51 protein-coding genes, 1 tRNA gene and 2 pseudogenes (2 of these 54 cut by a window edge) are annotated in these 57671 nt (G+C 36.7%); 27 read left to right on the forward strand and 27 right to left on the reverse strand.

Going from position 1 to position 57671, the window contains the following annotated elements; translation table 11 throughout:
* Both ACK2M2_RS05630 and ACK2M2_RS05635 read left to right on the forward strand, forming a co-directional pair.
* Positions 1-1006, forward strand: partial view of a valine--tRNA ligase gene (locus tag ACK2M2_RS05630; RefSeq protein ID WP_419346510.1) — the end only. 1889 nt of this gene lie to the left of the window's left edge; the window shows 1006 of its 2895 coding nt (coding positions 1890-2895); the start codon falls outside the window, past its left edge; it ends in the stop codon at positions 1004-1006.
* 59 nt (positions 1007-1065) lie between these two features.
* A complete protein-coding gene (locus ACK2M2_RS05635) occupies positions 1066-1626 on the forward strand; it encodes a toll/interleukin-1 receptor domain-containing protein (RefSeq protein ID WP_419346512.1) in 561 nt (186 codons plus the stop codon).
* A gap of 35 nt (positions 1627-1661) precedes the next feature.
* Here the strand turns inward: ACK2M2_RS05635 and ACK2M2_RS05640 are convergent, their stop codons facing one another.
* The 4 genes from ACK2M2_RS05640 to ACK2M2_RS05655 form a co-directional block, all read right to left on the reverse strand.
* A complete protein-coding gene (locus ACK2M2_RS05640) occupies positions 1662-2276 on the reverse strand; it encodes a TIR domain-containing protein (RefSeq protein WP_419346513.1) in 615 nt (204 codons plus the stop codon).
* Entirely contained in the window at positions 2266-2859 is a 594-nt protein-coding gene (locus ACK2M2_RS05645) for a hypothetical protein (RefSeq protein WP_419346514.1), read from the reverse strand. The genes ACK2M2_RS05640 and ACK2M2_RS05645 overlap by 11 nt, the downstream gene beginning before the upstream one ends.
* The gene (locus ACK2M2_RS05650) at positions 2844-4034 is read right to left on the reverse strand and encodes a toll/interleukin-1 receptor domain-containing protein (RefSeq protein ID WP_419346515.1); all 1191 of its coding nucleotides are present in this window, start codon (positions 4032-4034) and stop codon (positions 2844-2846) included. The genes ACK2M2_RS05645 and ACK2M2_RS05650 overlap by 16 nt, the downstream gene beginning before the upstream one ends.
* Before the next feature lie 91 nt (positions 4035-4125).
* Positions 4126-5184, reverse strand: a complete 1059-nt coding sequence (locus ACK2M2_RS05655; protein ID WP_419346517.1) for a molecular chaperone DnaJ — start codon at positions 5182-5184, stop codon at positions 4126-4128.
* Between the two features lie 181 nt (positions 5185-5365).
* On the opposite strand from ACK2M2_RS05655, the gene ACK2M2_RS05660 reads away from it, so the two are divergent.
* The 4 genes and pseudogenes from ACK2M2_RS05660 to ACK2M2_RS05675 all read left to right on the forward strand — a co-directional run bounded on the left by ACK2M2_RS05660 (position 5366) and on the right by ACK2M2_RS05675 (position 9017).
* Complete coding sequence (locus tag ACK2M2_RS05660) at positions 5366-5905, forward strand: hypothetical protein (protein ID WP_419346519.1); 540 nt, start codon at positions 5366-5368, stop codon at positions 5903-5905.
* Positions 5906-6057: 152 nt separating this feature from the next.
* A pseudogene (locus ACK2M2_RS05665) lies at positions 6058-6229 on the forward strand (transposase); the annotation flags it as partial.
* A gap of 676 nt (positions 6230-6905) precedes the next feature.
* The gene (locus tag ACK2M2_RS05670; RefSeq protein ID WP_409511266.1) at positions 6906-8093 is read left to right on the forward strand and encodes an ammonium transporter; all 1188 of its coding nucleotides are present in this window, start codon (positions 6906-6908) and stop codon (positions 8091-8093) included.
* Positions 8094-8294: 201 nt separating this feature from the next.
* Positions 8295-9017: a phosphatase PAP2 family protein gene (locus tag ACK2M2_RS05675; protein ID WP_419346520.1), complete on the forward strand. Its 723-nt coding sequence runs from the start codon at positions 8295-8297 to the stop codon at positions 9015-9017.
* A 119-nt stretch (positions 9018-9136) separates the two neighbouring features.
* On the opposite strand, the gene ACK2M2_RS05680 is transcribed toward ACK2M2_RS05675, so the two are convergent.
* From ACK2M2_RS05680 to ACK2M2_RS05695, 4 genes are all read right to left on the reverse strand, one after another.
* Positions 9137-10462, reverse strand: coding sequence for an ATP-binding protein (locus tag ACK2M2_RS05680; RefSeq protein ID WP_419346642.1), 1326 nt, complete (start codon positions 10460-10462; stop codon positions 9137-9139).
* 3 nt (positions 10463-10465) lie between these two features.
* The gene (locus ACK2M2_RS05685) at positions 10466-11149 is read right to left on the reverse strand and encodes a response regulator transcription factor (RefSeq protein WP_409511268.1); all 684 of its coding nucleotides are present in this window, start codon (positions 11147-11149) and stop codon (positions 10466-10468) included.
* 27 nt (positions 11150-11176) lie between these two features.
* Complete coding sequence (locus ACK2M2_RS05690; RefSeq protein ID WP_419346644.1) at positions 11177-12841, reverse strand: phosphoethanolamine transferase; 1665 nt, start codon at positions 12839-12841, stop codon at positions 11177-11179.
* Between the two features lie 186 nt (positions 12842-13027).
* The gene (locus ACK2M2_RS05695) at positions 13028-14299 is read right to left on the reverse strand and encodes an MFS transporter (protein ID WP_419346522.1); all 1272 of its coding nucleotides are present in this window, start codon (positions 14297-14299) and stop codon (positions 13028-13030) included.
* 211 nt (positions 14300-14510) lie between these two features.
* On the opposite strand from ACK2M2_RS05695, the gene ACK2M2_RS05700 reads away from it, so the two are divergent.
* The 5 genes from ACK2M2_RS05700 (at position 14511) to putP (ending at position 19492) form a co-directional block, all read left to right on the forward strand.
* Positions 14511-15146, forward strand: coding sequence for a 1-acyl-sn-glycerol-3-phosphate acyltransferase (locus tag ACK2M2_RS05700; RefSeq protein WP_419346523.1), 636 nt, complete (start codon positions 14511-14513; stop codon positions 15144-15146).
* Between the two features lie 55 nt (positions 15147-15201).
* On the forward strand, positions 15202-16119 hold the full coding sequence (locus ACK2M2_RS05705; protein WP_409511272.1) for a patatin-like phospholipase family protein: 918 nt from the start codon (positions 15202-15204) through the stop codon (positions 16117-16119).
* A gap of 208 nt (positions 16120-16327) precedes the next feature.
* A complete protein-coding gene (locus ACK2M2_RS05710) occupies positions 16328-16804 on the forward strand; it encodes an NfeD family protein (RefSeq protein ID WP_409511273.1) in 477 nt (158 codons plus the stop codon).
* 10 nt (positions 16805-16814) lie between these two features.
* Positions 16815-17669, forward strand: a complete 855-nt coding sequence (locus tag ACK2M2_RS05715) for an SPFH domain-containing protein (protein WP_409511274.1) — start codon at positions 16815-16817, stop codon at positions 17667-17669.
* A 326-nt stretch (positions 17670-17995) separates the two neighbouring features.
* Positions 17996-19492, forward strand: coding sequence for a sodium/proline symporter PutP (gene putP / locus ACK2M2_RS05720; protein ID WP_419346525.1), 1497 nt, complete (start codon positions 17996-17998; stop codon positions 19490-19492).
* A gap of 109 nt (positions 19493-19601) precedes the next feature.
* On the opposite strand, the gene ACK2M2_RS05725 is transcribed toward putP, so the two are convergent.
* The 3 genes from ACK2M2_RS05725 to prpF form a co-directional block, all read right to left on the reverse strand.
* Positions 19602-20513: a polyprenyl synthetase family protein gene (locus tag ACK2M2_RS05725; protein WP_409511276.1), complete on the reverse strand. Its 912-nt coding sequence runs from the start codon at positions 20511-20513 to the stop codon at positions 19602-19604.
* A gap of 190 nt (positions 20514-20703) precedes the next feature.
* Positions 20704-21666, reverse strand: a complete 963-nt coding sequence (locus ACK2M2_RS05730) for a GGDEF domain-containing protein (RefSeq protein ID WP_419346527.1) — start codon at positions 21664-21666, stop codon at positions 20704-20706.
* Between the two features lie 428 nt (positions 21667-22094).
* A complete protein-coding gene (gene prpF, locus ACK2M2_RS05735; protein ID WP_419346529.1) occupies positions 22095-23282 on the reverse strand; it encodes a 2-methylaconitate cis-trans isomerase PrpF in 1188 nt (395 codons plus the stop codon).
* A 313-nt stretch (positions 23283-23595) separates the two neighbouring features.
* Here prpF and ACK2M2_RS05740 point away from each other — a divergent pair, with 313 nt between their 5' ends.
* Together ACK2M2_RS05740 and ACK2M2_RS05745 are read left to right on the forward strand one after the other, a co-directional pair.
* Positions 23596-24948 (forward strand): amino acid permease, encoded by a 1353-nt coding sequence (locus ACK2M2_RS05740; RefSeq protein ID WP_409511279.1) that lies wholly within the window; start codon positions 23596-23598, stop codon positions 24946-24948.
* A gap of 87 nt (positions 24949-25035) precedes the next feature.
* Positions 25036-25111: transfer RNA gene (locus ACK2M2_RS05745), tRNA-Arg, on the forward strand.
* 33 nt (positions 25112-25144) lie between these two features.
* On the opposite strand, the gene ACK2M2_RS05750 is transcribed toward ACK2M2_RS05745, so the two are convergent.
* The gene (locus ACK2M2_RS05750; RefSeq protein ID WP_419346531.1) at positions 25145-25909 is read right to left on the reverse strand and encodes an SDR family NAD(P)-dependent oxidoreductase; all 765 of its coding nucleotides are present in this window, start codon (positions 25907-25909) and stop codon (positions 25145-25147) included.
* Positions 25910-27288: 1379 nt separating this feature from the next.
* Here ACK2M2_RS05750 and ACK2M2_RS05755 point away from each other — a divergent pair.
* Both ACK2M2_RS05755 and ACK2M2_RS05760 read left to right on the forward strand, forming a co-directional pair.
* The gene (locus ACK2M2_RS05755) at positions 27289-28803 is read left to right on the forward strand and encodes an outer membrane protein transport protein (RefSeq protein ID WP_419346533.1); all 1515 of its coding nucleotides are present in this window, start codon (positions 27289-27291) and stop codon (positions 28801-28803) included.
* 321 nt (positions 28804-29124) lie between these two features.
* Positions 29125-30246, forward strand: coding sequence for an OmpP1/FadL family transporter (locus tag ACK2M2_RS05760; protein WP_409511282.1), 1122 nt, complete (start codon positions 29125-29127; stop codon positions 30244-30246).
* A gap of 64 nt (positions 30247-30310) precedes the next feature.
* On the opposite strand, the gene thrH is transcribed toward ACK2M2_RS05760, so the two are convergent.
* Entirely contained in the window at positions 30311-30928 is a 618-nt protein-coding gene (thrH, locus tag ACK2M2_RS05765; RefSeq protein WP_419346535.1) for a bifunctional phosphoserine phosphatase/homoserine phosphotransferase ThrH, read from the reverse strand.
* Between the two features lie 198 nt (positions 30929-31126).
* Here thrH and ACK2M2_RS05770 point away from each other — a divergent pair, with 198 nt between their 5' ends.
* Together ACK2M2_RS05770 and ACK2M2_RS05775 are read left to right on the forward strand one after the other, a co-directional pair.
* Positions 31127-31861 carry a phosphoadenylyl-sulfate reductase gene (locus ACK2M2_RS05770; RefSeq protein ID WP_409511284.1) on the forward strand — a complete coding sequence of 245 codons (735 nt, stop codon included), beginning with the start codon at positions 31127-31129 and terminating at the stop codon, positions 31859-31861.
* 171 nt (positions 31862-32032) lie between these two features.
* Positions 32033-33388: pseudogene (locus tag ACK2M2_RS05775) on the forward strand (WS/DGAT/MGAT family O-acyltransferase); the annotation flags it as partial.
* Positions 33389-33651: 263 nt separating this feature from the next.
* Here ACK2M2_RS05775 and ACK2M2_RS05780 read toward each other — a convergent pair.
* The 6 genes from ACK2M2_RS05780 to ACK2M2_RS05805 all read right to left on the reverse strand — a co-directional run bounded on the left by ACK2M2_RS05780 (position 33652) and on the right by ACK2M2_RS05805 (position 38407).
* The gene (locus tag ACK2M2_RS05780; RefSeq protein ID WP_409511285.1) at positions 33652-33825 is read right to left on the reverse strand and encodes a PA1571 family protein; all 174 of its coding nucleotides are present in this window, start codon (positions 33823-33825) and stop codon (positions 33652-33654) included.
* 129 nt (positions 33826-33954) lie between these two features.
* Positions 33955-35409 carry a ribonuclease G gene (gene rng, locus ACK2M2_RS05785; protein WP_409511286.1) on the reverse strand — a complete coding sequence of 485 codons (1455 nt, stop codon included), beginning with the start codon at positions 35407-35409 and terminating at the stop codon, positions 33955-33957.
* Positions 35410-35447: 38 nt separating this feature from the next.
* On the reverse strand, positions 35448-36014 hold the full coding sequence (locus tag ACK2M2_RS05790) for a Maf family nucleotide pyrophosphatase (protein WP_419346538.1): 567 nt from the start codon (positions 36012-36014) through the stop codon (positions 35448-35450).
* Entirely contained in the window at positions 36002-36499 is a 498-nt protein-coding gene (mreD, locus tag ACK2M2_RS05795; RefSeq protein ID WP_409511288.1) for a rod shape-determining protein MreD, read from the reverse strand. Before mreD ends, ACK2M2_RS05790 begins: the two co-directional genes overlap by 13 nt.
* On the reverse strand, positions 36486-37343 hold the full coding sequence (gene mreC / locus ACK2M2_RS05800; protein ID WP_409511289.1) for a rod shape-determining protein MreC: 858 nt from the start codon (positions 37341-37343) through the stop codon (positions 36486-36488). Before mreC ends, mreD begins: the two co-directional genes overlap by 14 nt.
* Before the next feature lie 17 nt (positions 37344-37360).
* Positions 37361-38407: a rod shape-determining protein gene (locus ACK2M2_RS05805; RefSeq protein WP_409511290.1), complete on the reverse strand. Its 1047-nt coding sequence runs from the start codon at positions 38405-38407 to the stop codon at positions 37361-37363.
* Positions 38408-38540: 133 nt separating this feature from the next.
* On the opposite strand from ACK2M2_RS05805, the gene gatC reads away from it, so the two are divergent.
* From gatC to ACK2M2_RS05825, 4 genes are all read left to right on the forward strand, one after another.
* Entirely contained in the window at positions 38541-38855 is a 315-nt protein-coding gene (gene gatC, locus ACK2M2_RS05810; protein ID WP_419346540.1) for an Asp-tRNA(Asn)/Glu-tRNA(Gln) amidotransferase subunit GatC, read from the forward strand.
* A 49-nt stretch (positions 38856-38904) separates the two neighbouring features.
* Entirely contained in the window at positions 38905-40383 is a 1479-nt protein-coding gene (gene gatA, locus ACK2M2_RS05815) for an Asp-tRNA(Asn)/Glu-tRNA(Gln) amidotransferase subunit GatA (protein ID WP_419346542.1), read from the forward strand.
* The gene (gatB, locus tag ACK2M2_RS05820) at positions 40383-41858 is read left to right on the forward strand and encodes an Asp-tRNA(Asn)/Glu-tRNA(Gln) amidotransferase subunit GatB (protein ID WP_409511293.1); all 1476 of its coding nucleotides are present in this window, start codon (positions 40383-40385) and stop codon (positions 41856-41858) included. Before gatA ends, gatB begins: the two co-directional genes overlap by 1 nt.
* 97 nt (positions 41859-41955) lie before the next feature.
* Positions 41956-42618 (forward strand): hypothetical protein, encoded by a 663-nt coding sequence (locus ACK2M2_RS05825; protein ID WP_419346544.1) that lies wholly within the window; start codon positions 41956-41958, stop codon positions 42616-42618.
* A 319-nt stretch (positions 42619-42937) separates the two neighbouring features.
* On the opposite strand, the gene ACK2M2_RS05830 is transcribed toward ACK2M2_RS05825, so the two are convergent.
* Positions 42938-43456, reverse strand: a complete 519-nt coding sequence (locus tag ACK2M2_RS05830; RefSeq protein ID WP_409511295.1) for a hypothetical protein — start codon at positions 43454-43456, stop codon at positions 42938-42940.
* A 157-nt stretch (positions 43457-43613) separates the two neighbouring features.
* On the opposite strand from ACK2M2_RS05830, the gene ACK2M2_RS05835 reads away from it, so the two are divergent.
* Together ACK2M2_RS05835 and yddG are read left to right on the forward strand one after the other, a co-directional pair.
* Positions 43614-44408, forward strand: coding sequence for a DUF4850 domain-containing protein (locus ACK2M2_RS05835; RefSeq protein ID WP_409511296.1), 795 nt, complete (start codon positions 43614-43616; stop codon positions 44406-44408).
* A gap of 158 nt (positions 44409-44566) precedes the next feature.
* On the forward strand, positions 44567-45484 hold the full coding sequence (gene yddG, locus ACK2M2_RS05840; RefSeq protein ID WP_419346546.1) for an aromatic amino acid DMT transporter YddG: 918 nt from the start codon (positions 44567-44569) through the stop codon (positions 45482-45484).
* A gap of 24 nt (positions 45485-45508) precedes the next feature.
* Here yddG and ACK2M2_RS05845 read toward each other — a convergent pair whose 3' ends face one another.
* Together ACK2M2_RS05845 and ACK2M2_RS05850 are read right to left on the reverse strand one after the other, a co-directional pair.
* Complete coding sequence (locus ACK2M2_RS05845; protein ID WP_419346548.1) at positions 45509-46510, reverse strand: hypothetical protein; 1002 nt, start codon at positions 46508-46510, stop codon at positions 45509-45511.
* Positions 46511-46699: 189 nt separating this feature from the next.
* Positions 46700-47584: a LysR family transcriptional regulator gene (locus ACK2M2_RS05850; RefSeq protein WP_409511299.1), complete on the reverse strand. Its 885-nt coding sequence runs from the start codon at positions 47582-47584 to the stop codon at positions 46700-46702.
* Positions 47585-47731: 147 nt separating this feature from the next.
* Between ACK2M2_RS05850 and ACK2M2_RS05855 the strand changes: the two genes are divergently transcribed.
* Together ACK2M2_RS05855 and ACK2M2_RS05860 are read left to right on the forward strand one after the other, a co-directional pair.
* Positions 47732-48343, forward strand: a complete 612-nt coding sequence (locus ACK2M2_RS05855) for a chromate transporter (protein ID WP_419346550.1) — start codon at positions 47732-47734, stop codon at positions 48341-48343.
* A gap of 3 nt (positions 48344-48346) precedes the next feature.
* Positions 48347-48868 carry a chromate transporter gene (locus tag ACK2M2_RS05860; RefSeq protein ID WP_419346552.1) on the forward strand — a complete coding sequence of 174 codons (522 nt, stop codon included), beginning with the start codon at positions 48347-48349 and terminating at the stop codon, positions 48866-48868.
* A gap of 50 nt (positions 48869-48918) precedes the next feature.
* Here the strand turns inward: ACK2M2_RS05860 and sbmA are convergent, their stop codons facing one another.
* Positions 48919-50115, reverse strand: coding sequence for a peptide antibiotic transporter SbmA (gene sbmA, locus ACK2M2_RS05865; RefSeq protein ID WP_419346555.1), 1197 nt, complete (start codon positions 50113-50115; stop codon positions 48919-48921).
* 216 nt (positions 50116-50331) lie between these two features.
* Here sbmA and ACK2M2_RS05870 point away from each other — a divergent pair, with 216 nt between their 5' ends.
* Positions 50332-50910, forward strand: a complete 579-nt coding sequence (locus tag ACK2M2_RS05870; RefSeq protein ID WP_419346557.1) for a DJ-1/PfpI family protein — start codon at positions 50332-50334, stop codon at positions 50908-50910.
* Positions 50911-51019: 109 nt separating this feature from the next.
* Here the strand turns inward: ACK2M2_RS05870 and ACK2M2_RS05875 are convergent, their stop codons facing one another.
* From ACK2M2_RS05875 to mtgA, 3 genes are all read right to left on the reverse strand, one after another.
* Entirely contained in the window at positions 51020-51499 is a 480-nt protein-coding gene (locus tag ACK2M2_RS05875) for an aldehyde dehydrogenase family protein (RefSeq protein ID WP_419346560.1), read from the reverse strand.
* 508 nt (positions 51500-52007) lie between these two features.
* Positions 52008-54086, reverse strand: coding sequence for a polyphosphate kinase 1 (ppk1, locus tag ACK2M2_RS05880; RefSeq protein WP_419346563.1), 2079 nt, complete (start codon positions 54084-54086; stop codon positions 52008-52010).
* Between the two features lie 221 nt (positions 54087-54307).
* Positions 54308-54982, reverse strand: coding sequence for a monofunctional biosynthetic peptidoglycan transglycosylase (gene mtgA / locus ACK2M2_RS05885; protein WP_409511306.1), 675 nt, complete (start codon positions 54980-54982; stop codon positions 54308-54310).
* A gap of 73 nt (positions 54983-55055) precedes the next feature.
* On the opposite strand from mtgA, the gene ACK2M2_RS05890 reads away from it, so the two are divergent.
* Positions 55056-55868, forward strand: coding sequence for a rhomboid family intramembrane serine protease (locus tag ACK2M2_RS05890; protein WP_419346567.1), 813 nt, complete (start codon positions 55056-55058; stop codon positions 55866-55868).
* Positions 55869-55953: 85 nt separating this feature from the next.
* Here ACK2M2_RS05890 and ACK2M2_RS05895 read toward each other — a convergent pair whose 3' ends face one another.
* On the reverse strand, positions 55954-57671 hold the 3' portion of the coding sequence (locus ACK2M2_RS05895) for an ABC transporter permease (protein ID WP_419346570.1). The gene runs 820 nt beyond the window's last position; only the last 1718 of its 2538 coding nucleotides appear in the window; its start codon lies off the right edge, out of view; it ends in the stop codon at positions 55954-55956.

Genomic DNA, 57671 nt, shown 5'->3' on the forward strand with positions numbered 1-57671 from the left:
TGCACTTGCCAATACAGGTCGTGACATCAAGTTCGATATGAAACGTGTTGAAGGTTACCGTAACTTTGCCAACAAAATCTGGAACGCAACTCGTTTCGTGATGATGAACTGTGAAGAGCAAGTGATTGGTCAATCAGAACGTCAAGACCTTTGGGAATTGCCTGAGCAATGGATTGTGAGCCGTTTACAAAAAGCGGAAGCTGCGGTGCAACAAGCATTTGCAACATATCGTTTAGATTTAGCCGCACAAGCAATTTATGAGTTCATTTGGAATGAATACTGTGACTGGTATGTTGAGCTGACTAAGCCTGTTCTAAATGATGAAAATGTTTCAACTGAACGTAAAGCAGAAGTTCGTCGTGTTCTGCTTGCGGTAATGGAAGCATCTTTACGTCTTGCACATCCAATCATGCCGTATTTGACTGAAGAAATTTGGCAAACGCTTGCGCCTAAACTTGGCATTACTGCTGAAACCATCATGCTGGCACAGTACCCTGTTGCCAACCCTGAGCGTGTAAATGAACAAGCTGAAGCAGATATGCAATGGCTTCAAGGTTTGATTGGTGCTGTACGTAATATTCGTGGTGAAATGGGCTTAGGTAATGCACGTTTATTGCCTGTTCTTTTACAGAACACGACTGAAGCAGAAAAAGCGCAGATCTCACGTATTGAACCATTGTTCAAAGCTTTGGCGAAAGTTGAAAGCATTACTTTCTTGGCTGATGGTGAACAACCGCCATTGTCTTCGTCTTCTGTCGTTGGTCATGTATCTGTATTTGTGCCAATGAAAGGTTTAATTGATCCTAAAGCGGAACTTGGTCGTTTGCAAAAAGACTTCGACAAGGTTCAAAAGCAACATGATCAAATTGCCTCTAAACTTGGCAATGAAGGTTTTGTGGCGAAAGCACCTGCTGCGGTAGTTGAAGGCGAGAAAGTAAAACTTGCTGAATTTGCTGATCAGTTAGCGAAGATTAAAGCGAATATGGAGCAGATTGCGGCGCTTTAAGGTGTTGCTAAACGTTTAAATATAAAGCTAAAATCCCCTCAAACTCGAGGGGATTTTTTATGCGTTTTTTTACATTAAATGAAATGAAGGTTTATGCTGAAAATGAAACTTCTCGTTTTAACATAAGTATGGAAAGCTATTTTAATGAAACTATAAAACAACAAAATCAAAAAAATACTTTTGATATTTTTCTTTCACACTCTTCCAAAGATAAAATTTTGATTTTAGGTATTAAAAGATTTATAGAAGACAGCAGATACAGTGTTTATATTGATTGGGTTGATGATCCTGAATTAGACCGTACTAATGTTAATAAGCACACAGCTGAGCAACTCAGAAAAAGGATGAAACAATCTAAGTTTTTAGTATATGTAGACTCTGATAATGCAAAATCTTCAAAATGGATGCCTTGGGAATTAGGTTACTTTGATGGCTATAAATCTGAAAAATTAGGAATTTTAGTCATTAGAAATAACTCAAATGAAATATATAAAGGACAGGAATACTTAAATCTTTATCCAACAATAGAAAAAGGAAATTTAGGTTCGGCACTTAATAATGCAACAATAAATAACCAATTATTTTATGACTATTTTGGTAATGAAAACATAATGTATTAGGATGGTAACTCATCCTAATACACGAATACAATCAACTAAAAATTAACTCTTAAATTATATTTAGCTACATTACTACGGTTTGTTAGTGCCTTATCAATCCAAGCATCAAATTGACTTAAAAATTGGGCCCATGTACAAGTTACAATATAATCGGAACTCGAACCGTAGTTTAAAAAAAGAGGTTTTGCATTATTCTTATTTAGTCGAATAATCTCAAAACCAAAATTATAGCCGTTTGCATAATTATAATTTCCATTAATATCAGGCAAAACTACAGCTAGTATTGCATTTGGATTACTACGATTTTCTTGTCTATTCTTAGTTCTTAGCGAGTAAGAAATTTCCCATGGAATCCATTGATCTTTTTCAAAGGGATAAGAAACTTTCATATTTGGAGAAATAAGAACAATAGTAATAGAACTATCAAAAATTTTATCTGCTAATTTAGAATAAATCGTTGATTCCTTAAAATTTGCTAAAGACTCTCCATCATTTTCACCTTTATTAATATGTCCATATTTCGGCAAAAGTTTTTGTTGGATGATATCCACATAATGTCTAGGAGTCGTTTGTTCCCAACATGAAGTAGAATTCAGCTTTTGTACGCTTGAATCAGTATATTTATATGAAATAAAAATTTTATTCCCCACCTAAAATCTCCTCAAATAATTCATCAAATAATGGTAAATAGCAAAAATCCGTTAATAATCTTTCATTTTTAAAATTTTCTTCAACATATAAAATTCGTGAAGCTGCACCTGTTGAAGCTATTGGAAATACTGGTACATGAGGATGAGATTCTTTGAATAATTTATATTCATCTTCCACCCCTTCCATACCACCAATAAAAATAGCTGCACAAAAATCATTTTCGACGATCATTTTATGACGCATTAGTTGCAAACTAGAAATTTTGTCTGCTAAAGCATCTGTACGAATAATTTTTTCTACATATTCATTTTCAGGCGGAAAAAATTTCGCAAAAAAATTAGACTGATATAGCGTGACGCGGTCTTCAACTTTTAACTGTTGCTTTTCTAAGACCAATTTAATTAAAGGCGTAATAGATGGATGCCCTCCCCACACTAATTCTGCTTTCAGTAAAACTATTCTAGCTAAAGCAATCACAGCATCACGTATAGCAGTATTGTCCGCAGTATCAAAATATTTTGTATCTCTTTCTGCTAATGGAATACTTGCGGACAAAAATATTTTTTTTAATTCGCTAACCATTTAGATACCCCACCAATTTCTTTAGTCTTCACAGGTAAATATTTATTTAGCCAATTTAAATGATGTAACCAAATATCTCGAATATGAATTTCATCATATAAGATAAAAATTTTATCTAACTTTCCTTTTTCTTCATAAATTTTTTGAATCAAGGATTCTGACTCTTCACAATTTAACGCTTTCGGCATACCAATCGCAGGAACAACTATTGATTTTCCACCATCTTTTTCAAGTTCAATAAACTTATGACTTGAAAGTGTTGCTGTAACTTTTGATTTTTCAGCATAATGCATAAATGTGGAAATAAGCTTATCTTGGCGAGAAGCTAAAGTTCGTGCTCTTAAAGCTTCAGTAAATTGGACAATTTTTATTAAACTGCCATCTTTTAACCTTGCATTCTTATCATTAAAGACATTATCAATAAAATCAGAAGCTTCAAGTTTTAATACTTCTGATAATTGTGCTCCTTGTATAACTGTATACTCAGGCCATACAATTTGAACTAAACCAATAGAGGCAAGATTTGCCTCACTTAGTTCTTTTTGTGTCCACTCACTTTTCAAGTAATTTTCTGTACTAAGCAATACAACTACATCACTATCAATCATTCTTTGCAATAACTCGTCTTGGAATGATTCAGATTTTCGAATTGAATGACTATCTAGAAATACATCAAAGTTATGTTGCTCAAGATATTCGTATAACTGTATTGCAACACCTGTTGAATCAGTTCGCTTATAACTTACAAATGCACGTCGTTTTGACTTGAGTAAATTAAAAGCCTCCAATGCATTGTTTACAACTTTTTCAACAGCCAAATCCATCGGTAAGTTTAATAAACTTAACCCATTATAGTTTTGAATAGCTTTTGGTACTAAATTATTAAACTGAGACAAATCTTCATCAATCAAAGGTAACAATAAAGTTGCATCTTTTACCAATTTATTAATGATCTCTTCATCTAGAAAAACATTCTCAGCTTTTTTTCCCATATAAATACAAAATGCTGGATTAGCATCTGTATATTCTTCTCCAAAATTATTTCTATCAATAATTTTAAAGAATGCTCTATCAATTCCTAACTCATCAATTCTTTCAAAAAATACATCTTTAACTTTAGGAAGTAATCGATGATCAATTGCTCCCATAAATATTAGTTGATAATAATGTTTCAAAGTAGTCTCTTTATTTTTAATAATTATCTAAACATATTGGCTCTAAATTTTATTTTTCAAGCCTAAATATCCATTATTTTTCAAATTATTATCACAAAGCCTCATTCCCGAATAACATCTCCAACCCTTTCACCTTCCCCATATATTTCAAACGCTCTTTTTCCCATTTCACTTGTTCTTTTAAAGTCATCACATCAGCATCTATCACTTTATACACATCTTTGACTTGCATATTTTTAGGCTTCGGCTTTTCACTCCAATGAAAAGCATCGGTAATATCATCAATCTGACTCGCTAAACGCTGACTTTGCGCTTCCAACGCCATTTTATAAAACTTCATATGCTCATCACTTAAAGCTTTAGGATTTAAACCCTTATTGGTTTCAAGCTGTAATTGCATTTTCAACAAATAAAATAAATCCTGTTGCGTATATGCGTCATTCACCACTTGAAGTAATTCAGTTTTTTCAACTTTTTTAGCTTCATCAGGTTCACGGTCGGGGTGAATCATCGCAGTAATTTTTAAATACACGGTTTTTAGAGACTGCTCTGCCAACTTTTCAGCTTGTGCACGTTTTTGCGCTAAACGTTTGCGTTGATGCTCTTCACGTTGTTGCTCGTATTGCTCAGTATTCCAATCTTCAAACTCAATATGTTCAAAACTTGAATCTATATTTTCAGACTCCATTTGCTCAGAAGAATTAATGTTTTGAGAACTTATTTCCGATGATTTTTTCTGTTTTTTACTCTGCTTTTTATTTTGACTATACATACGATCTTGCTGATAAAAATGATGAACTTCATCTACTAAATTCATTTTTTCAGTATTTATACTTGGTGATTTCTTGAGTGTTTTAGCCAATGATTGTAATTTGGCATCGAGCTGTTCTAAATCAGCCTTAGAAAAGTCCTGTTGTTGTAAATATATCCATAATTGTTCAAGTTGCGAAAATAACGTGCCATGTAATTCAGTATAAATCGGGAATAGTTTTTGGTGCATATAACTTTGAATTTCGTGTTGCATATTCTGCCACATGGCTAAATCCAGCTTTTGTTGTTCAATTTGTTCAATTAAACGTTGCAACTTTTTATGCTGTGGCGATGCCAATACAACATCTGGTAAAAGACTAATTTTTAGATCAAAAGACATAACAAAAATGAAAAATAAAACGTTCTAAAGTGTAGCAATTTTTACCCAACAAAAGCATATAGAAGCTCGCCATTTTAAAAATTAGACTTTGAAAGAAGCTATATAACGGTATTTTATGTCCTATCTAAAAGGCTAAATTCATCCTAGACTTACTCTAAAGCGATAAAAATAGAGGAAAAATATGCCTTTAACGGAAGCTAATTTAATTTTCAATCAAGAACTCGCAGCATGGGTACAAGCCATTGGCTCAGTCATCGCTATTTTTGTTGCTGTAGCAATTCCACTTTACTTTGACCGAAAACAACATAGAGATGAACAACAAGTTGAGGAGAATCAAAAACAAAAGTTTTTAATTACATTACTTCCAACACTGTATCAACTTCGTAATAGCACCCAAATATTTTTAGAAAAGTTTCAAAATCAACATGAAATGAATGCAATTCACAGTCTAGAATCTGAATACTTAAAATTAATTCCTGTTTTTGCCAAGGAATTACATATTTTTGTACATAGTAATATTTATGATGAGCAAGTGAATCAATTGGCTTTTGAGTTATTTCATTCTGAAGAAATTTTATCTCAGTTTTTAAAACATGCTGTAAAAGATCAATGGCAAGCCTCACAAGAAAAACTCATGCAGCATGCCAATTATATTCTGCAATTTACCTCAATGATTATTGAAAAAACAGAGCATCATTATGCAGATAAAATCACCGAATGAATAAGGCTAAAACCTATCATACAATCAATTACTCCTGTTATATAAACAGTATACTTCGCCAAATTAGTTCGTTGAGGAAACATCTATTTTGCTTTAACTCTACTACTTAATGGTATGTACCACGACAAAGTCAATAAGGTCGAAATTAAATATATTCCGATACTGTTATTTATTGCTACCTCATGATCAAATCTCTATTTAGATGCTCCTTATATATTGTTTTAGGGCTTGTTCAGCGCTTATTCAATAATGTGGTTTGAAATGGACAGCACCAGATATTCCACCCTTTGCAAAGGACAAAAGCATATTGATATTCAATTTTCTATCAGAATGTAGGGATCGACTTCTTTACATTTATTCATTTATTCATTTATTCATTTATTCATTTATTCATTTATTCATTTATTCATTTATTCATTTATTCATTTATTTATTTATTTATTTATTTATTTATTTATTTATTTATTTATTTATTTATTGAACGATAAACTCAGCACTAGGAAATTCCATAGCCAACTAAAAAATTCATGCACTCCTACCAGTAATAAATAAAATTACAGAATTAGGTCGACCTTATATCCAAGTTGTCACTTAAATTTGAGTAGTTTGGAATCATTTTGATTTTTGGCGTTTTATGTAACAAAGCCATTAAGTTTAAAAATTTATCACGACTATTTAAGCCTACATTTTAAATTATTCTATGCCCTTTTATTTAACTTGAATCATTTTTGTAGTTTTACAACATGCAATAATAAACTAAATGGAAAAAATTAATTCTCAAATAACATTAAATATCAATAAATTAAAATATTTATAAAACTAACTTTGCACCAAATTAATACTAAAACACCAAAACAGTGCATGACTCGCTTTATATCGAGTCTTGATCATATTTTGAATGATTTAATCAATTTTTCCCTACAGCAAAAGTATTCCTGTTCTGTTTTAGATCGTTATACTTGAACCGAATTGTGACATATAGCACTAAAAAGAATCATCTATGCAAAATACAGACTTACTCTTTCTCCTCCTTGGTGCAATTCTTGTGCTTGCAATGCATGCAGGTTTTGCTTTCCTTGAACTCGGGACTGTTCGCCATAAAAATCAGGTCAATGCACTCAGTAAAATTTTGACCGACTTTTCTATTTCAGCCATCGCCTACTTTTTTGTCGGTTATTATATTGCTTATGGTCAGCATTTTTTTCATGCAGGTTCACAACTTGCTGCCGAACATGGTTATAACCTCATGCGATGTTTCTTCCTACTGACTTTTGCTGCAGCAATTCCTGCGATTATTTCAGGCGGAATTGCTGAACGTGCCAAAATGAAAACACAGGCAATTGCGACTTTATTTTTAGTTGCGCTAATTTATCCATTTTTTGAAGGTATTGCATGGAATGGTAACTTTGGCATTCAAAAATGGTTAGAAGCCACATTCGGTGCAGGTTTCCATGATTTTGCAGGCTCAGTTGTGGTGCATGCAATGGGAGGATGGATTGCCCTTGTCGCCGTACTTTTACTCGGTGCGCGTCATGGACGGTATAAAAAAGATGGTCGTGTCAGCGCACATCCACCATCATCTATTCCATTTCTTGCACTTGGTTCATGGATCTTAATAGTCGGTTGGTTTGGCTTTAATGTCATGAGCGCACAACGTTTAGATGCTATTTCAGGGCTTGTTGCAATTAACTCACTCATGGCAATGGTTGGCGGTACAATTTCAGCTAACTTCTTTGGTAAAGAAGATCCTGGTTTCTTACATAATGGTCCACTTGCAGGCTTAGTTGCCATCTGCGCGGGGTCTGACATTGTACATCCTGTTGCTGCACTATTCATTGGTGCAATTGCAGGCTTTCTCTTTGTAAAACTCTTCACTTACACTCAAAATAAACTCAAAATTGATGATGTTTTGGGTGTTTGGCCATTACATGGTGTTTGTGGTGCATTTGGCGGTATTGCAGTTGGAATCTTCGGTCAACAATGGATGGGAGGGCTAGGTGGTGTTTCACTGTGGTCACAATTATTGGGTACGATGTTTGCCATTATCGTGGCACTTATAGGCGGTTTTGTCGTATATGGAATATTAAAAATGACCATGGGTATTCGCTTAACACAAGAAGAAGAATTCCGAGGCGCAGATTTATCTATTCATAAAATTTCTGCCAACTCTGAAGATGCGATGTTTTAAATCATACGTTTAAAGTCTTTTTTTAAGTTTTTAGCTGACAGCATGTTCACAAGAATATGCTGTTTTCTATTGAATATTTTGTTCTATATTTGAGTATAAATTTCAGAGTATCACTAAGTACTATTATAGAATACGCTAGCTTTTAAGCTTTGATTAAGCAACTCACTGAATAATTCTAAAATCTAAAAAAGAACCTAAACCATGCCCTTCGATTTCAAAAAATTTATGCTTCGAATCAGCGCTATTCTGATCTTTAGTTTAGCTATTTTGATTTATGTTTTTCCTATTTATGGAAAAATCGATCTTGCATTAATACAACCTTGGATAGATCAATTCGGTCATTTTACTGAACGCAATAATTGGTACCTCGTTCATCTTAATCATAAAGTTTTTAAACAACTACTGATTGCTGTTTATCTTTCATTCTTCGTTCTATGGTTGGCTTCCTTTAAGATCGAAAAGCTCAGACCTCAACGCTGGCTATATGGCTATATGTTTGTGGTCAGCATCTTGTCCACTGCACTCATTGGTATTTTAAAATCCCAATCTGCACATGCTTGTCCTTGGGACATGACCGAGCAAACGGCAACAGGTTTTATTTGGAACTTTACTGCAACACACGGTCATTGCTTTCCGGGTGGTCATGCCAGTACAGGTTTTGCCCTCATCACAGGTTTTTTTGTCTTTCGCCTAGTTCAGCCTAAACGTGCATGGTTTTACCTTATTGCTGGGCTACTGCTTGGTTTTATGATGGGTTGGGGACAAATGATGCGTGGTGCACATTTTTTAAGTCACAACTTATGGACAGGTTGGATTATTCTGTGTTTTAACACCGCTTTGTATGCATACTTCTATAAATTCTTTGAGCAACAAAAGCAATCTACCTTATCAAAAGATATATCAGCTCTACCTTCAGATGACTGATGTATTCACTCTATAACAAAAAAGTACTTCAAAGATTGATTTTATTGTCCATGTTGATTTCACTTCAATGACTCAATGTTGACAATAAACCACTTCAACTATCCTGATTTATCATTTTTTTAGTGAAATTCATATTTCATGGGTAGTTTTACCAAACTACTTAATCCACCTAAATCTGCACTTTTAGATAAAATTAACTCCCCGCCCAAATGCTGAATGGCTTTATCAACAATAGACAGTCCTAAACCACTTCCGACTTCTAAGTGATGATGCACACGATAAAAACGCTTACGCACTTGATCATACAATGCAGGATCAATACCAGGACCACTATCTTCAATTTGAATACATGCCATACCAGATGTATCTTGAAACACTGAAATATTAATTATGCCTGATGACGGTGTGTACTTAATTGCATTATCAATCAGGTTAAACACAATAGAATGAATACTTTGCTCAATACTGATCATATGTATAGGATCGTTACGCTCAAAGCCCAAGTCTATTTCTTTTTCCATTGCCAAATTCATTAACTGCTCAACACAATTCAAAGCAACATCATTCAACTTTAAAGCCATCGGCTGTGATTGCACGCTAAGCGAACCATCTTGTTTTGCAAGCGTAAGTAACTGCGTGACCAAATGTTGCATTCGTGCCAAACCTTTACTCAAATTATGCAAATTATTTTCTTCAGGAAATTGACTAAGTAAGATTTGAGTTTGCAAATTTAAAGCTGTAATAGGCGTGCGCAACTCATGTGCTGCATCTGCGACAAATTGCCGCTGTTCTTGTTGTGACTGAGAAATCCGTTCAAATAAATGATTCATTTCATTGATGGTTGGTAGCAGCTCTTCAGGATAGTTCTGCTGTTGTATCGCCTCTAACGAAGTAGAATTCCGCTGTGATAATTCATCTTTAAAATCATCTAAAGGTTTCAATCCACGACGAATAACCAACGCTAAGCCGAACAAAGCAAATGGTGTAATTAACAAATAAGGCAAGAACATAGTTCCCGCCAACTCTATTGCCAAATGCTGACGTACCGATTCCTGCTGACTCACTTGGATTTGATATTTGTCAGTTGGAATGACATACGTCCGCCACATACCACTTGCTGCATGCTGCGTATAAAAACCTGCTTTTTGCTTCGGTTCTACTAATATGTGATGTTCATGCGTTAAATGACTTTGTTTGGCATATTCCCAAACATCCACAAATAAATCTTCTTCTTGGTAACGCTTATGAGTATTGAAATGGCTTTGAATTGGTCGAGCATCCACAGCGACACGCTCTGCAAGATATTCCATCTGCGCATCCAAAATTTCATCAATTTCATGAAGCGCACTTTTATATGCAGTAAAAACAAGAATGCATCCCAACAGGATGCAAAACGCTGAAGTAAACCCTATCAGCCTCTTTTTCAGTGAATAATGTCTTGGCAACACTTAAACACCTCTTGCCTGACCTAAACGATAGCCCAAACCACGGATGGTTCTAATAATATCTTTACCCAATTTAGAACGAATATGGTGTACATAGACTTCAATGGTATTACTACTGACTTCATTGTCAAAATCATATAATTTATCTTCCAAATTAGCTTTGGAAAAGATTTTATTGGGATGTGTCATTAGTGGAACTAAAATCGCCCATTCACGGTTTGAAAGCTCAACCTCTTCACCTTTTAGTTTGGCAATATGTTGTTCAACATCAAGTTCAACATCACCATTTTTTAATACACAGTCACTATTTACTTGTTGTAGAGTGCCACCAACACGGCGTAATAAAGCTTGAATTCGTGCAATAAGCTCATCAAATTCATAGGGTTTAATCAGGTAGTCATCTGCCCCTGAATTTAAACCATCTACACGATTTTGTAGTTGATCTCGCGCAGAAATAATCAACACAGGCAACGTGGTTCGCTGACGAATTTGTTTGAGTACTTGCATACCATCCATCATGGGTAAACCGAGATCAAGCAATACTAAGTCAAATTCATTGTTGGTGAGTTGTTTTATACCATCCAAACCATTATTTACCCATTCCACTTCATATTGATGAAAGCGCAATAAAGTCATAGTGGATTCTGCAATCATAAAATCATCTTCAATCATCAGAATTTTTGTCATGGTCGTGTTCCTGAGTATTTTGTTTGATTAACTGCGTAAGCTGCATTGTTTTAACATATTGATATTCTGATCAATCACACGCGTTTGTATATCAAGTAAACTGAGCATACTTGGAAATAAATTATCCTGACTCAATGTTGCTGAACTTTGTTGAGTTAAGCAATTAATTTGTGGTGATGCAATATTTTTCCACGCATCGGAGAACCACATCATCATAGGTACATGTGTCTGCTGTGTTGGTGCAATGGCATAAGGTGCGCCATGTAAATACATACCATGCTCACCTGTTGATTCACCATGATCCGACAAATACCAAAATCCTGTACGATAATTTTTCTGTGCTTTTAAAGTATCAATGACCTGACTTAAAATATGATCGGTATACAAAATTGTATTGTCATAAGCATTCACCAATTCTTTCGATGTACAACCTTGAATCGCATTGGTTGCACACTCAGGCACAAACTTCTTAAATTCATTTGGTGCACGTTTATAGTATGCAGGACCATGGCTTCCCATTTGATGTAACACAATCAAACGTGGTGATTTGTCATTTTCAGGAATCGTTTTTAAATACGTTTGTAATGCATCGACCAACATACCATCTTGGCACTCATCATCTTTACACCATTTTTGTTTTAATGCTTCAGGAATCACATACTGTTCAACACGGTTACATGTCCCTTTACAACCTGAATTGTTATCAATCCAAGTGACTTTATAACCTACACGCTTGGCAATATCGAGTAAACCTTCACGGTGGCTAGCGAGTTGTTCATCATAATCGGTTCGCTTCATTCCCGAGAACATACACGGTACAGAAACAGCCGTTGCTGTACCACAAGAACTTACTTGGCTAAAGTTAATTAAACCCGCCTGTTTAGACAATTCAGGATTGGTATTTTGATTATAACCATTCAATGAAAAACTTTCTGCACGTGCTGTTTCACCCACCACCAAGACCATCAATTTCGGCATATGTTGATTCGATACTTCTTCAACCAGATGCGCATCTTCACCATAATGAATTAAAGGTAAATCTTTTTTAGGTGACTTTTTATGGTAATACGATAGCGTTGATGAAATGACATTCTGCGGTGAAATCATGCCTTTTAAGTCACGATGTTCACGAAAAATTGCTGCATAATCGACATAGAATACATAGAGTAAACTGCCAACCAATGCCAAAGATGCCACAACATTCAATACTTTTTTCAATACAATTTTAGGTTTTGAGGTTTCAGAACCAATTTGAATGCGACTAATCACTGCAATAGGAAAAACAACAAAAAAGAAAATCCATACTGAAAAACGTAATGATAATAAATCTGTTGCTTCAGCCGAATCAGTTTGCATCATATTTTGAATTTGATCAGGAGAAATCACTACACCCAATGAGTTGACAAAATAAGCACTAAACCCACCAATAAAAACTAAAATGATTGCAAAAAATTTAGCCGTCCATTTCCAATCTAAAATTTGCAAAATAAAATTGTATAGGGCAATCAATAAAATTGCTGTCGCACCAATAAAGGCATAAGCCTTAAATCCTTCGTATGGTGTAAGAGTTTGAATTTTATTTAAAAATGAAAAATTCAACACTAAACCTAACCATACCGCAACCATCAGGTTGAAGCTTGTTAGAGACAACGCTATTTTACGTTGTTTTAAGTTATGTAAAAAATTAAGCATCATTCGTTTCACGACTGCCCGAGTATTATGTTTTAATTTATTTCCTAAAACTTAAAAGCAACTTAATTGGTCAAATAAATTATTATTTATACCCATAAAACAATTACTTATTATTCTTAATAATTAGTTATTTTTTAAGTTTTCTATCCCTTCGTTAACGCTACAACACTTCAATATTTTTTATATCTATTTTTTAACTTTTTCAATTCGTACCCATTCATAAATTGGCACGAGTGTAAAAATTGCAACCACAGTAATCACCAACAGATAATTAAAATAGCCCAAATAATCTCCCGCAAAACCGCTCAGCGTATAAAGTACACCACTGACTGTTGCCATTAATGACACCTGAAAAGTAAAGTCTGTAGCGGCATATTCTTTACGACTGTATTGCATGACTAAGGTTAAAATCACCACAAGTAGCATGGCTGCAAACATATCTTCAAAAGCATTGATTAGATAAACCCATTTAGGCTGAATGCTCTGCCCTTGGTCATGTAAAAAAGCTAACCAAACAAATCCCGTTAAGCTGATCACTTTAAGTATTGAAAATAGAATGAGGGCTTTCGCACGAGAGATTTTACTTAAAACTAAACTCGCTAAACCTGCACCAAACAGTGCCGCCAAAGCACCTAGCATCGTGATATAAATGCCAATTTGAGAAAATGACAACCCTAAGTCGACCAATAAAGGTTTAATAATCGGACCTGATAGACCATCAGCAATTTTAATAGAACCCAAAACCACTAGCCAACTTAGCATCACTCGGCTATCTATAAAATAACGTAAGTAATGCTTTAAGCGCTGTCCAAGTGTTCCCTGTATTTTAGAATCAGCCACATATTTTTGATGTAATGAAACCGTTGAAAGAAATTTTTCATTAAAAAATAAAATCGGTAGCGTATTTAAGGCAACCAAACCTGCCAAAATTAAAAAGGTACTTTGCCAATTAAGCCAATCTAAAGCCCATAAAATTGCACCACCACCGACAATAAAGCCTAAACGTGAACCTATCACTTGGAACATATTGCCCCAATGCTGTTGATCACCTTTTAAAATACTCACAGCTAAACCATCGGTGGCAATATCTTGCGTTGCTCCCGTACTATTCATGACAAATAAAGCCACAAAAAATGCCAATAAATAACTTGGCTGATTCAAGGTGTGAATTGGAAGAAAAGATAAGATTATCAGAATCACTACAGTCAACAATTGAGTCGGTAAAATCCAACTACGATAATGCCCAATACTATCACTACCGAATTTATCGACCCATGGTGCCCAAAAAACTTTAATCGCCCATGGCAACATCAGCAAACCAAAACCACCAATATGCGCCAAAGACACACCTTGCGCACGTAAAACTACAGGAAGTGCATGAGTCATAAAACCCACAGGTAAACCCTGCGCCCAATACAAGGAAAACAATAGTAGATAAAGCTGTGTGTGTTTTTGCATTATATTTTCTGCAACATATTTTTTTGCATGGTCGTGCTGTGCCTTTATCTGATGAATATTATCTTGATCGGATTGGAAGCTTATACATCAATTTTATATAAATAATTTTAAATATGACGTATAAAAATATGACTATCTTGTTTACCTTTTCGCAATAATTCAAAATAGAACATAGGTTTATACTATTCAAAATTTCAAGATCATCATTAAAATGACAAAAAAATTTCCAATATTACCCGATCAAGTTCCATCACGTGGAACGCAGCTAAGTCGAACAATTTTTAAAAACTTGTTTCTAGCACAAGGTTGGCGTTTTGAAGGTGAATTTCCCAATTTACCCAAAGCCGTTGCCATTATTTCACCACATACGTCCAATTATGATGGTTTATATGCCTTTCTTGCACTACTTGGACTGGGCTTAAATGTCACTATTTTTGGCAAAGATACACTGTTCAAAACACCGTTCAAAGGTTTTTTTGAATGGATTGGCGTTATTCCTGTAGAGCGAAATTCGACACATGGATTGACTCAGCAAATTGTAAATATTATCAACACTCATGACAAAATTTGGATTGCCATTGCACCTGAAGGCACACGCAAAACCGCACAATCCATTAAAAGTGGCTTTTATCATATTGCTCATGGCGCACAGATTCCAATAATCATGTTTGCCTTCGACTATGATCATAAAGTCATACGTTGCTTAGGCATACTGCATCCGAGTGATAATTATGAACATGATTTAGAACAAATCCTAAACACATATAAAGGAAAGTTTTCACCTAAAATTGCTGAACGACTTGCTATTCCTTTACAAAAAATATGGCAAAAAGACATAGAGAAATAAGTGTTAATCTGTTCAAATATAAAGCACATTTTTTGTTTTTTGATGATTAGTTTATATGTATTTGAAACGCTTAGGATTACTGAGTTTATTGGGTTTAGCATTGGTTGGTTGCGATAAAAATGTCAAAACACCAACGCAAACCACGGTGATCAAAGCTCGTGAACCCGTTATTGCAATTGCATTGGGTGGTGGAGGTGCCAAAGGTTTTGCACATATTGGCGTATTGAAAGTACTTGAATCACATGGTATTAAACCGAAAATTGTGACAGGAACAAGTGCAGGCAGTTTTGTGGGTAGTATTTATGCAAGTGGTAAAAGCCCCTATCAACTTCAGCAGATTGCACAACAACTTAAAGAATCAGATATTCGTGATTTGACCTTGAATAGTCAAGGTATTGTGCTTGGACAAAAGTTACAAGACTATGTCAATCGTAATGTTGGCAATAAGCCTATTGAGCAATTTCCCATTCGCTTTGCTGCTGTCGCGACACGTTTAGACAATGGTAAAAAAGCAGATTTCATTAAAGGTAATGCAGGACAAGCCGTTCGTGCTTCATGCAGTATTCCCAATGTTTTTGTACCAGCGACTATTGGTAAGAGTAAATATATCGATGGGGGTTTAGTCAGTCCAATCCCTGTACAAACAGCCAAAGATATGGGTGCAGACATTGTTATCGCTGTCGATATTTCAGCACGCCCAACGGGTGCTCAATCGATGAATATGTGGGGCTTACTTGACCAAACCATTAACATTATGGGGCAACAAAGCATTAATTATGAATTGAGTCTTGCCAATATTGTGATTCAGCCCAAAGTTGGACATTTGGGAACACTTGACCTCAAAGCGAGTAACCAAGCTATTTTAGAAGGTGAAAAAGCTACTCAAGGAAAAATTACTGCCATTCAGGCAGCAATTACTAATTTCAAAAAATCACCTGCTGCCTTTAAACCTGCACCAAAAGCAAAATTCTAAACTCAAAAATATATTTTTTGATGCATTACACGCTTGCTGAATGTCATAATCAATTGACATTCAGCATTTTTATTACTCCCTCATTTCATGCGCTACTTTGTTGTAAAAATATTGAAAAAACACGTTTTTCTAGTCGAAGGTTTTTTAATCTGATACATTGTTATTGATGATGCGTCATCCATATCAACATAACAAACAGAGTGAATGTATGGATTTTATCTTTGAACCGTGGCATTGGTTTGTTTTGGGCATTCTGCTCATTTTATCGGAGCTGATCTTACCTGCATTTGCCGCTCTGTGGTTTGGTATTGCAGCCGTTGTGGTCAGTATTCTTTTGTGGCTCTTTCCCAATATGAGCTTTACTGTGCAAATGGTATGTTGGATATTTTTATCCATTAGTTGCACCATTGCTTGGTTTAAATTTATCAAACCATTATCTGTCGATAAAACCAAAGCAGGACTTCCTCGTGAAGCGACGATAGGACAAGTCGGCATGGTCATTCAAATCGGGCTTGCACACGACCAAATCAGAGTTCGCTTTCCAATGCCTTTACTCGGTTCAGATGAATGGAACTGTCGAACATCTTCGCCTGTACAAATAGGTGATCGTGTTCGTGTGACTGATATTTTAGGCAATGACCTTTTGGTTCAGCCACATTCATCTTCTTATAATCAACAATCATGAGGAATAATCAATGGGTTTTGGTTCTATAGTTGTCTTAGCACTCTTTGCTTTTGTTGCAATTACGATTTTCAAAGGTGTGCGTATTGTTCCGCAAGGTTATAAATGGATTGTGCAGCGTTTAGGTAAATACCACACCACGCTCAATCCTGGTTTAAACTTTGTCATTCCTTATGTCGATGAAGTTGCTTATAAAATTACTACAAAAGACATCGTACTTGATATTCCATCACAAGAAGTGATCACCCGAGATAATGCTGTTTTAGTGATGAATGCTGTAGCCTATATCAACATCACCACCCCTGAAAAAGCGGTGTATGGGATTGAAAATTATAGTTGGGCAATTCAAAATCTTGTACAAACATCACTACGTTCAATTGTCGGTGAAATGGATTTGGATGATGCCTTATCTTCACGAGATCATATCAAAGCTAAACTCAAAGCTGCAATTTCAGATGATATTGCTGATTGGGGAATTACACTTAAAACTGTTGAAATTCAAGATATTCAACCATCCAATACCATGCAAGCGGCAATGGAAGCACAAGCAGCCGCTGAACGTCAGCGTCGTGCAACTGTAACCAAAGCTGATGGTGAAAAACAAGCAGCGATTCTAGAAGCAGATGGTCGTTTAGAAGCTTCTCGTCGTGATGCAGAGGCACAAGTTGTATTGGCAGAAGCCTCACAGAAAGCCATTACCATGGTGACTTCAGCTGTGGGTGATAAAGAAATTCCTGTGTCTTATTTATTGGGTGAACAGTACATTAAAGCTATGCAAGATATGTCGAAATCAAACAATGCTAAAACTGTGGTCTTACCTGCCGATATTATGAATACCATTCGTGGTGTGATGGGGCGTAATTCGTAATCTAATCCTCATATTTATACCATTTTAAATAGGCAGTTTAGACTGCCTATTTTTACATCCATAGCATTAGATTTAAATACAAATGTTTATCTCAAAATACTTCACTATGCGATCGTACATCCGTTACCCCACTTTTTAACTTGTTCCTCATACTTTTTCATATGGGATTCTATTTTAAATGATGAGATCAAGTCGCTTAATGACGTGTGCTTATGGTCAAGAATGACTCAGCAAAAATAATCAATCTGTGGTTAAATTTCGCCTGAATTGAATATTTTGACAAACTCCTTGTCGCTTTACCGCCATTCTGAGTCAATGGATACCGTATGAATCTCCTGAATCCCACGCTAATCACTTTCTTTTTTTATATTGTCGCCATGGTCGTCATTGGCTTATTTGCCTACCGTGCAACAAATAGTTTTGATGACTACATTCTCGGAGGGCGGCGCTTAGGAAGCTTTGTGACTGCACTTTCTGCAGGTGCATCCGACATGAGTGGTTGGTTACTGATGGGGCTTCCTGGCGCAATTTATCTCTCAGGCTTATCTGAAATGTGGATTGCGATTGGTCTAATTATTGGTGCATGGCTTAATTGGTTATTGGTTGCAGGGCGTTTACGTGTTCACACTGAAGTGCAAAACAATGCACTCACCCTCCCCGATTATTTTTCCAATCGATTTAATGATCATAAAAAAGTACTTAGAGTCGTATCTGCATTTGTCATTCTGATTTTCTTTGCCATTTACTGTGCTTCAGGCATGGTCGCAGGTGCACGTCTATTTGAAAGTATGTTCGGTATTTCATATGAATCGGCATTGTGGATTAGTGCGATTGCAACCATTAGTTATGTCTTTATTGGTGGATTTCTTGCAGTCAGCTGGACAGATACCATTCAAGCTACCCTGATGATTTTTGCATTACTCCTCACTCCTGTCGTTGCGGTGTTAAGCCTTGGTGATATGGCAACGGTTCATGCTGCACTTGAAGTTGCTCGCCCACAAGCCTACAGCTTATTTTCAGATTTAAGTGCTGTTGCCATTATATCCCTGATGGCATGGGGCTTAGGCTACTTCGGGCAACCGCATATATTAGTGCGTTTCATGGCAGCTGACTCGGTAAAATCCATTCCAAATGCCCGCCGAATTGGTATGGTGTGGATGATTTTATGTTTAGGTGGCGCAGTGGCTGCTGGCTTTTTTGGAATCGCCTATTTCCAAATTCATCCTGAACTTGCAGTAACAGTGAATCAAAATTCTGAAACTGTGTTCATGGAATTGACCAAAATCCTCTTTAATCCTTGGATTGCAGGAATCGTACTTGCCGCCATTTTAGCTGCTGTTATGAGCACACTCAGTTGTCAGTTATTGGTTTGTTCAAGCACATTAACAGAAGATTTTTATAAAGCCTTTATTCGTAAAAATGCTTCACAAAAAGAACTGGTTTGGGTCGGTCGTTTAATGGTTTTACTGATTGCAGTCTTAGCAATTGCGCTTGCAAGTAACCCTGAATCTCAAGTTCTTGGCTTAGTCGCTTATGCGTGGGCGGGCTTTGGTGCCGCATTTGGTCCACTCATTTTGCTGTCATTGTTTTGGAAACGCATGAATTTGGCAGGTGCACTTGCAGGAATGATTGTTGGTGCTGTAGTCGTCATTCTTTGGAAAAATATCCCAGTCTTTGCTGATACTAAAATCTATGAAATTATTCCTGGATTCATCAGTGCAATGATCGCCATTATTGTCTTTAGCTTAATCACTCGTGCCCCTGAACAAGATGTTATTGATCGTTTTGAAGAAGCAGATCGTGCCTATAAAGATGTAAGTTAAAATATGTACGCATAAATCAATACAATAAAAAACCGAAGCAAAATGCTTCGGTTTTTTATTCAATTTAAATGTACTTAACGACATTTAATCAAGATTATTTCAATTCAAATTAGCTTTGACGTGACAGTAAAAATTGCGAAATTTGATTTAATTCAGTCGCATCATCAGCAAAATATTCTAATGATTCAAAAGCTTGGTCATGCAATTTCTGAGCATACTGTTTTGCCTGCTCTAGCCCCATTAATGCAGGATATGTAGACTTTTCAACTTGCTCATCTTTGCCTGCTGTTTTGCCTAACATTTCAGTATCGGCAGTGACATCTAAAATGTCATCTTGCACTTGAAATGCGAGCCCAATCGCTTGACCAAATTGACGTAACTTTGGAATAGCAGGATCAGTACCTTCAAAAATGGTTACAGCCGCCATCATGATTGCGGCTTGAATCAACGCACCCGTTTTATTACGATGAATTTGTTCTAAATGTTCCTGATCAACATGCTTACCTTCAGCTTGTAAATCAAGTACTTGTCCACAAACCATTCTTGAACTTGCCGTCGCTAAAATCTGAATTTGACGCAAAACAATCTCAGCAGGTACAACTTGACCTTGATCAAACAAACGGCTTCCCAACACTTCAAATGCCATCGATTGTAGAATATCACCAGCCAACAATGCAGTATCTTCACCAAAAGCCACATGACAAGTCGGTTGTCCACGGCGCAATAAGTCATTGTCCATACACGGTAAATCATCATGTGCAAGCGAATAACAATGAATCAATTCAATGGCTACAGCCGCTCTACGCGCTGCCGCAAAACAAGGATGATTCGGTTTCAAATGAGAGGTTGCATAACACAGTGCTGGTCTTACACGTTTTCCACCCAACATCACCGCATGATGTACTGCACCTTTTAACGGCTCAGGAATAGAAAATGCATTAAGTGCGAGTTGTAAATCTTGCTGAATTTGTTGTTGCGCTGACTGTAAAACGTTTGCATGTACATGGGGTATAGATGTCACTTTTACGCCTCAAATGTTTGTACTCGTGTCTACTGAACCGAGCTAAAAATCTTGCCCTATTCTACATACAATACATACAACACTCACCCTCTAAATGCTCTGAACATCCTGAAATCTTTTTATCAAACACAGAATGAACAATTATTCATATCATCTTGTCGGACACGAAGCATTCCCCGCTTATTGCCTTTTATTCAGGCATCATATAAATAGTGTTACTACCTTGCGATTTTGCCTGTTGCACAGCCTCCCCCATTTTCTGTAAAAGCTCATCTTCAGATAACACGGTGTTCGCTGCTTTATGAACAATACCAATACATGCCGTCAAAGATTCGGTAGAGTTTCCAGTTAGTTCTAAATTTTGTTGCGCAATTGCACATTTTAAACGCTCTGCAACGGTTAATACTGACCATTCTGTTGCATCAAACATCACCACCACAAAATTTGCAGAATTCATCCGAAAATACTTCGCATTATCTTGCGAAAGCTCTTCTGTTAAAATTTCTGCAACTTTTTCTAAAACTTTATCACCACAAGTATAACTATTAAATTGATTAAATTTTTTAAAGCTATCTAAATCAATTTTTAAAAACGAAATACGCTGTGTCATTAAGTCTAAATTTTCAGGATCAATTAAAAATTGCCCAAATGCGATTTTATTGGGTAAGCCTGTGACAGCATCTAAATATAAATGATCATGCAGTTTTTTATTATTGAGTAATAAAACATTTTCACGGCGTTTTAGACGAGTAATATCCGCACATACCACAACCACAGCAACGATTTCTCCATTTTGATCTCGAAGTGCCTTATAATAGGAGAGATAAAAATGGCCTCGACCATAAAACTCAAAATCAACTTCATTTTTGCCATTCTCAAACAATGGAATGACATCTAAAAACTGATGGTAAACAAGTGTTGAAACACTTTTCAGTAATTTACCATTCAAATACAGTGCATCACTTTCATAAAAATCAGCAAAACCCTGATTTAAACCAAGAAAACGAGATTCTCTACTAAAAATTGCAACAGGTATAGGTAACTGAGCTAGAAAAGAAACCAATTCCATTTTTTCAGTTTTTTGAATTAAATCAAGAAATTGTTCATCTTGAATCATTACCTTAAAACCACTCTCAACATCAACTTTATTCATGACATTTCCTCACACCTATTTATTCAAGGAATTATCCTTTTCGCTGATCTCATCATTAATTTTTTATATTAAGAATAGATTGATCGAAATGTGTAAATTTATAATCTTTATTGCATCGAATCTTTGAGTAAAAATAGCATAATTTTATTTTTATGAGAACAGGTTATCATTTTACAGTCTAGGATTTTCAATTACTTTATACAGATTGTAATCAATAATTAAAAAAAAAAATCCATAATAAAATACTGTCAAAGCAATGTATTTCGAATAGATTAAAACAACAAAGACCTTATTTTTCTTCTTTAAAATAAGGTCTTTAGATACAAAAGATACGTTCTTAATGATTAAAAATGATATGATTTAAACAATCTACTCTCAATTTTTAAAATGCCACATCCATTTGTCTGATTTTTTTATCAAAATAAGTATTAAAAGCTATCGGCTGGAATTCTTACCCAACCTTCCATCAAAACACGTGCGCTACGACTCATAATGGCTTTTTTGACTACCCATTGTCCATTTTCTTGCGAGGCTTGTGCACCAACACGTAATGTCCCTGATGGATGTCCAAAACGTACAGCTTCACGTTCATCACCACCTGCAGCCAAATTGACTAAAGTACCTGGAATTGCTGCTGCTGTACCAATCGCAACTGCTGCTGTACCCATCATGGCATGATGTAATTTGCCCATTGAAAGTGCACGCACCAATAAATCAACATCCGTTGTATTTACTTGTTTACCACTTGAAGATACATAGGCTTTTGGAGCAGATACAAAAGCCACTTTAGGTGTATGTTGGCGTGTTGTAGCTTCACTTACATCTTTAATTAAACCCATTTTCAAAGCACCGTAAGCACGAATGGTTTCAAAACGAGCTAAGGCATCGACATCATTATTGATAGCATCTTGCAATTCAGTTCCCTGATAACCAATCTCTTCTGCATTTAAAAATACAGTCGGAATACCAGCATTGATCAGTGTAGCTTGAAATGTACCAATGCCAGGAACGTCAAGTGAATCAACGACATTACCTGTTGGAAACATTGCACCGCCATCTTCACCATCATCCGCTGGATCAAGAAATTCAATTTGTACTTCTGCCGCAGGGAATGTCACACCATCTAATTCAAAATCACCCATTTCTTGTACCTGACCATTTGTCACAGGGACATGCGCAATAATGGTTTTTTGAATATTAGCTTGCCAAATACGTACAGTGCATAAACCATTTTCAGGAATGCGAGAGGCATCGACCATGCCATTACTAATTGCAAATGAACCGACTGCCGCTGTTAAGTTGCCACAGTTTCCGCTCCAATCGACAAATGCTTTATCGATAGATACTTGTCCAAATAGATAATCGACATCATGTTCAGGCTGACTGCTTTTAGACAATATTACAGTTTTACTTGTGCTTGAAGTCGCTGCCCCCATACCATCAATTTGCTTGCCGTAAGGATCTGGACTACCAATCACACGAAGTAGTAATTGATCTCGAGCTTGACCCGCAACTTGAGCCTGTTCGGGTAAGTCTTTTAAATTGAAAAATACGCCTTTACTCGTACCACCACGCATGTAAGTTGCCGGAATTTTAATTTGTGCAGCAAAGCTCATTGGTCTATATCCTTTAAATTCTCATTGTGATTCAATTTTTTTAACTCTCTTCTGTCAAATCACTCAGATTCAGCAGAAATGTCTTTCATTTCCTTTAAAACAGTATAAAACAGATCCTCATCAAAAAAATGAATTTAGATTCAATATTTTTTTACTTTAGTCTTAAAAAATTATTCTATTGTTTTTTAAAAGAATAGTTTTTTAAATCAATTTATGACCCATGCATTCAGTCGAACATAAGGGTGTACTACTAGGCTAAGTGTTACCAATCATTTACAATTATTAAATTCCATTAAAAAAAGAGCTGAATACTTTGAGCAACGAGTCTACAAATCTTCAGCGGGGACTTAAAAACCGGCATATCCAACTCATAGCCATGGGTGGCGCGATTGGTACCGGATTGTTTTTAGGATCCGCACAAGTCATTCAATCTGCAGGACCTTCTATTATTCTAGGTTATGCCATAGGTGGCTTAATTGCATTTCTCATTATGCGTCAATTGGGTGAAATGATTGTTGAAGAACCTGTCGCAGGTTCATTCAGTCATTTTGCCAATAAGTACTGGGGAAAATTCCCTGGTTTCTTAGCCGGTTGGAACTATTGGATTTTGTATGTTTTGGTTGCAATGACCGAATTGACAGCCGTTGCCAAATATATTCACTATTGGTGGCCGCAAATTCCTGCTTGGTCATCGGTATTGTTCTTTTTCATTGTCATTACCATTGTTAACTTGGGCAATGTGAAGTTTTATGGTGAATCTGAATTTTGGCTTGCCATTATTAAAGTTGCCGCTGTTGTTTCTATGATCGTGTTTGGTCTGTATTTGCTTTTAACAGCAGATGTTGGCTCAACTGCCTCATTTAGTAACTTATGGATGCATGGTGGTTTCTTCCCACATGGCTTTGATGGCTTATTCTATATGCTTGCCTTCTTGATGTTTGCCTTTGGTGGCATCGAGTTAATTGGTATGGCGGCAGCTGAAGCTGAAAACCCTGAAAAAACCATTCCGAAAGCGATTAACCAAGTGGTTTTTCGTATCTTGATTTTCTATGTCGGCTCATTAACCATTTTACTCTCGCTTGTACCATGGAATCAGCTCGATTTAGGTGGTCTAGATAAAAGCCCATTCGTGATGATTTTCAGTCAATTGGGTATTGGTTGGGCAGCGCACTTGTTAAACTTCATCATTTTAACAGCGGCACTTTCTGTTTATAACAGTGGCATGTATGCCAACAGTCGTATGTTATTTGGTTTGGCAAAACAAGGCAATGCACCGAAAGTCTTTGAAAAAGTGAATAAACATGGTGTGCCTATTCCTGCAGTATTGTTCTCAGCATTACTGATTTTTGGCTGTGTATTATTGAACTATTTTGTTCCAGAAGATGCTTTAAGCCACCTTATGTATATTGTGGTTGGTGCATTGGTCTTAAACTGGGCAATGATTAGTTTAACGCATTTGAAATTTAAACAAGCCATGGATAAATTAGGCAAAGTTTCTAAATTTCCTGCACTTTGGGCACCAATCAGCAACTATTTGGTATTGGCATTCATTTTGACTGTTTTGTACATTATGTGGACGCAAGGCTTTAAAGAATCTGTAATCATGATTCCTATTTGGATTGTAGTAATGGCAGTTGTATTTAAACTACTGAATTCAAAAAAATAATAACGCTATAAATTTTATGAAAAAAAAAGTTATTGCCTTGGCAATAACTTTTTTTTTATTTATTTTTGGGTTAAATTAGGTGTCCTTGCGCTCTTAGCTTAATTGGATAGAGCAGTTGCCTCCTAAGTGACCGGCGTGGGTTCGACTCCCGCAGAGCGCACCAAATCAATCAAACGATATAATAAAAATGTCTCTCTTAAAGTGCTGTCACGCCTCCATCTACCGCAATTGCCTGCCCTGTCATATAGGTATTTTGGGGTGAACATAGCATTAACATCACATCGATAATTTCATCTGTCGTTGCCAAGCGTTTCATTGGCGAAGAGTTATTTAAAAATTCAACTTTATCAGATAGCTGACTTTCAGTAACTAAGGGGGTTTGCGTATAAAATGGGCAAATTGCATTGATTCGAATATTCTTTTTAGCATACTCCACAGCAGCCGTTTTCGTTAGTCCAATCACAGCATGCTTAGATGCTGAATAAGATGCCAATTTCGGTGCTGCACCCAATCCCGCAACAGACGACACATTTAAAATTACACCTGATAGCTCAGACTTAACCATCGCTGAAAGTTGATGTTTCATCCCTAAAAATACACCTTTGGTATTTACATTCATGGCAAAGTCAAAATCAGCTTCTGAAATTTCATGAAAAGAACGCATCGGGGGACAAATACCTGCATTATTCACTGCAATATCCAATCGCCCCCATGTATCTAATGCTAATTGTACAAGCGCAACTTGATCTGTATTTTGACTCACATCACATACATTAAAAGCAACTTGAATATCTAACGCTGTCAGATCAGCAACCACTTTTTGAAGTGCTATTTGATTTACGTCACCTAAAATGAGCTTCGCACCTTGTTTGCCTAGTGCAAAAGCTAAAGCCGAACCTAGACCACTTCCCGCACCTGTAATAAGTGCAACTTGATCTTTAAATTTTTTATTAAAATCCATATATACTCAATCCATCACTATTCTAAAAATTATTTTAATGGAATTATGTTTTAATACTTATCATATTATGACAACATTAAATAATGTAATTAGTATTTTTATTTAATTAAAATTATTTTATTTTTCACTAAAACATTTAATACAAAGTAAACAGCTCAAAATATTTATCTAAAACAATAAAATCAATACAACATCCAAAAAATAAAAAATCTTCAGAAAATAATAAAACGACAACTCAATCAAAACAATATATATTAACCATTAGCATAGTATAATTTAGAAAAAAACGAAAATATACATTAAATAAAATTCATTTTTTATTCCCTATAACCTTTTATATTTATATTAAAAATATACAATATCTCTTTTTTCAAAAAAACCAAAAAAAATATTGCAAAATTATGAATAATGGATAGATAAAGTTATATTTTTTATATATAAAATAATATATTACAATGCCTCCAACTTAAACAATATCGTTATAAAACTCAAGTAAAAAAGTAATAAATCTAGGTTTTCATAAAATAATTTACCAAGACCTATTATTAAGAACACATAAACACGCACATTACTTAAAATTATTGAACATAAAAACAAAAAAACGTCTTGTAATACTCATTGAACCATTCATTGAAAATATCGTTCAATTAGCAATTTTAGATGTAGATGAAACTTAATAAAAACTAACCTAATTTACGTTTTAAAAAATGCTTAATAAAATTGATTTTAAATTTTGATTACACAAGACTCAGATAAAGATCATTAAATGAACCAAATACTATTAAAATACGTAATTTAAACCAACACCAACAAAACAATATCGAATTAGTTTAACTTGAAATAAATCATCGAACTCATATTCTATTTACATACATCAGGAACACCTAAAGCCGTTTAGATTCAAGCAAAAGGTATTTTAAGATTTACTTATATTCATGATTTTTCTCCATTCTAAGAAACTGATCATGTAGCGCATATTAGTATTCCAACCTTTAATGCTTCTCTATCTAAAAAATATGGAAGCAATATTAAATGGAGTCAAACTATTTATTATTTCTAAACAAAAAATTTTAGGATAGTCATAAATTTAAAGAAAATATTTAAAAAAATAAAATTGCTATTATAGCAATTACAACACAACTATTAAATTTAACTAAAGAGTGTCTGCAAAATCGGTGAATATGCAGTACTAAAAATAAACGCTTCAGTTTACATTTTTTTTTACTAAACCTTGCTCTAGAGTATTTACTCTTATTTTTTATATGATATTTTGTAAACAGAAGTAAATTACGTATTGGATTATGTAAAGCGTGTGTTATTTCAAATATACAAACAAGTGCTTCAAATTATTCATTTTATACATTTAGGGAAAGATTAGAATGAAATTAAAAACATTAACATTGGCTCTTCTTGCAACAACTATTCCGACAACTGGTGTTTTTGCTGCAGCATTAGATCGTTCAGGTCAATCTATTTCTGCTTTCTTACAACCAGATAACTATTTTGAAGCAGGTATTTCAATTTTAGATCCAACTGTTGAGGGTCAAGAAGCAGGTACAAGCGAAACTCGTCGTGACATCAGCGATATGGGTGATGATTATTACTTCCCTTCAGCGGCAGTAAAACTACAAGTTACAGATAAATTTTCATTTGGTCTTCTTTACGATCAACCATTTGGCGCAGATGCTGCATACAAAGGCAATAATGTTTTTGTTTCAAATCCAGGTGTTGATACTGTTTTAGGAGATAGTAGCATTACAAATCTTGCAAAAGAGAAACTCAATCCACTAACTGCTGAACAGCGTGTTGGCTTAGCACTTCAAGGCAAAGGTGTGGACCTAACAACACCACAAGGACAAGCAATATACGGACAAACTTTACAAGCTTACAAAGGTAATGTTGGTACTACCAAAAATGATATTGATACAGGTGTATTAAATGGTATTAAGCAAGTTGTTAAAGGTACTTTAGCCCCTATTGATGCTGGATTAGGTAAGGGGAACACAACAGTTGAGGTTGATACTCAAAACCTTTCCATGATTTTTGGTTTCCAACCAACAAAAAACATTAATCTTTATGGTGGTGGTGTATATCAAACCATTAAAGGTAGTGTCAGCCTTCGTGGTCAAGCATATAGTCTATACAATGGTTACGATGCTAAAATTAAAGAAACAGGTGGTGCTGGTTGGTTAGCAGGTGCTGCATTCCAAATTCCTGAAATTGCCTTAAAAGCCTCTGTAACATATCGTTCTGAAATTGATCATGATGTAGATGCAGTTGAAACGCTTTCTGCTGAACCAGCGCTAGATTCTAACCCTGCAGTTCTTGGAGCTTTAGGTATAACTACTGAAGACTACAAAAAAATTAAACAGCCTGGTAAAACTAAAATTACGACCCCCCAATCTGTAAACGTCGATTTCCAAACAGGTATTATGGAAAACACAATTGCATTTGCAAATTTACGTTGGGTAAATTGGAAAGACTTCTCTATCCAACCCTATAAATTTGGTGAAATCTCAAAACTTGTTGGTCCTTTAGTTAAACAACCTGGTGGTTTCAACCTTGTTGAATATTCAGATGATCAATACTCTGTCACTGCTGGTGTAGGCCGTAAAGTAAATGATCATTGGGCAGGTAACGTTTCTGTAGGTTGGGATTCTGGTGCAGGTAATCCAGTTTCGACTTTAGGCCCAACAGAAGGTTATTGGAACGTAGGTCTTGGTGTTCAGTATAGTCCTACGCCTGCAACATTCATTTCAGGTGGCGTTAAATACTTCTGGTTAGGCGATGCTAAAGCTCAAACAGGTGCTCAAGCAGGTGGGAGTGATTACGTTGCTGAGTTTAAAGACAACAATGCGCTCGCTTATGGCTTGAAACTTGGTTATAGATTCTAATTCTATACACTTCGTATAAAGTCTAAAAAGACCATGATTTATCATGGTCTTTTTTATTATTCTCATTTTTATTTTTGACTGTGTTTTAAAATCAACCAATTGAATGAAAACAAATAACTTTTAAAATTAAAATAATTACTCTAATTTAATTATGACAAGTTATTAATATACAAACATATTTATAGGCTATTTACTCTATTCAAGCTTTTTTTATACATCCTGAGTTCAAATTCTACACAGCATCAAGCATTTACAGATTGTAAAATTGTGTTAACTTCCCTCCCTGTTTTAAAAAAGTAAGTCATATCAGGGAAATGCATCATGCAATTGACTAAGCTTCACACAGCTATTCTATTAGGTTTACTACCGACAACTTCCGTATTTGCTGCTGGTCTAGATCGTTCAGGGCAATCTATCCAAGCATTTTTACAGCCAGGTAATTATGCAGAAGCTGCAATTACAGTTATTGATCCTGACGTAAAAGGTCAAGCGATTAATCAACAAAATGTAAATGACATGGCAGATGATTACTACTTCCCATCAGCAGCAATTAAAGTTCAAGCGACTGATAAAATTTCTCTAGGCTTAATTTATGACCAACCTTATGGCGCTGATGCACAATACGGTTTAGAAAATCCAGTTTTCTCACAAAATGGACAGGGCACAAAAGTTGAGGTCAGAACTGAAAATCTAACAGGTTTAATCGGTTACCAACCAACTAAAAACTGGAATTTTTATGCAGGTCCTGTTTGGCAAACAGTAGAAGCTGACATTGCTTTACGTGGTATGGCTTATAAAAACTCAGGTTATAATATTAAAGTCGATAAAGAAGAAGCTTGGGGTTGGCTCGCAGGTGCGGCGTATCAAATTCCTGAAATCGCATTAAAGGCTGCTATCACTTATCGTTCTGAAATTGAACATAATGCAACAGCACATGAATCTTTTGGTTTAGGACTTTTAAAAGTACCAACATCAACTTTACAAGCTACCACACCTCAATCTGTAAATATTGATCTACAAACAGGCATTGCAAAAAATACACTTGCTTTTGCCAATATTCGCTGGGTACATTGGGATCAATTCGCTGTTACGCCAACAGCTTTAAAAGCTAAATCTGGTTTTAATCTTATCGATTACTCTGATGACCAATGGTCTGCAAATGTTGGTCTAGGTCATAAATTTAATGACAAATGGTCAGGCTCAGCACTTATCAGCTATGATACAGGTGCAGGCAACCCAGTCACTACACTTGGTCCAACAGAAGGCTATTGGGGCATCGGCTTAGGCGGTCAATTTAGCCCAGCAGAAAACTATTTTGTACAAGCAGGTGCCCGCTACATGTGGTTAGGCGATGCAAAAGCACAAACTGGTGGTACAGTTGTTGGTGAGTTTAACGACAATACAGCTTTAGCCTATACTTTAAAATTCGGTTATCGTTTCTAAAACTAAACGATACAAGCAAAGTAAAAAAGGCACGTTATGTGCCTTTTTTACTTTAATCAAAATATTAAGCTGGAATATCTCGGTTCGATGCATTACGAATTGCTTCTTTTAATGCTGCATAACCATGAATAGGTGGGAATTGAGGAAATTCTGCAATCACATTATCTGGTGCATCAAATAAGAAACCAGCATCTGCTTCACCAAGCATTGTGGTGTCATTATAAGAATCACCTGCCGCAATCACACGGAAATTCAAACCATGCAATGCTTGTACTGCTTTGCGTTTCTGATCAGGTTGGCGAAGTTTATAAGCAGTAATCACACCATTTTCATCGGTTTCAAGTTTATGACAGAAAATGGTTGGCCAACCCAATTGTTTCATGAGTGGATGTGCGAACTCATAAAAAGTATCGGATAAAATAATCAATTGAAAATGTGTACTCACCCACTCTACAAATTCTTTTGCACCTTCAAATGGTCCCATATCCGCAATCACGGCTTGAATATCGTTTAAACCCAAACCATGCTGTTTGAGAATATTTAAACGCTGAGTCATTAAAACATCGTAGTCTGGAATATCACGCGTTGTTGCTTCTAGCTCTTTAATTCCTGTTTTTTTTGCAAAATTGATCCAAATTTCTGGCACTAAAACGCCTTCAAGATCTAGACATACGACTTCCATGAATCATTCCTCTGTTTTATTAATAAAATTCAAACTATCATAGCTTATGTTTACAACATTTCCTCGCTCTTTATTAATTCCATTTTTTTCATAACTAATTAATTTTTAGTGATAAGTCAAACTTATGAATTCTAGTAAAATAGTTATAAAATTATTTAATATAGGTTTCATAGTTCCAAGCCTATAGCCAGGACAGATATGACAACAATCCCTACTATTGATCTAGTTGATGCACTTGCTGCTGAATATCTAGATCAGTCCCCAATGGACATTTTAAAACTTGCACTTAGCCAATCAGGTGATGTAGCAATCTCATTTTCAGGTGCTGAAGATGTGGTCTTAATTGATATGGCTGCAAATTTGGGTAAACCTTTCCGTGTATTTAGCTTAGATACAGGTCGTCTACATCCTGAAACTTATCAATTTATTGAAACTGTGCGTAAGCATTATAAAATTGATATTGAAATTTGCTATCCAGAAACGGAAGCCGTGCAAAATTTTGTCAAAGAAAAAGGCTTATTTAGCTTTTTTGAGGATGGTCATCAACAATGCTGTGGCATTCGAAAAGTCCAACCCTTACGTAAAAAATTAGCAACACTCGATGGTTGGATTACAGGTCAACGTAAAGATCAAAGTCCAGGAACACGTAATGAAATTCCTGTGGTTCAAGCAGATGTAGGATTTTCAGGTCCAAATAAGCAACTCATTAAATACAATCCACTTGCAAATTGGACTAGTGCTGATGTATGGAACTACATCCGTATGATGGAGATTCCTTATAATTCATTACATGAACGAGGCTTTATTTCAATTGGTTGCGAACCTTGTACACGTGCTGTTTTACCGAATCAACATGAGCGTGAAGGTCGTTGGTGGTGGGAAGAAGCAACACACAAAGAATGTGGTTTACACGCAGGAAATCTAAAGAAATAATAATAAAAGCCACTCATTTTGTAGTGGCTTTTCATTGTGACGCAGCATTTCAAAAAAATTTAGATATCTCGTAAAAAAAGCTCTATACTCAAAAACTGATTTGATAATTCTAAAAATCCAGCACTCAGACAAGAGCGGCTGTTGTATTTGCAGTGAGGCAACCAAAAAACCATGCGCCCATTACACCCGATCGATTTCATCTTTCTAAACTTAGAAAAACGCCAACAACCCATGCATGTGGGTGGTCTATTTTTATTTCAGATTCCTGAACATGCACCGTCGACTTTTATTCAAGACCTTGTTGCAGATATTCGAAACTCGAAAAGTATCCCTGTTCCACCCTTCAATAACCGCCTCAATGGTTTTTTTTGGGATGAAGATGAAGAATTTGATATAGACCATCATTTCCGTCATATTGCGTTACCACATCCTGGTCGTATTCGTGAATTGCTTATCTATATTTCTCAAGAACATAGTTCACTCATTGACCGAGCAAAACCCCTGTGGACCTGTCATATTATTGAAGGCATAGAAGGCAACCGCTTTGCTATGTATTTCAAAATACATCATGCCATGATTGATGGTGTAGCAGGCATGCGCTTATTAGAGAAATCCTTTTCTAAAGATCTAAACTCAAAAACGATCGTTCCACCTTGGTGTATTGAAGGTAAACGTGCAAAACGCTTAAAACAAACGCGATTAGGTAAAATTAAAAATATTCTGTCCACCATTAAAGGACAGCTTGAAGTTGCACCTACTGTGACCCAAGAATTATTTAAAACTGTCTTTACAGAAATGGGCAAAAATCCAGATTATGTTTCAAGTTTTCAGGCACCAAGCAGTTTATTTAATCAGCGTGTAAGTTCATCACGACGTTTTGCGGCACAGTCTTTTGATTTGGGTCGCTTTAGAGCGATTTCCCAAGCACTTGGTGTAACCATTAATGATGTTGTTCTTGCTGTTTGCTCAGGTGCATTACGTGATTATTTGATCACTCAAGATGCCCTACCTAAAAAACCCTTAATTGCGATGGTTCCTGCATCATTACGTGATGATGACTCAGATATGAGTAATCGAACTACCATGATCTTAGCCAACTTAGGTACTCATAAAGAAGAACCACTTGAACGCCTAGAAATTATCAAACGTAGTGTACAAAACTCCAAAACACGCTTTAAACGCATGAGTTCTAATCAAATCTTAAATTATAGTGCATTTATATATGGTGCCGCAGGTTTAAATATTGCTTCAGGCTTAATGCCAAAACGCCAAGCTTTTAACGTGATTATTTCTAATGTTCCAGGACCACGCGAACCGTTATATTGGAATGGTGCAAAATTAGATGCCATATATCCTGCATCTATTGTTCTAGATGGACAAGCACTTAACATCACAATGACAAGTTATATGGATAAACTAGAAGTCGGACTAACAGGCTGCCGTAAAACATTGCCTAAAATGCAAACTTTACTCACACACCTAGAACAAGAAATTCAACGTTTTGAACAATTGATTCAAGTCACTCAACCTATACAAGCTAAAATTATTAATGTTCCTGCAACTGAAAAAGTAAAATCTGAATCTGTTAAGAAAGCATCTATTCCTAAAAAATCTGCTGAAATTGAGTTGCCGAAAAAGCAAGTTTCAGCAAAAAACGATATGGAAGAAAATGCAACTTTGAATAAGACTGAAATTGAACAAACTAAACCAATTTAGATTTTTTATTTTTTATATATGAACTTATTTTATAAATTTTAGATCAAAAAATTAAGGGGCTTTAAATGAGCCCCTTAATTTTTCACGCTACGACATTGTTTTAATAATTGATGACACACTGAAACAACCATATCTTTAGTGATATGCACTTCTCGTCCTTTATCATCTAACATCACACATGTATTCTTTGCTTGATTTTCAAGGACATGTTGCAAACCGCGCGTTATCATTTTTTCTGTTACATTCATTTTTGACCTCACTTGCTCAGACAATTTTACTTTTGTCTTTGGCTACCTAGATGTTATTAGTATTGTAAAATCAGCAACGAATGTAAAATTTCAGATGTAACAAGTGTTTAACGATATCCTGTTACAATTTCAACTTAAAATGATATCGTACTGCTCTTGAGTATATAAATTTTCGACTTGGAACTTAATCACACGCTGAATAAAATGTTCTAAATCAGCCACTGCTGTTGCTTCCGCAGTCAATAAACGATCGATCACGGAAGGATGAGCAACAACGGTGAAGCCACTTTGCGACTCATAAGCACGCGTATAACGTAAAATCTCACGAAATATTTCATAACAAATCGATTCTGCCGTTTTAACAAAACCACGCCCCTGACAAGTCGGGCAAGATTCACATAATAAGTGTTCCAATGATTCTCGTGTACGCTTACGGGTCATTTCAACCAAGCCCAACTCTGAAACTTGGGTAATTTTAGTCTTTGCATGATCACGCTCAAGCATTTTTTCAAACTGGCACATGACTTCATCACGATGAACAGCTTCCTGCATATCAATGAAATCAATAATAATGATTCCACCTAAATTACGCAGACGCAGTTGACGTGCAATGACGAGCGTTGCTTCCATGTTGGTTTTGAACACCGTATCTTCAAGTGTTCTTCCCCCCACATATGAACCCGTGTTCACATCAATCGTGGTCATGGCTTCGGTTTGGTCAATCATCAGATAACCACCTGACTTCAACGCAACTCGTGTTTGTAATGCTTTTTGAATATCTTCTTCGACATTATATAAATCAAAAATAGGACGCTCGCCAGGATAATGACTTAAACGTTCCTTCATATTGGGTACAAAAACATCGACAAATTCTTTTAATTTACTATGAATTTCACGAGAATCGACTAAAATTTTTGCGGTTTCATCATTGGCAAGATCACGAATTACACGCTGTGGCAGTGGCAATTCTTCAAAAATGAGTGAAGGTACAACCACGCTTCTCTGTCTACTTTGGATATATTCCCAAAGTTTCGCAAGGTATGCCATGTCTTGAGCAATTGCTTCTTCTTCAATTCCTTCTGCTGCAGTACGCACAATCACAGAGCCAGGTAATTTATGCTGTGTTTGAATCCGTTCAATCATCGAACGTAAGCGGTCACGTTCAACTTCTGACTCAATTCGCTGTGAAACACCTATATGATGACCAAAAGGCATGAGTACCAAATAACGCGAAGGAATAGAAAGGTCTGTACTTAAACGAGCCCCTTTCGTTCCTAACATGTCTTTCATGACCTGAACCGTCAAAATTTGACCTGGTTGCAGAAGTTCGAAGACATTTGGTGTTGGTTGGTTTTTTGGCCACACCATATCATTGATGTGTAAAAAAGCAGTTCGAGATAAACCAATATCGACAAAAGCCGCTTGCATGCCTGGAAGCACACGCACAACCTTCCCCTTATAGACATTGCCTACAAGACCACGTTTGGCAGCACGTTCAACAAATAACTCATTGACCGTCCCATTTTGAATTAAAGCCACACGACATTCCATAGGTGTGACATTAATCAGTAATTCGTCAGACATAACAAAACTCAAAACATTATAAAATTTTTTTGAGGCAATTAATGCTGCGTGTTAACCGCCCGAAATAACTGCATCGTCTCATATAAAGGCAGACCAACGACGTTGCTATAACTGCCCTCTATACGAGGAATATATTGTGCTGCAATACCTTGGATTGCATATCCACCGGCTTTGCCAATCGGTTCGCCTGTTGCCCAGTAATCTTCCATATCGCTGAGACTTAATTTTTGAAATTCAACCAATGTACGCACGACAATTTGATGTTTCTGGTGACCATTTGCCACACAAACGCCAGTCAAGACTTGATGTTTACGCCCAGATAACAATGACCAAATATCAAAAGCATGTTGCTTAGATTCAGGTTTTCCAATGATGATACCATCAATCATGAGTGTCGTATCGGCGGCAATAACACAAGCATCTACATATTGTGATAAAACTGCTCTCGCCTTTGACTGAGCAAGCCTTTGCACATATTGATCAGCTTGTTCATTCGGCAACACAGATTCGTCAATATCTGGGCTATGGATATCAAAAACCAAACCCAATTGCTGTAATAACTCTCTACGTCGAGGTGAACTCGATGCTAATATTAAATTCGCCATTTCTTTAACAAATAGTACTGAATTGGCCAAAATAAAAGACTACCTAACAGCGGTTGCCAATGTCGTGCAATTGAAAAATGTACACCCATTATTGCTTGCACAAACAATAAAATTACCAAGTATGCTAGCAAGGCTAAAGTTGCAATAATCCATAAATTACTAAACGTCAGTACACGTCTTTCTCTTATAAAATAACGAGAGAAAAAACAAATAATAACAAAACTCAGTGCGTTTATGCCAAGTGGCGCTCCAAGTAATAAATCGGTAAATAACCCCATCGTAAAGGAAAACCATACCCCACACCATGTTGGTTGACAGAGCACCCAAAATAAAGTGATTAGTACCATAAATGCAGGACGCCATCCTGCAACGGCATAAGACAATGGATAAACCGTTAGAATAGAGGCAATCACAACTGAAATCACGATCACAAACAAAGGATCGCGATTCTTCTTTTCTTGAGGCAATCTCTTAGCGATCAACATTTGGCTGCTCCATCGCTAAAGAATCTGAAAACAACACCACGACATGATGACCACCCGCGAGTTGCGCTGCTGGTTTAACATCAATTTGTGCAAACTCACCCGTATTATGGCGCATCACTTTAGATACAGTCCCTACTAAATAACCTGCAGGAAAATGCTGTCCTAGACCTGAGCTATAGACCTTATCACCGACTTTAATATTGGCACTTGTCGGTACATATTCCATCTTCAATCGCCCTAAATCACCCGTACCCGTGACAATTGCACGCATACCCGAACTTTCTAAACGAACTGACAATGAATGTTCTTTATCCGACAGCAACATCACTCGACTACTGTGAGGGTAAACATTAATAATTTGCCCCATGATCCCTTGATCATCAAGTACGGTCTGACCGACTCGTAATTGACTACTCGAACCACGGTTAATAATAATGATATGGCGTAATGGATCAGCATCTGTTCCAATCACCTCTGCAATTTCCATACGACCATCAATAATCAATGGTGTATTGAGGAGACCACGTAAACGGGTATTTTCTGCTGAGAGTTCAGAAAGTTTTTGCAAGCGCACCTGTGCCTGAAGGAGCTCAGCCTGCATTGCCGTATTTTCACGACGCAACTGTGCTTCAGACTTGGTTTGCTGATTCAGCCATTCTTTCGACAACACCGGGTAGCTTGCAAGGGCATAAATTGGATTATATGCCGCATACAAAACTTCTCTTGCAGGTTTCACAACGCTTGAAAAGCGCCAATCAATAAAAAGCACCACAAAGCATGTGATCACTGCAAGAATGAAGGAGCGAAAAGATGGCGGTTGTCTTGAAAAGAGATTCGGTTGCACCGCCCGTCCTTAGCTTATTAGCCTACAAAAAGCATATCGTGGTTTGGATTATCGAAGAACTCGAGAACTTTACCACCACCACGTGTTACACAAGTCAACGGCTCTTCTGCAACCACAACAGGTAACCCTGTTTCTTGTGAAAGCAATTTGTCGAGGTTACGAAGCAATGCACCACCACCTGTCAATACAATACCACGCTCTGCGATATCTGAAGATAACTCAGGTGGTGTTTGTTCTAATGCAGATTTTACTGCAGAAACAATACTTTGTAATGGATCAGAAATTGCTTGTGAAATTTCATCAGAGGTGACAGTAATCGCACGTGGTACACCTTCTGCAAGGTTACGACCACGAACTTCAATCTCAAGCGGTTTTGCACCCACTTCAGGTAAAGCCATACCCACTTCTTTTTTAATGTTTTCAGCAGTTGTCTCGCCAATTACACAACCATGCGCTTTACGCACATAATTGATAATTTGCTCATCAAATACATCACCACCAATACGAAGCGAGTCCGCATAGACACAACCCTGCAATGAAATAATCGCAATTTCAGTTGTACCACCACCAACATCTACCACCATTGAACCACATGCTTGTTCTACAGGCATGCCTGCACCAATTGCAGCAGCCATTGGCTCTTCAATCAGGCGAACATCTCGTGCACCCGCATTAAATACCGCTTCTCGAATCGCACGGCGTTCAACAAGTGTTGATTTGCATGGTACACAAACCACAACACGTGGTGCAGGTGGAAATAAGCGTTTTTCATGCACTTTACTAATAAATTGATTTAACATAGTTTCAGTGACTTCGAAATCTGCAATCACACCATCCTTCATTGGACGGATTGCAGAAATATTTGCAGGTGTACGACCAAGCATTTGCTTAGCGTCTAGACCTACGGCTGCAACAATTTTCTGCGAACCACTGTGACGAATCGCCACAACTGTTGGTTCATTTAATATAATGCCCCTTCCTGGTGCATAAATAAGTGTATTTGCAGTACCTAAATCAATGGCAAGATCTGGCGAAAACAAGCCAATTAGTCGTTTTAGAATCACAGGTCGTTCTCAGTTTAAACTTTATATGGACGCAAGATGGCAACTTTAACTAAATGTGATGCTTTGGACAAGTCAATCGCTTATTATAAAGCACTATATTTTGAATTTTTTTAATACTGATCAGGTGAGAAACATGTCAACTTCAGATGCACAGCAATCTGCCGAGTTAAATGCACAAACTGTTTCAGCTATCGCCAATCTGGCTCGACTGGAGCTAAATGAGGCGCAATCTGCTGAATATGCTCAAAGTTTAAACAAGATTTTGGGGATGATGGAAAGCTTAAAAGGTATTGATACTGATGGTGTTGAGCCATTGAAAAGCCCATTTGATAATCCTCAACCACTTCGTGCAGACCGCGTGTCTGAAAATAATCAACGTGATGCATATCAGGCAGTAGCTCCTGCTATTCAGGATGGTTACTACCTCGTCCCTCGCGTGATTGAATAATATTTAATCGGTTTAACCTTTTTAAAAATTAACGTAAAGAATTGTACCCATGACTGATTTACATCGTTTATCGATTCGTGAAATGACTGAGGGCTTAAAGTCAGCTCAATTTTCGTCACGCGAATTAACGCAGCACTATTTAAACCGTATTGCTCATATTGACACACAAGTTCATTCTTATATTACCGTAACTGCTGAGCAAGCTTTGGCACAAGCTGATGCTGCCGATGTTGTGCTTAAAGCAGGTAATGCTCCTGTTTTAACAGGTGTGCCAATTGCCCACAAAGATATTTTTTGTACGCAAGGCATTAAAACCACTGCGGGTTCTAAAATCTTAGATAATTTTATCTCTCCTTATGATGCAACTGTCGTTGCTAAAGGCAAAGTTGCTGGTCTAGTCACTTTGGGTAAAGTGAATATGGACGAATTCGCAATGGGTTCGACCTCTGAAAATTCATTCTATGGCGCAACGGCTAATCCATGGAATTTATCTCATGTTCCAGGTGGCTCTTCAGGTGGTTCTGCGGCAGCTGTAGCCGCTGATCTTGCACCATTTGCAACAGGTACAGATACAGGTGGTTCGATTCGTCAACCTGCATCTTTTTGTGGTCTTACAGGCTTAAAACCGACGTATGGTCGTGTTTCTCGCTTCGGTATGATTGCTTATGCATCATCATTGGATCAGGGTGGTCCAATGGCACGTTCAGCAGAGGACTGTGCTTATTTGATGAATGTTATGGCAGGTCACGATGCAAAAGATTCAACTTCAGTTGAAAAAGACGTCGACAACTATGTGACAAACTTAAATGCTACATCGGTTAAAGGCTTACGCATTGGTATTCCTAAGCAATACTTCAATGTTGCAGGTTTGGATGCTGATGTTAAAGCACGTGTTGAAGAATCTCTGAAAAAATTGGAAGAGATGGGTGCAACATTGGTTGAGATTGACCTCAACATGACTGAAAGCTATGTTCCAACGTATTACCTGATTGCCCCTGCTGAAGCATCTTCAAACCTACAGCGTTATGACGGTGTGCGTTATGGCTACCGTTGTGAAAATCCTGTCGATTTAACTGATTTGTACAAGCGTTCACGTTCGGAAGGTTTTGGTAAAGAAGTTCAGCAACGTATCCTCATTGGTACGTATGCACTTTCTGCGGGTTATTACGATGCGTACTATGTGAAAGCACAAAAAGTACGTCGTTTAATCCAGCAAGACTTCTTAAAAGCCTTTGAATCTGTTGATGTGATTGCAGCACCATCTGCGCCAACTACAGCGTACAAAATCGGTGCAAATTTAAGCCCGACTGAAATGTATTTGGGCGACATTTACACTCTTGCTGTGAACTTGGCAGGTCTTCCTGCGATCAACGCACCTGTTGGTTTTGACCAAAACAACTTGCCTGTGGGCTTACAGTTGATTGGTAATTATTGGTCAGAGTCTCAATTGTTGTCTGTGGTGCATCAATATCAACAAGCAACGGATTGGCATACGAAACGTGCGGCAATTGCTGAGGAGAATGCATAATGGCTCAAGCTCAAAAGAAACCTAAATCTTTATTGATTCATGGTTGGGAAGTCGTTATTGGTATCGAAATCCATACGCAACTTGCAACAAATTCTAAAATTTTCTCAGGTTCTTCAACAGAATTTGGTCAAGACCCAAATACACAAGCGAGCCTTGTCGATTTGGCAATGCCAGGTGCACTTCCTGTTTTAAACAAAGAAGTGGTTGATCTTGCGATTCGATTTGGTTTAGGCATTGATGCTTACATTGACCAAGCTTCTATATTTGCACGTAAAAACTATTTCTACCCTGATTCACCAAAAGGCTACCAAATCAGTCAAATGGACAATCCCATTGTTGGTTTGGGTCATATCGATATTCAACTTGAAGATGGCACTGTAAAACGTATTGGCGTGACACGTGCGCACCTTGAGGAAGATGCAGGTAAATCGGTTCATGACCAATTTGAAGGCATGTCAGGCATCGATTTAAACCGTGCAGGCACACCGCTTCTTGAAATTGTTTCTGAGCCTGATATGCGTTCGGTTGAAGAAGCGGTTGCTTATATCAAGTCTATTCACACATTAGTGCGTTGGTTAGGTATTTCTGACGGTAACATGGCGGAAGGTTCATTCCGTTGTGACTGTAACGTGTCTTTGCGTCAACCGGGTGATGAGTTCGGCACGCGTTGTGAGTTAAAAAACCTCAACTCATTCCGTTTCATTGAGCAAGCGATCAATGTTGAAATTGAACGTCAAATGGATATTTTGGAAGATGGCGGTAAGATTGACCAAGAGACTCGTTTGTTTGATCCTGTGAAAATGGAAACTCGTTCAATGCGCTCGAAAGAGGAAGCGAACGATTACCGTTATTTCCCTGATCCTGACTTGTTGCCTGTAATCATTGCTGATGCGCAAATTGAAGCGGCGCGTGCTGAGTTGCCTGAGTTACCGAAAGCTCGTCGTGCTCGTTTTATCGCTGACTTTGGCGTGACTGAGTATGATGCTCACGTTCTGACTTTGACTCGTGAATTGTCTGAGTTTTATGAAGATGTGGTAAAAGCCGCTGGTGGTGCTGCGCAAGGTAAAGTGTCTGCAAACTGGGTCATGGGTGAATTCTCTGGTGCTTTAAACAAAGCGAGCCTAGAACTCCAAGACTCTCCTGTATCGAGTGAAAAATTGGGCGGTATGATTGCTCGTATTGTTGATAACACGATTAGCGGTAAGATTGCGAAGCAAGTGTTCGGCTTTATGTGGGATGAAGGCAAAACTGCGGACGAAATTATTGCGGAAAAAGGCTTGAAACAGGAAACTGATACAGGTGCGATTGAAGCAATTATTAAGGAAGTTCTTGCTGCCAACGAGAAGATGGTTGAAGAGTTTAAAGCAGGTAAAGAAAAAGCCTTTAATGGTCTTGTTGGTCAAGTGATGAAAGCGTCTAAAGGAAAAGCCAACCCTGCTCAAGTAAATGAATTGATGAAAAAATTGCTTGGTTGATTTATTCGCTAATTATTTGATTTCATGTTATAAAAACCTCACAAATGTGGGGTTTCTTATTAATACCTAACTCAATACGTTAAAATAGTTGAAAAACATGAAAATACGTTGTCGTTCTTGTAGTCACTCAGAAACGCTAAACAAAGAATTAATTGTTACTCTACTTGGTGGTGCAGTGGCAGGATTTGGTTTTTGGGCATGGGTTTCATTCCTATTCGCAGGAACTGGGTTCGCAATGCCAATATGTATTGCACTTGTAGTAGGTGGCCCTGCATTAGTCATAAAATACGGTGATGAAATTGTCGAATGGCTTGCTAAACATGGCTATACATGTAAAAAATGTGGTGCTAACGATTGGATGGCTTTAACTGAAGAAGCAAACCAACAATTAGATGATAAAATGATTAATATAAATTTAACTACTACAACAGCACAGGGATACAACTCGATAGATATTTTAAAAGAAAATTTTAATACTTTATATCCGTCGTTGATTTTCACAAAACGAGCATTAAAAAATATTTCTAATTTAAATAAAAATAATCAGAATCAACTTGAAAGAATATTTGGACAATTACAATACACCTCGGAAGTGCTCGCACTTGATAATAAAGTTTCTGGGACTGACGTTATAGAATTAGGATTAGAGTTTTTAGATTCCGTTCTTTATATTCAAAAAGAACTTTCATCTTTTTTAGTTATATCAATTGCTGTTAAAAATACATCTTCTGAAATAGATTATATTAAGGAAAACTATTAGGAATAGATCGGGTTTAAATATATAGAAATTAGAAACTTATAATAATTTTCTCATTTTAAATTCCTATGCTTTTTTCAATATGATGTGATCCATTTACTGGTAATAACCACCTTAAAAACTACACCCTTCTCTTTATTCTCAATCACCATGCAACTTCACAATCGACAAACCTAAACCACCCGTTTGCGCTTTTTTATGACGAATGCCATCCACCTGATAAAACCGATCAAGCAGATGCGCCAAATGCTGTTTACCTATAAGCGTATTTGTATCAATACACCTGCTTTAGCTTAATATTCTGTAACTCAAACAAGAGGGATCACTCCCCTCTCACCACACCTAATTTATTCCAAAGATCAGGTGTTAAAAAAGTCACCACCAACTTATTTAAATCGATATATTTCACCACACCATTTAACTGCTGTTTAATCTCAGGAGTTTTCAAAATTTCTTCACCTGTAATACTCCCTAGCTCCTGAAAACTCTCACCAACAGCTTGCAAACCTTCTGCCTTAATCACTGCTTGTGCTTGTGTAGAACACTGTTCCGTTAAAATTCGCTGTAAAGTCTGCGCTAAATTTTTATCTAAAGCCGTTTTTTGCTCAGGCGTTACATTGCTAAAAGCTTTCAATTCAGGATGCTGTGCCAATGCAGTAAATGTCCATTGTAACACTGTGGTTTTATCTGCTGCGGTGGTCGATTTCACCAAACATTCACTGAGCTGATTGACTGCCTGCCCTGCATTAGCAAATTGAGTCGTACCCAACACACCTGCAACCATCAACACGGATGATGCCAAACGAGAAAATTTAAAACGCATAGATACAAAAGCCGACATGGGCAAAGCTCCAAATAAAAATCAGCTTAGTTGTATCACATCGCAATTTTAGCGCTGTTATAACTCTGTAAAAAAGTCTTCATCATTCACTTTTCAAATACAGCATTCGTACAGATCATGCTATTTTTGAATCACACTATTTTTCAGAAGAACAATAATGATTGACCTCTCACGCTTAGCTTTCGTCAATTCATCTTTAGCCAAGTTAGGTCTAAGCACACTATTTACACTGTCAGCAACATTATTCAGTACACAGATTTTTGCAGAGATCAAAACATTTAACCCGCAGTTCCCACAATTTTCAGAGAATGCAATTGAACGTAAAAAATCTAACCGTTTCTATTCATTGGGCGATGCAACATTTTCACATGGCATCAAAATTCCTGCCTATGGTGTAACGGTACAAAACCCGATGGATGATGGATTACTCAAAGACAGTGAACCATGTACGAAAAAAACCTGTAATTTTAATTTCACACTCAAAGCACAAGATGCGACACAACTTAAACTGATCGAATTACCGAGCATTGGTTATGTACTTATTCCACGCCATTGGACAGATATTTCTGCGGGAGCAGGGGCAAATGGTACAGGTTCAGCACTGATCATGAGCCCAAATCAAAAAGAGGCGATTACATTGTATAATTCATCGGTATGTGCAGGTTGTGGTTACCCAAATGCAAGTCTGTATTTTCCACAATTACTCAAACAAAGCTTGGAATATGAATATGGTGGCGTGCAAGATCGCAATAAAAAGTTAACATTGGTTTATCCATTAAAAACGACTGCATTTTTTAGTTATCAAATTCCCAATATCAGTGGGAAAACGCATGGTGTTGCCAAGTATATAGATGATGGTGATTTCAATTTTGTAAACATTCACCTGACCTTAGAACAACAAAATCAACACTTAGCTACCCCTATTTTAAATTTTTACAATGCAACGCATTAATCTCATATTTAATATTTTTTTCAATCCTATTTTGTATGGCTTTTTTTCATAATACTTACACCTAAATCACTCATCTCTATGCTGTCACATGCAAAGGCTTGGTTGTATAATTCATTTGAAATCTTGGCTGATTTCATCCCTTTTCATCTGAGTACATCATGTCCAAAACTTTGGCAACGCTGATTGGCTTTAGCGCCATTTTACAATGGTCTGCAATTGTAGGTTTACTAAAAAAAATCAGTTTTAGTATAGGTGCTGATTTGGCAGTTACTTGTATGTATAGCTTCAGTGCTGTCATTTTGTTGTTGATATTCCGAATCCCCAATTTAAAGCTGATTCCGAAACCTTATCTGATCTTTGCCACGCTTTTGTTTGTGGTGTATGAGCTATGTTTTTCTTATGCCATTGCTTTAGCACAATCTGCACAGCAAGCCATTGAAATTAGTTTGGTCAATTATTTATGGCCAAGTATGACCATCATTGCACTTATTTTATTTAAAGAAGTCAAATTCAATCCTTTTGTAATTATCGGTTTAGCGGTCAGTTTAGGCGGAATTGTGTTGATTCAAACTGGCAATGGTCATTTCAGTTGGACAACGATTTTTAGTAATATTCAACAAAATCCTGTGAGTTATCTTTTAGCCTTTGCAGGTGCATTGTTATGGTCACTATATTGTGTTATTACCCGTAAATACAGTCAGGGGCATAACCCAATTGCACTGTTTTTCTTAGTGATCACTATCGTGCTGTGGGCAAAAATGTTGCTTTTACATGGTGTTCCTGAATTTCCGAGCGTTGAACCAGATATTCTCATTTATATACTGTTGCTTTCAGTCGTCACAGCACTCGGTTACGCTGCTTGGAATATCGGGATTATTCAAGGTAATATTGCCATTTTGGTGGCTTTGTCGTATTTCAGCCCCATTTTTTCAACACTTATTTCTATGACTATTTTACAAACAAGTTTACCTATCGAATTTTGGCATGGCGTATTGTTGGTGACAGGTGGCTCTTTAATTTGTTGGGTATCGACCAATTGGCAACAAATCAAAGAACGTATATTTCCCGTAGCTTAAAAATAAATCTTTAAAAAAGGCACATTACTTCAACTGTTTAAGCATTTGTTTTGCACCTGCATGGTTATAGCTACTTGCCAAATTTTGTAAAATTTTCTTTGCACGATCATCTGCATTATTAAATCTGCGACTATAAGCAGGAATACTCGTTAAACAACGTGCAACGAGCATGCCTGATTCTGCGTATGCATTAACGCCTGTATTTCCTCTTAATCGCCCATAACCATACGCGAGTTCCGCATTATTACAGGCATTAATTTGATTCTGCCCACGACCTAAATCTTTACGTGCAGCAGCATATAATTGCATTTGTTGTGTTTGTGGCGAAACCGTAACTTTTACAGATGGCGTAATAGTCTGTTGATTGTTTACTTTTTTATCATCTAATTTCTTCTCCTCTATTTTTTTCTCTTCTGTCTTTTTGTCCTGTTTTTTCTCTAGTGTTTTTTTATCATCTTTTTTCTGCGTAATCACATTTTTCTGATTTTGCGTATTATTTTTTTCCGTCACATTCTTCATGCCGTAAAATTGATTGATTTCATCCAAAGATAAAGCCTTAGTTTGCAAAGCAACCAATCGGGTTTCGCTGTCTTTTGCCAGTTTCTTTTCAGCAACAGGTTCAATCGACACCAACCACGTAGAACCATTATTTTCTAAGCATTGATATGCACCAATACCCTGCTGAACACTGCTGTATGTGCTCAATAATTTATGTGACCATTTATCTTTAATCAATTTCATCGAACTTTTATGTACTTGTTTAAGCTTACCGCCTTTGGCTGTACAATAAGCCGCTAAAGTCAATTTAGGTGTCAATGATTGTACATTCTGCTGACCCTGTTTTGGATCCCAGTAATAAACATAATCTTTTGCTGTACCATTGGTAGTATTCAAATTTTTCTGATCAATGACCTGTTGTGGTGAGCTATAGCTCTTAAAGGCATCTGTGCTAAAACCACCCATGCTCGCACAACCCTGTAAAGCAATACCTAAACTTCCTGTCAGGAAAAGTGCTTTTAAATTCACATCTGATTCTCTATGACTTTGAAATATTGAAAATATATGAAAATCAAACAAAAAAATAGAGTCAAAATATTGATTTTATTGTTTATTTTTACCAAATAAAATATGACTTAATATTGTAATTTTACTATAAATGCCAAACTTGAAACATTTATAATCCAAAGCATAAAACAAATAACATTTTTCTTTCAGCTATTTCAATAACCTTAAAATATGACTTAAACGTATATGGTTAAAATCTTGCTTATACACCGCATAAATTGGTGCGATACAGGGTATATCTGCTTGTAAAGTCTTATAAACAATTTGATTGTTCCAAAAATCTCGGATGGCTTCAGGGACAATCGATAAGCCAATACCTGCGGCTATCAAATTTAAGCTTGATGTTAAACGTGGTGCCTCCTGTACAATATTTGGACTAAAGCCTGCCTGATAACAACTCGCTAAAATATTATCAAACAAATCCTGCCCTGCTAAACGTCTATATAACACAAAATCATAAGGCTCTAAATCTAAAAGGTGAATGCTCTCTTGCTGTATTGCGAGTGGATGATTATTAGGTAAAGCCACAATTAAAGGCTCATCTAAAACATGTAAACTCGTTAAACCCAAACCAATCGGAGCAGGTTTACGTAGAAAAACAATGTCATTTTTTTCATTGAGAATAGAGTCAATAAGCGCATTGCTTCCATCTTCTTCTAAATGAATGGAAACGGCAGAAAATGCATCACGAAAATTACGTAATAATGCGGGCAAAAATGGATGCAAACCGACTGAATTCGTAAACCCAATATTCATCTGACCTTCTAAGCCTTGCGCAATATTTTGTACACGTTTAGGAATGGCTTGCGCATGTGCCAATATTGTCACTGCTTCTTGATATAAAGCTTTCCCTGCTTCTGTAACCTCAACTCCACGTGGTAATCGCTTGAGTAATGTTGTATTTAACTCATCTTCTAAACTTTTGATCATGCGAGTGAGTGGCGGTTGCTGCATATTTAAACGAACAGCTGCACGAGAAATATTACTTTCCTCAACCACAATAACAAATGCATTCAGTTTATGAATCTCTATCATTCCAACCTCATTTATTCATACTTTATTGATATGGATAACAGCAAAAATAGCATTTTTAAATATATCTAAACAAGCGCATACTTTCCTCAAGTTCTAATCAGTCAGATCATTTTAATTTGTGCAATAACATAGATAGCGAGATGAAGCATGAATACTGAAACAATTCCAATGGAGCACATACAAGATATTCCCAATTGCAAAGCTTTATTCTCAGGCTTCATGAAACTTGGCTTAATGGGCTTTGGTGGTGTACTCCCTTTAGCACATCGTTTAATTGTTGAAGATCAAAAATGGCTCAATGCGGAGGAATTTACAAACTTACTCGGTGTTTGCCAAATATTACCTGGTGGTAATATTGTCAATATGGCAGTTGCAATTGGTTATGACTTTCAGGGAGTTAAAGGCGCAATCAGTGCAATTTTTGGATTAATGCTCGCCCCAACTCTAATCGTCATTAGCTTATATGAACTTTATGCACAGTTTCAGTCTATTCCAACTGTACAACACATGATTGAGGGGTTGGCTGCAGCAGCGGCAGGGTTATTATTTGCAACAGGTTTAAAAATGCTTAAACCGATTATGAAAAAAAAACTGACCTATTTTACTATTGCACTCACAGTCATTTTTATGTTGTTCATTAAACTGCCTTTGGCATTGACTTTATTGATCTTAGTGACTGTAAATATGATGGTTCTGATGATTCAACAAAAGAATATGCTACACACAAATATCCAAAATGCTAAAGAAGATCAGGAGTAAAATATGCTTTATGTTCTCGTTGCGCTTACTCTTGTTTTTACTCAACTTTCATTATTAGCCTTTGGTGGTGGTAATGCCATTTTACCTGAGATGCAACATCAGGTTGTAACAGTACATCAATGGATGACAGCCGAACAATTTAGTTCAATGTTTGCCATGGCACAAGCCGCTCCTGGACCAAACATGATGATTGTACCTTTAGTCGGTTGGCATGTCGCAGGTCCTATGGGCTTATTCGTGACTTCTTTTGCAAAGTTTGGACCATCTTCAGTCATTACCATTTTTGCACTCAAATTTTGGAATAACTTTAGAGATCACCCTTTACGTGGCAAATTTGAAAAGGCTTTAAAGCCAATTACAGTCGGTTTAGTTTTAGTCAGTGCATGGATTATTGCAGGAACATCGGCGCAGAATGTTCTACTGGTCATGATTGTTACTATTGTCGCTTGCTTAAGTTTATTTAAAAATGTACATCCTGTTTGGTTAATGCTGATAGGGGCAGGAAGTGGTGCGTTATTTTTATAAATAATATTGAATAAAAAACCCGCAATTTGCGGGTTTTTTATAGACTCAATTTAATCTTTTAAAACAGCTTCAAAAGCTTTTAAACGCTTATAAATTGAGAGTAGCTCAATAATAGTCTTCCATGAGCTAACTAAGTATTGGAAAGATTCACGAACTTTATCAAAAACATTACCAATCTGATTGAGCAAACCTAAGGTCATAGTTCCTGCTGCAATGGATGGAAATAAAACAATTAAACTAAATAAAACATCAAGCTGTGCATACCAAGTACTGACTAAATTAAAATATGCATAATGAAAATACAAACGGAAATAGTTTTTACGCACATTACTAAATAATTCTTTTAATGTCTGTGGTTGTGCACGTTCTTCATAATCTTCACCATAAACCAATTCTTTACGATATGCTGCTTCAACTTTTTGATTATTAAATTCTAAACCTGGTAATTTAATCCCAACACCCATTAATAATGCTGTACCAAAAACAGCCCATCCTACAGCAGCCCAAACCAACGAATATTTTACTTCACCAATAATAGGCAAAACGGGTACATGCTCGGATAATTGAATAAGTACGGGTAAGAAAGCAATTAAAATCATAATTGCTTTAATAAAACTCACTCCAAGTGCTTCCAATGTTGTGGCAAAGCGCATTGTATCTTCCTGCACACGCTGTGAAGCACCTTCAATAACACGTAATTGTGCCCAATGTTCCGTATAATATTCATTCATTGCAGTACGCCAACGGAAAATATAATGGCTAACAAAAAATGAATTCATCACAGCGACAGTGACAGCAACCATTGCAATTAAAAGAAATGTCAAAGTTCCCATATATAATTGCCGAATATCTCCACCACCACTACTTAACATTTTCTGAATTAAGTCCCAAAATGGACCATACCAAGCATTAATAGAAACACTGACTTGTACACTAAACCAAATATTAAATAGAATAAATGCCGAGCCCCATACTGACCATCTTTGCCATGGATTTGTTGATTTTAATTTCCAAAAGCTAGCAAAAATTGCAGTTGAAATGAAAAACCATAAATAGAACCAAATAAACTGTGCTGACCAAAAACGACTAACACTAATAGGTAACTCATCTGTTGCATAATTTGTAGGAAAACCAATAAAAGTACCCCATGAATTACCACCTGAATACCACAATGCAAGGTTAATCAAAAACCACAACACAAATGAACTAAAAAACCACTTTGGATTTGGAAAAAATGACTTAAACATTTAGCTTGGCTTTCCTTAAAATATTATTTTGGCTATGCTATGCATCTGATACTAATCCTAAAAACTTAAGTTTGCTTAAAATTTTGTATTTATTTTATAACCAATATAACAACATTTATGTCGTCATTATTAATACTAAAGATTTCATTTTCTACAATTTTATTGTTACTACTACATGCTATATTCAATAAAAATGGATTTCAAAAAGGATACGATATGTCTAAAAATATTCTCATGTTGGTCGGTGATTACGCAGAAGATTACGAAACCATGGTGCCATACCAGTTCCTAACAGGTTTAGGCTATAACGTGCATACGGTTTGCCCCGATAAAAAAGCAGGCGATAGCATTGCAACCGCCATTCATGATTTTGAAGGTGAACAAACTTACAGCGAAAAACGTGGTCACAACTTTGCCATCAACTATGATTTTAATACAGTTGATAGCACAAATTATGTAGGTTTAGTTATTCCAGGTGGTCGTGCACCTGAATACTTACGGATGAATGATCGTGTAATTGAAATTGTCCGTGAGTTTGATTCTGCGAAAAAGCCAATTGCAGCCGTATGTCACGGTGCACAAATATTAGCAGCGGCAAATGTACTTCAAGGGCGTTTATGCTCTGCTTACCCTGCCTGTGCGGCTGAAGTAAAACTTGCTGGTGGACAATATGCGGATATTGCAGTGACAGAAGCAGTAACCGATGGTCATCTTGTCACGGCACCAGCATGGCCCGCTCACCCTGCTTGGATGGCACAATTCATTAAAGCATTAGGAGCAACTGTGACAATTTAATTTTTCTAAAAGTTTGCATTAAAAAACCTCGACCATTGACTCGAGGTTTTTTACATATTTGACTTTCATGCATATGAATTAATTTAAATCATGCAATCTCAAAACAAAATTAAATCACGCCTGCCGTGATGGTGATATTTTTATATTCAATAAAATCATCCATTGTAGCCACACCATTCATACAACCTAGACCTGACTTTTTATAACTGCCTTCTTCAAATTCATCGTAAATAATCGCCCAATCATTAATCCAAAAAGTGCTCGCTAAAATTTTACGTGCGACAAGTAGCGGGCAGTTAATATCTTGTGTCCAAATACTTGCTACAAAACCATATTCACTGTTATTTGCAAGTTCTTCTTCTGTATCAAAAATCAGCATAGAAAGTACAGGACTAATGACTTCTTTTTGAACGATATCTACATTTGGATCGGTCACTTGTAAAAATGTTGGATGGTAGAATGCACCTTTAGACAAAGGAGTTTCGGAGATAAGACCACCTCGTACAGTCACTTTTGCACCATCACCAATGGCTTTTTCTACCATACCATTGACATGTTCTATATTTGGCTTATCAATCCAAGGTTCCATGTCACTGCTTAAATCTGATGTAGAACCTCGTTTGACATTCTCCAAACGCTCAGCAGGCGTTTCGTCAGATCTTCAACAACGCCACGTTGTACAAGTAAAGTGAAACTGCCATACAAAACTGACCTACAAATACAGTCAAACTCTTTTCCTATTTTAGCAAGGCATCATCAAGATTGGCATCATTGAACACAATCATTGCCAATGCAGTTGATATCTTTTTCTATTTATATCTCATGTACTTAAAATCATTTGAATAAATTCAAGAAAATTTTATTAAGGATAAAAATTTATTTGGCCTCCAATTTAACACTCATCATTGTCTCTGTTATCTTTTTTTAATAATATTATTAATTTAAACTTGAAAAATAATTTTAATCTAGCTGAGAATTTAACTGATTAAAAGATTTAAGACCAAATTGACCGTTAATTACCATTTATTGAATTAAAAACCATCCCAAGAATTATCGGGATGGTTTTTTATAAAGAGCCGAGTTAGAGCAAATAAAAATTAGCCCATCACTGTTGCAAGTAAAATCTGCTGTGCATTGTGTGCTATATCACCCTCTTGAGCTGTTACACGTACCCATGTACCATCGCCTTGCAACTCCCATGCTTGTTGATTATCTTTCAAATAGTTGATCAAACCTTGTTGGTAAATACGTTTTTTCAAGCTAGGCTCCTCAATTGGAAAACAAGCCTCAACGCGACTAAATAAGTTACGATCCATCCAATCTGCACTTGAACAATAAATCCGCGCATTCCCTGCATTTCCAAAGTAAAATACACGTGTATGCTCAAGAAAACGTCCGACAATTGAGCGCACACGAATATTTTCAGACAAGCCAGGTAAACCTGGACGTAAACAGCAAATTGAGCGAATGATTAAGTCAATTTGCACACCTGCTTGTGAAGCCTCATATAATTTATTGATAAGTTGAACTTCTGTTAAAGCATTTACTTTAATAATAATTTGCGCAGGCTTACCTGCTTTCGCATTTTCTATTTCTTCATCGATAAAAGTCACGAGTTGAGCATGTAAAGTAAATGGTGCATGTAAAAGCTTTTTTAACTTCGCCATTTTGCCCATACCCGTCAACTCTTGGAAGATACGATGCACATCTTCGCACAGTTCTTTATCTGTTGTGAGTAATCCATAATCGGTATAAATACGTGCATTGGTCGCATGGTAATTTCCTGTGCCCAAATGTACATAACGTACTAATTTATTGTTTTCACGGCGCACAACCAAAATCATTTTGGCATGCGTTTTATAACCCACTATACCGTATACCACAACGGCACCAGCTTCTTGTAATACATTTGCCACTTCAATATTTGATTCTTCATCAAAACGTGCACGTAGCTCAATAACTGCGGTGACTTCTTTACCATTACGCGCCGCTTCAGCAAGTACTTGTACAATTTCAGAATCTGCACCACTGCGGTATAGCGTCTGCTTAATTGCAAGTACTTGAGGATCACGTGCGGCTTCTCGTAAGAGATTAATGACAGGTGCAAAAGATTCAAATGGATGATGCAGTAAGATATCTTGCTTCTGCATTGCTAAGAAAATATTTTCAGTTTTTTTCAATACTTTTGGTAAGACTGGCACATGAGAGTCATAACGCAAATGTGGCACTTTAAAGTTCGAAACAAGACGTGCCAAGTTAACAGGGCCATCTACCTTGTAGAGTTGTTCCTCATGTAGATCAAACTCATCAAGCAAATATTCATAAATATGCTTTGGGCAATTATGCGTAACTTCCAAACGTACTGCACGACCAAAACGGCGTGAACTTAACTCACCAATTAATGCTTTCGCTAAATCTTCAACATCTTCATTTAAAGCCAAATCGGCATTTCGAGTCACACGGAATTGATAACATCCTGTCGCTGTCATACCTGGGAATAAATCAGAAACATGCTCATGAATAATGGCAGACAACATGACAAAATGCTCTTTCCCCCCTGTCAACTCATCAGGTAAACGTACCACTCTAGGCAACGATCGGGGTGCAGGAACAACGGCTAAATCAATTTGACGACCAAAAGCATCTTTACCTTCAAGCGTGACAATAAAATTCAGGCTTTTATTAACTAAACGAGGGAATGGATGTGCAGGATCTAGACTAATTGGTGTGAGTACTGGCGCAACTTGTTCTTGGAAATATTTTTTAATCCATACCGATTGCGCAGGCGTTAACTCTCCACGACGTAAGAAACTAATATCCGCTTCACGTAGTTTTGGGAAGATTTCATCATTTAAAATACGATACTGACGATCAATGGCTTCATGCGCCGTCCGAGAAATTTGCTCTAGTACCTGTTTTGGCGTTAAACCATCGGGGCTACGGCTTTCATTTTCAAGCATCAACTGTTCCATGACACCTGCAACACGAATTTCAAAGAACTCATCCATGTTACGAGAAAAAATCAGCAAGAAGTTGAGTCGATCCAATAACGGATGCAACGGATCCACAGCTTGTTCCAACACTCGAAGGTGAAAATCGAGAATGGAAAGCTCACGGTTAATGAAGCGCTCATTATAAGTATATTCTGTAGACGTTGTCGTTACTGCGGTATTCATGCAAAACAGCCTGCAATCTAATGATATTTACAGAATAGTATGCTTCAATTTTGTGACAATTTCATAAAAAAACACAGCACAAAAAAATTATTTTCCATGTTTTAGTAATACCATCTTTGAGAACAATCAAAATCATTAAAATCGTACATTCATTTAGTTCACTAAATAGCGATGACTATGATCAGCACATTATTGTAAACTGCCTCTTTTCAATATCTTAGTTACTTTGGAATTCGTGTGTAACGCATATATTTCAGTACCATCCGTATTTTATTTTGTAATTTACGATCATCTCTGTGATCTTGATAATATTTCGGGTTAGGTAAAATTGATGCTAAAAATGCAGCCTGTTCACGATTTAAATTTCGTGCGCTTTTACCAAAATAATACTGCGATGCCGCTTCAACTCCATAAATATGATCGCCAAACTCAACCGAATTCATATAGACCTCTAAAATTCGTTCTTTACTCCACATTCGTTCCATCATTGTAGTTGCAATTGCTTCCTGACCTTTACGGAAATAAGAACGTCGATTATAAAAAAATAAATTTTTTGCCAATTGTTGTGAAATCGTTGAACCACCTGCAACAACTTTATCTTTTTTCATATTCTTTTGTAATGCATCTTCAATTCCTGTCCAATCAAAACCATGATGATCGATAAAACGGGCATCTTCCGCAGCAATAATCGCATGTTTGAAATGATCACTAATGTCATCATACGCCCGCCATTCATGCTGAATTGGCTTAAAATCAGACAAATATGTCCAACGCATAAACATTGTATTTTCTACAGGATTAGTTCGCCAATAGACCAAACTTGAAAAAATCCACAGTTGAATAATAATCAGTACACTGACAATGATTAACAAAGTTCTAACAATAAAAGCTTTCATGTCAGTGTGTTACTCCTGAAAATTAAATGATTCGTGCTAAGCTGAAAGATAATATCAACCCAGAACATTTAGTATGTCGAATTACGATTCCAATCCATTGCATGCATATCCCCCCAACCAACCACGTAATGGTGTAGGTAAACTCACTTTGCTGTTGATTGGAATCAACGTTGCACTTTTTGTATTACAAGTGCTCAGTGGGGTAGATTTTTCTAATCCATCTACACGTGATGCAATGCATTGGGGTGCAGATTATGCACCTTTAACCTATCTTTCGGAACCATATCGACTATTTTCAAGTATGTTTTTCCACTTTGGCTTCATGCATTTACTCATGAATATGTGGGCATTGTTCGTTTTTGGCAATATCGCCGAACAAGTTTTTGGACGTGCATATTATTTGGGTTTATATATTCTTGCAGGCTTAATGGGGAATTTATTGAGTGGCTATTTGGACATTCTAAATAGTTATGCTTATTTGCAACATCCTGCACAAGACCTGATTCCACGAGTGTCCGCAGGTGCTTCAGGCGCAGTTATGGGACTTGGCGGTGCGCTGACAGCACTGTCATTTTTTAGAAATGTGCCTTATTTAGACCGTAAGTCTTTACTCATCATTATGATTGCCAACGTCGGCTTTGGTTTCTTTGCCTCAGGCATCAATAATATGGCACATATTGGCGGCATTATTATGGGTGTTATTCTTGCGCTCGGTTGGCACTTTATACAAAAAATGTATGCAGGAAAAATCATGCCGATGATTGTATTAGGTCTTGGCATTGCGCTGTGTTTTGTATTTTACCAATACAATCAACAACAAATTCAAGGGCTTTTAGCACTTTGGCAAGATGCAGCCAGTCAAATGAAAACTTTGTTGATAAACTAAAGCTGAACTTATTTTTCAAAATAAAATGGGTATCATCACCATGAATCACCCATTTTATTGCAACATTCAAACTAGAAATAATCAATTAAGAATTCAATTCTCTTAAACTTTGTAAGGGCGGAATATCTGACAAATAACTCAAACGATAACGTCCAATCACAGCACATAACACTGTCATCACAAGGGGGAGGATTAACCAGATTTCAAGATGTAATTGCATTTCCATATTCATACGCCAACATGCAATCGCACTAATCACTTCGGCAAAGAAGCAAGATACAATTCCTGCAATAAAACCAATCAGACCAATTTCAATCGTCATCATGCGTTTCAGTTGTGCTTTAGAGCTACCGAATGACCGCATGAGAGCCACTTCTCTTTTGCGCTCATCCATGACTAAATTAATACAAGCAACCAAGACCAAAAAGCCTGAAATACTGACCAATAATGCCAGTACACTAATGATCTGCATCAACACATTTACAAGACGTTTCACCTCATCCAAAATAGCAGAAACATCAATAAAGACGGTATTGCTGAACTGTTGTACTATGCCAATGAGCTGCGACTTTTCAGCAGGTGGCGTATAGAAGCTACCTAAATAACTGCCTGAGTTTTCATCCAAACTTTGCGGTGCAAAAATGAAAAAGAAATTCGGGCTAAAACTACGCCACTCTACTGTTCTGAGATTTACCACTTTTGCATGTAACTCACCTTCAGGCAAAGTAAATGTCAGTGTATCGCCAACTTTGATACCCAATTCTTCAGCCAGTTTACTTTCAACTGACACTTCACCACTTTTTTGCAGTGCTGAATTTCCTTGAATAATCTGATTATCTTGCGGATATTCATTGGACTGCGTCAGGTTTAATTCACGGCGTAAGGCATTACTTTTTGCCACTTGCTGTACCGAAAAGGCTTGATCATTTTTAGCAATCAAGCGTCCACGGACATTTGGATATAACGGTGTACTTCTCCACCCCTTTTCTTGTAATTGTTGTCTAAATTGCTCAACCTCAAAAGGTGGCAATCCATAAACAAACTGATTTGGTGTACCTTCTGGCAATTGTTGTTGCCAACGCTCCAATAAATCTGTGCGTAAAACAGCAAGTACACTAATTAAACTGAGTCCAAGTGCCAAAGCTGTAATTTGTAATGCTGTCTGTGATGGTGTTCGAACATAAGCTGAATAACGATTTTTTAAGGCTTTTAACCATTTGAGTAACAGCCAAATTATGCCATACAACACACCGCATAAAGCAAAAATACTCGATACAACAATCAGACTCAGCTTTAGATTTTCAGTCAATAAAATACTAAAAATCACCAAACTGAAAAGCCCTGCACTCAAAGTCAGTACAATCGATCCAACAGATTTTTCTTGCTGACGAATTACACGAACAGGTGGTGTATTCAGCAGTTGTAAAAGTCCTGGTAAAATAAAACCCAAAAGCACCACTGCACTGGTAAAAATCGCAATCGGTAATGGACCAACAAGCATCTGTAATACTGAAAATTGTAGTTCTAAATTTGGAATCAGTTGAAGAATTAACTGCAACAAAGCATAGCCCATACCCAAACCAATCGCACTACCAAAGACTATTGCAATCAGGACAATCAATGATAATAACAATAGAAAAGTTCTAAAAATTTGTCCTCGCCCTGCCCCCATACAACGCATTAATGCAATATGATCTTGGTTCTGCTGTACATAACGTTGGCTGGTCAATGCAATCGCGATACCGCAAAGCAAAATCGTTAAAATATTGGCAAGCTGTAAAAAGGTATCTAAGTTTTCAATGG

Origin of the sequence: Acinetobacter sp. TY1 (assembly GCF_048551395.1) — a bacterium.
Lineage (GTDB): Bacteria > Pseudomonadota > Gammaproteobacteria > Pseudomonadales > Moraxellaceae > Acinetobacter.

Excerpts from the sequence above, each read along its gene's own strand:
- ACK2M2_RS05705 (WP_409511272.1), top strand. The coding sequence starts at position 15,202 with ATGTATTTGAAACGCTTAGGATTACTGAGTTTATTGGGTTTAGCATTG.
- mreD (WP_409511288.1), bottom strand. The coding sequence starts at position 36,499 with ATGTTGATCGCTAAGAGATTGCCTCAAGAAAAGAAGAATCGCGATCCT.
- gatC (WP_419346540.1), top strand. The coding sequence starts at position 38,541 with ATGTCAACTTCAGATGCACAGCAATCTGCCGAGTTAAATGCACAAACT.
- thrH (WP_419346535.1), bottom strand. The coding sequence starts at position 30,928 with ATGGAAGTCGTATGTCTAGATCTTGAAGGCGTTTTAGTGCCAGAAATT.
- ACK2M2_RS05635 (WP_419346512.1), top strand. The coding sequence starts at position 1,066 with ATGCGTTTTTTTACATTAAATGAAATGAAGGTTTATGCTGAAAATGAA.
- ACK2M2_RS05850 (WP_409511299.1), bottom strand. The coding sequence starts at position 47,584 with ATGATAGAGATTCATAAACTGAATGCATTTGTTATTGTGGTTGAGGAA.
- ACK2M2_RS05710 (WP_409511273.1), top strand. The coding sequence starts at position 16,328 with ATGGATTTTATCTTTGAACCGTGGCATTGGTTTGTTTTGGGCATTCTG.
- ACK2M2_RS05685 (WP_409511268.1), bottom strand. The coding sequence starts at position 11,149 with ATGACAAAAATTCTGATGATTGAAGATGATTTTATGATTGCAGAATCC.
- ACK2M2_RS05715 (WP_409511274.1), top strand. The coding sequence starts at position 16,815 with ATGGGTTTTGGTTCTATAGTTGTCTTAGCACTCTTTGCTTTTGTTGCA.
- ACK2M2_RS05730 (WP_419346527.1), bottom strand. The coding sequence starts at position 21,666 with ATGAATAAAGTTGATGTTGAGAGTGGTTTTAAGGTAATGATTCAAGAT.
- ACK2M2_RS05755 (WP_419346533.1), top strand. The coding sequence starts at position 27,289 with ATGAAATTAAAAACATTAACATTGGCTCTTCTTGCAACAACTATTCCG.
- ACK2M2_RS05690 (WP_419346644.1), bottom strand. The coding sequence starts at position 12,841 with ATGCTTAATTTTTTACATAACTTAAAACAACGTAAAATAGCGTTGTCT.
- rng (WP_409511286.1), bottom strand. The coding sequence starts at position 35,409 with ATGTCTGACGAATTACTGATTAATGTCACACCTATGGAATGTCGTGTG.
- ACK2M2_RS05780 (WP_409511285.1), bottom strand. The coding sequence starts at position 33,825 with ATGAATGTAACAGAAAAAATGATAACGCGCGGTTTGCAACATGTCCTT.
- putP (WP_419346525.1), top strand. The coding sequence starts at position 17,996 with ATGAATCTCCTGAATCCCACGCTAATCACTTTCTTTTTTTATATTGTC.
- ACK2M2_RS05860 (WP_419346552.1), top strand. The coding sequence starts at position 48,347 with ATGCTTTATGTTCTCGTTGCGCTTACTCTTGTTTTTACTCAACTTTCA.
- ACK2M2_RS05700 (WP_419346523.1), top strand. The coding sequence starts at position 14,511 with ATGACAAAAAAATTTCCAATATTACCCGATCAAGTTCCATCACGTGGA.
- ACK2M2_RS05835 (WP_409511296.1), top strand. The coding sequence starts at position 43,614 with ATGATTGACCTCTCACGCTTAGCTTTCGTCAATTCATCTTTAGCCAAG.
- ACK2M2_RS05645 (WP_419346514.1), bottom strand. The coding sequence starts at position 2,859 with ATGGTTAGCGAATTAAAAAAAATATTTTTGTCCGCAAGTATTCCATTA.
- ACK2M2_RS05675 (WP_419346520.1), top strand. The coding sequence starts at position 8,295 with ATGCCCTTCGATTTCAAAAAATTTATGCTTCGAATCAGCGCTATTCTG.
- ACK2M2_RS05890 (WP_419346567.1), top strand. The coding sequence starts at position 55,056 with ATGTCGAATTACGATTCCAATCCATTGCATGCATATCCCCCCAACCAA.
- ACK2M2_RS05695 (WP_419346522.1), bottom strand. The coding sequence starts at position 14,299 with ATGCAAAAACACACACAGCTTTATCTACTATTGTTTTCCTTGTATTGG.
- prpF (WP_419346529.1), bottom strand. The coding sequence starts at position 23,282 with ATGAGCTTTGCTGCACAAATTAAAATTCCGGCAACTTACATGCGTGGT.
- ACK2M2_RS05770 (WP_409511284.1), top strand. The coding sequence starts at position 31,127 with ATGACAACAATCCCTACTATTGATCTAGTTGATGCACTTGCTGCTGAA.
- ACK2M2_RS05870 (WP_419346557.1), top strand. The coding sequence starts at position 50,332 with ATGTCTAAAAATATTCTCATGTTGGTCGGTGATTACGCAGAAGATTAC.
- ACK2M2_RS05790 (WP_419346538.1), bottom strand. The coding sequence starts at position 36,014 with ATGGCGAATTTAATATTAGCATCGAGTTCACCTCGACGTAGAGAGTTA.
- ACK2M2_RS05750 (WP_419346531.1), bottom strand. The coding sequence starts at position 25,909 with ATGGATTTTAATAAAAAATTTAAAGATCAAGTTGCACTTATTACAGGT.
- ACK2M2_RS05855 (WP_419346550.1), top strand. The coding sequence starts at position 47,732 with ATGAATACTGAAACAATTCCAATGGAGCACATACAAGATATTCCCAAT.
- yddG (WP_419346546.1), top strand. The coding sequence starts at position 44,567 with ATGTCCAAAACTTTGGCAACGCTGATTGGCTTTAGCGCCATTTTACAA.
- ACK2M2_RS05830 (WP_409511295.1), bottom strand. The coding sequence starts at position 43,456 with ATGTCGGCTTTTGTATCTATGCGTTTTAAATTTTCTCGTTTGGCATCA.
- ACK2M2_RS05875 (WP_419346560.1), bottom strand. The coding sequence starts at position 51,499 with ATGGAACCTTGGATTGATAAGCCAAATATAGAACATGTCAATGGTATG.
- gatA (WP_419346542.1), top strand. The coding sequence starts at position 38,905 with ATGACTGATTTACATCGTTTATCGATTCGTGAAATGACTGAGGGCTTA.
- ACK2M2_RS05670 (WP_409511266.1), top strand. The coding sequence starts at position 6,906 with ATGCAAAATACAGACTTACTCTTTCTCCTCCTTGGTGCAATTCTTGTG.
- ACK2M2_RS05655 (WP_419346517.1), bottom strand. The coding sequence starts at position 5,184 with ATGTCTTTTGATCTAAAAATTAGTCTTTTACCAGATGTTGTATTGGCA.
- ACK2M2_RS05760 (WP_409511282.1), top strand. The coding sequence starts at position 29,125 with ATGCAATTGACTAAGCTTCACACAGCTATTCTATTAGGTTTACTACCG.
- gatB (WP_409511293.1), top strand. The coding sequence starts at position 40,383 with ATGGCTCAAGCTCAAAAGAAACCTAAATCTTTATTGATTCATGGTTGG.
- ppk1 (WP_419346563.1), bottom strand. The coding sequence starts at position 54,086 with ATGAATACCGCAGTAACGACAACGTCTACAGAATATACTTATAATGAG.
- sbmA (WP_419346555.1), bottom strand. The coding sequence starts at position 50,115 with ATGTTTAAGTCATTTTTTCCAAATCCAAAGTGGTTTTTTAGTTCATTT.
- ACK2M2_RS05660 (WP_419346519.1), top strand. The coding sequence starts at position 5,366 with ATGCCTTTAACGGAAGCTAATTTAATTTTCAATCAAGAACTCGCAGCA.
- mtgA (WP_409511306.1), bottom strand. The coding sequence starts at position 54,982 with ATGAAAGCTTTTATTGTTAGAACTTTGTTAATCATTGTCAGTGTACTG.
- ACK2M2_RS05825 (WP_419346544.1), top strand. The coding sequence starts at position 41,956 with ATGAAAATACGTTGTCGTTCTTGTAGTCACTCAGAAACGCTAAACAAA.